55 protein-coding genes (1 of these 55 running past the window's edge) are annotated in these 57,671 nt (G+C 40.6%); 13 read left to right on the top strand and 42 right to left on the bottom strand.

Annotated elements, in window-relative coordinates; translation table 11 throughout:
* Nucleotides 1-58, top strand: partial view of a nuclear transport factor 2 family protein gene (locus tag DTW91_RS08030; protein ID WP_125202873.1) — the final stretch only. The gene continues 416 nt to the left of window position 1, outside the view; 58 of the gene's 474 nt are visible here — the last part of the coding sequence; its start codon lies beyond the left edge, outside the window; the stop codon is at nt 56-58.
* Nucleotides 59-168: 110 nt separating this feature from the next.
* Nucleotides 169-1,482, top strand: a complete 1,314-nt coding sequence (ahcY, locus tag DTW91_RS08025; RefSeq protein WP_125202872.1) for an adenosylhomocysteinase — start codon at nt 169-171, stop codon at nt 1,480-1,482.
* A gap of 171 nt (nt 1,483-1,653) precedes the next feature.
* Here the strand turns inward: ahcY and DTW91_RS08020 are convergent, their stop codons facing one another.
* Entirely contained in the window at nt 1,654-2,415 is a 762-nt protein-coding gene (locus tag DTW91_RS08020; RefSeq protein WP_125202871.1) for an XRE family transcriptional regulator, read from the bottom strand.
* A 61-nt stretch (nt 2,416-2,476) separates the two neighbouring features.
* Here DTW91_RS08020 and dinB point away from each other — a divergent pair, with 61 nt between their 5' ends.
* Together dinB and DTW91_RS08010 are read left to right on the top strand one after the other, a co-directional pair.
* Nucleotides 2,477-3,619, top strand: coding sequence for a DNA polymerase IV (gene dinB, locus DTW91_RS08015; RefSeq protein WP_125202870.1), 1,143 nt, complete (start codon nt 2,477-2,479; stop codon nt 3,617-3,619).
* A gap of 6 nt (nt 3,620-3,625) precedes the next feature.
* Nucleotides 3,626-6,673 carry a DNA polymerase III subunit alpha gene (locus DTW91_RS08010; RefSeq protein WP_125202895.1) on the top strand — a complete coding sequence of 1,016 codons (3,048 nt, stop codon included), beginning with the start codon at nt 3,626-3,628 and terminating at the stop codon, nt 6,671-6,673.
* Nucleotides 6,674-6,789: 116 nt separating this feature from the next.
* Here the strand turns inward: DTW91_RS08010 and DTW91_RS08005 are convergent, their stop codons facing one another.
* Together DTW91_RS08005 and lpxK are read right to left on the bottom strand one after the other, a co-directional pair.
* Nucleotides 6,790-7,602 carry a purine-nucleoside phosphorylase gene (locus DTW91_RS08005; protein WP_125202869.1) on the bottom strand — a complete coding sequence of 271 codons (813 nt, stop codon included), beginning with the start codon at nt 7,600-7,602 and terminating at the stop codon, nt 6,790-6,792.
* Nucleotides 7,586-8,611, bottom strand: coding sequence for a tetraacyldisaccharide 4'-kinase (gene lpxK, locus DTW91_RS08000; protein ID WP_125202868.1), 1,026 nt, complete (start codon nt 8,609-8,611; stop codon nt 7,586-7,588). The genes DTW91_RS08005 and lpxK overlap by 17 nt, the downstream gene beginning before the upstream one ends.
* 274 nt (nt 8,612-8,885) lie before the next feature.
* On the opposite strand from lpxK, the gene DTW91_RS07995 reads away from it, so the two are divergent.
* From DTW91_RS07995 to DTW91_RS07975, 5 genes are all read left to right on the top strand, one after another.
* Nucleotides 8,886-9,743, top strand: a complete 858-nt coding sequence (locus DTW91_RS07995) for a YicC/YloC family endoribonuclease (protein WP_125202867.1) — start codon at nt 8,886-8,888, stop codon at nt 9,741-9,743.
* Nucleotides 9,744-9,809: 66 nt separating this feature from the next.
* The gene (gene gmk / locus DTW91_RS07990) at nt 9,810-10,373 is read left to right on the top strand and encodes a guanylate kinase (protein WP_125202866.1); all 564 of its coding nucleotides are present in this window, start codon (nt 9,810-9,812) and stop codon (nt 10,371-10,373) included.
* A 55-nt stretch (nt 10,374-10,428) separates the two neighbouring features.
* On the top strand, nt 10,429-11,445 hold the full coding sequence (gene nadA, locus DTW91_RS07985) for a quinolinate synthase NadA (protein ID WP_125202865.1): 1,017 nt from the start codon (nt 10,429-10,431) through the stop codon (nt 11,443-11,445).
* Nucleotides 11,446-11,869: 424 nt separating this feature from the next.
* The gene (gene folB, locus DTW91_RS07980; RefSeq protein ID WP_125202864.1) at nt 11,870-12,232 is read left to right on the top strand and encodes a dihydroneopterin aldolase; all 363 of its coding nucleotides are present in this window, start codon (nt 11,870-11,872) and stop codon (nt 12,230-12,232) included.
* A 149-nt stretch (nt 12,233-12,381) separates the two neighbouring features.
* Nucleotides 12,382-13,113 (top strand): SIMPL domain-containing protein, encoded by a 732-nt coding sequence (locus DTW91_RS07975; protein ID WP_125202863.1) that lies wholly within the window; start codon nt 12,382-12,384, stop codon nt 13,111-13,113.
* A gap of 51 nt (nt 13,114-13,164) precedes the next feature.
* Here the strand turns inward: DTW91_RS07975 and DTW91_RS07970 are convergent, their stop codons facing one another.
* The 22 genes from DTW91_RS07970 to DTW91_RS07865 all read right to left on the bottom strand — a co-directional run bounded on the left by DTW91_RS07970 (nt 13,165) and on the right by DTW91_RS07865 (nt 33,654).
* Nucleotides 13,165-14,025 (bottom strand): mechanosensitive ion channel family protein, encoded by an 861-nt coding sequence (locus tag DTW91_RS07970; RefSeq protein ID WP_125202862.1) that lies wholly within the window; start codon nt 14,023-14,025, stop codon nt 13,165-13,167.
* A 57-nt stretch (nt 14,026-14,082) separates the two neighbouring features.
* A complete protein-coding gene (locus tag DTW91_RS07965) occupies nt 14,083-14,673 on the bottom strand; it encodes a hypothetical protein (protein ID WP_125202861.1) in 591 nt (196 codons plus the stop codon).
* A gap of 210 nt (nt 14,674-14,883) precedes the next feature.
* Complete coding sequence (locus tag DTW91_RS07960) at nt 14,884-15,081, bottom strand: T9SS type A sorting domain-containing protein (protein ID WP_185144757.1); 198 nt, start codon at nt 15,079-15,081, stop codon at nt 14,884-14,886.
* Nucleotides 15,082-15,128: 47 nt separating this feature from the next.
* Nucleotides 15,129-16,274 (bottom strand): glycosyltransferase family 4 protein, encoded by a 1,146-nt coding sequence (locus DTW91_RS07955; RefSeq protein ID WP_125202859.1) that lies wholly within the window; start codon nt 16,272-16,274, stop codon nt 15,129-15,131.
* 486 nt (nt 16,275-16,760) lie between these two features.
* The gene (locus DTW91_RS07950) at nt 16,761-17,663 is read right to left on the bottom strand and encodes a glycosyltransferase family 2 protein (RefSeq protein ID WP_125202858.1); all 903 of its coding nucleotides are present in this window, start codon (nt 17,661-17,663) and stop codon (nt 16,761-16,763) included.
* Nucleotides 17,660-18,769, bottom strand: coding sequence for a glycosyltransferase family 1 protein (locus DTW91_RS07945; protein ID WP_125202857.1), 1,110 nt, complete (start codon nt 18,767-18,769; stop codon nt 17,660-17,662). Before DTW91_RS07945 ends, DTW91_RS07950 begins: the two co-directional genes overlap by 4 nt.
* Nucleotides 18,770-18,782: 13 nt before the next feature.
* The gene (locus tag DTW91_RS07940) at nt 18,783-19,862 is read right to left on the bottom strand and encodes a glycosyltransferase (RefSeq protein ID WP_125202856.1); all 1,080 of its coding nucleotides are present in this window, start codon (nt 19,860-19,862) and stop codon (nt 18,783-18,785) included.
* Complete coding sequence (locus DTW91_RS07935; RefSeq protein WP_125202855.1) at nt 19,862-20,905, bottom strand: EpsG family protein; 1,044 nt, start codon at nt 20,903-20,905, stop codon at nt 19,862-19,864. Before DTW91_RS07935 ends, DTW91_RS07940 begins: the two co-directional genes overlap by 1 nt.
* A 51-nt stretch (nt 20,906-20,956) precedes the next feature.
* Nucleotides 20,957-22,171 carry a glycosyltransferase gene (locus tag DTW91_RS07930; RefSeq protein ID WP_125202854.1) on the bottom strand — a complete coding sequence of 405 codons (1,215 nt, stop codon included), beginning with the start codon at nt 22,169-22,171 and terminating at the stop codon, nt 20,957-20,959.
* On the bottom strand, nt 22,168-22,953 hold the full coding sequence (locus DTW91_RS07925; protein WP_125202853.1) for a glycosyltransferase family 32 protein: 786 nt from the start codon (nt 22,951-22,953) through the stop codon (nt 22,168-22,170). Before DTW91_RS07925 ends, DTW91_RS07930 begins: the two co-directional genes overlap by 4 nt.
* Entirely contained in the window at nt 22,950-23,978 is a 1,029-nt protein-coding gene (locus tag DTW91_RS07920; RefSeq protein WP_125202852.1) for an acyltransferase family protein, read from the bottom strand. The genes DTW91_RS07925 and DTW91_RS07920 overlap by 4 nt, the downstream gene beginning before the upstream one ends.
* A 129-nt stretch (nt 23,979-24,107) precedes the next feature.
* The gene (locus DTW91_RS07915; protein WP_125202851.1) at nt 24,108-24,992 is read right to left on the bottom strand and encodes a glycosyltransferase family 2 protein; all 885 of its coding nucleotides are present in this window, start codon (nt 24,990-24,992) and stop codon (nt 24,108-24,110) included.
* Nucleotides 24,989-26,122: a glycosyltransferase family 4 protein gene (locus tag DTW91_RS07910; protein ID WP_125202850.1), complete on the bottom strand. Its 1,134-nt coding sequence runs from the start codon at nt 26,120-26,122 to the stop codon at nt 24,989-24,991. The genes DTW91_RS07915 and DTW91_RS07910 overlap by 4 nt, the downstream gene beginning before the upstream one ends.
* Complete coding sequence (locus tag DTW91_RS07905; RefSeq protein ID WP_125202849.1) at nt 26,119-26,397, bottom strand: hypothetical protein; 279 nt, start codon at nt 26,395-26,397, stop codon at nt 26,119-26,121. Before DTW91_RS07905 ends, DTW91_RS07910 begins: the two co-directional genes overlap by 4 nt.
* A 16-nt stretch (nt 26,398-26,413) precedes the next feature.
* Complete coding sequence (locus DTW91_RS07900) at nt 26,414-27,277, bottom strand: glycosyltransferase family 2 protein (protein ID WP_125202848.1); 864 nt, start codon at nt 27,275-27,277, stop codon at nt 26,414-26,416.
* The gene (locus DTW91_RS07895; protein WP_125202847.1) at nt 27,278-28,423 is read right to left on the bottom strand and encodes a glycosyltransferase; all 1,146 of its coding nucleotides are present in this window, start codon (nt 28,421-28,423) and stop codon (nt 27,278-27,280) included. It lies immediately after the preceding gene.
* Nucleotide 28,424: 1 nt separating this feature from the next.
* Nucleotides 28,425-29,393 carry a glycosyltransferase family 2 protein gene (locus DTW91_RS07890; RefSeq protein ID WP_125202846.1) on the bottom strand — a complete coding sequence of 323 codons (969 nt, stop codon included), beginning with the start codon at nt 29,391-29,393 and terminating at the stop codon, nt 28,425-28,427.
* Nucleotides 29,390-30,349 (bottom strand): hypothetical protein, encoded by a 960-nt coding sequence (locus tag DTW91_RS07885; protein ID WP_125202845.1) that lies wholly within the window; start codon nt 30,347-30,349, stop codon nt 29,390-29,392. The genes DTW91_RS07890 and DTW91_RS07885 overlap by 4 nt, the downstream gene beginning before the upstream one ends.
* Complete coding sequence (locus DTW91_RS07880) at nt 30,346-31,275, bottom strand: glycosyltransferase family 2 protein (protein WP_125202844.1); 930 nt, start codon at nt 31,273-31,275, stop codon at nt 30,346-30,348. Before DTW91_RS07880 ends, DTW91_RS07885 begins: the two co-directional genes overlap by 4 nt.
* The gene (locus DTW91_RS07875) at nt 31,275-32,363 is read right to left on the bottom strand and encodes a glycoside hydrolase family 99-like domain-containing protein (protein WP_125202843.1); all 1,089 of its coding nucleotides are present in this window, start codon (nt 32,361-32,363) and stop codon (nt 31,275-31,277) included. Before DTW91_RS07875 ends, DTW91_RS07880 begins: the two co-directional genes overlap by 1 nt.
* The gene (locus tag DTW91_RS07870; protein ID WP_125202842.1) at nt 32,353-32,712 is read right to left on the bottom strand and encodes a glycosyltransferase family 2 protein; all 360 of its coding nucleotides are present in this window, start codon (nt 32,710-32,712) and stop codon (nt 32,353-32,355) included. The genes DTW91_RS07875 and DTW91_RS07870 overlap by 11 nt, the downstream gene beginning before the upstream one ends.
* Nucleotides 32,713-33,018: 306 nt before the next feature.
* Nucleotides 33,019-33,654 carry a DUF6266 family protein gene (locus tag DTW91_RS07865; protein WP_125202841.1) on the bottom strand — a complete coding sequence of 212 codons (636 nt, stop codon included), beginning with the start codon at nt 33,652-33,654 and terminating at the stop codon, nt 33,019-33,021.
* Between the two features lie 1,050 nt (nt 33,655-34,704).
* Between DTW91_RS07865 and DTW91_RS07860 the strand changes: the two genes are divergently transcribed.
* Nucleotides 34,705-34,983 (top strand): helix-turn-helix domain-containing protein, encoded by a 279-nt coding sequence (locus tag DTW91_RS07860; protein WP_125202840.1) that lies wholly within the window; start codon nt 34,705-34,707, stop codon nt 34,981-34,983.
* Here DTW91_RS07860 and DTW91_RS07855 read toward each other — a convergent pair.
* The 11 genes from DTW91_RS07855 to glyA all read right to left on the bottom strand — a co-directional run bounded on the left by DTW91_RS07855 (nt 34,980) and on the right by glyA (nt 47,162).
* Nucleotides 34,980-35,276, bottom strand: coding sequence for a hypothetical protein (locus DTW91_RS07855; protein ID WP_125202839.1), 297 nt, complete (start codon nt 35,274-35,276; stop codon nt 34,980-34,982). The two genes, DTW91_RS07860 and DTW91_RS07855, sit on opposite strands and share 4 nt — an antisense overlap.
* A complete protein-coding gene (locus DTW91_RS07850; protein WP_125202838.1) occupies nt 35,276-36,313 on the bottom strand; it encodes a polysialyltransferase family glycosyltransferase in 1,038 nt (345 codons plus the stop codon). Before DTW91_RS07850 ends, DTW91_RS07855 begins: the two co-directional genes overlap by 1 nt.
* Nucleotides 36,310-37,464 (bottom strand): acylneuraminate cytidylyltransferase, encoded by a 1,155-nt coding sequence (locus tag DTW91_RS07845; protein ID WP_125202837.1) that lies wholly within the window; start codon nt 37,462-37,464, stop codon nt 36,310-36,312. Before DTW91_RS07845 ends, DTW91_RS07850 begins: the two co-directional genes overlap by 4 nt.
* A 56-nt stretch (nt 37,465-37,520) precedes the next feature.
* Nucleotides 37,521-38,393: an N-acetylneuraminate synthase family protein gene (locus DTW91_RS07840; RefSeq protein WP_125202836.1), complete on the bottom strand. Its 873-nt coding sequence runs from the start codon at nt 38,391-38,393 to the stop codon at nt 37,521-37,523.
* A gap of 4 nt (nt 38,394-38,397) precedes the next feature.
* The gene (locus tag DTW91_RS07835; RefSeq protein WP_125202835.1) at nt 38,398-39,591 is read right to left on the bottom strand and encodes a polysaccharide pyruvyl transferase family protein; all 1,194 of its coding nucleotides are present in this window, start codon (nt 39,589-39,591) and stop codon (nt 38,398-38,400) included.
* 23 nt (nt 39,592-39,614) lie between these two features.
* Nucleotides 39,615-41,426 carry an ABC transporter ATP-binding protein gene (locus DTW91_RS07830; protein ID WP_228412686.1) on the bottom strand — a complete coding sequence of 604 codons (1,812 nt, stop codon included), beginning with the start codon at nt 41,424-41,426 and terminating at the stop codon, nt 39,615-39,617.
* Nucleotides 41,427-41,434: 8 nt separating this feature from the next.
* A complete protein-coding gene (locus tag DTW91_RS07825; RefSeq protein ID WP_125202833.1) occupies nt 41,435-43,765 on the bottom strand; it encodes a GumC family protein in 2,331 nt (776 codons plus the stop codon).
* A gap of 3 nt (nt 43,766-43,768) precedes the next feature.
* Nucleotides 43,769-44,551: a polysaccharide biosynthesis/export family protein gene (locus tag DTW91_RS07820; protein ID WP_125202832.1), complete on the bottom strand. Its 783-nt coding sequence runs from the start codon at nt 44,549-44,551 to the stop codon at nt 43,769-43,771.
* A 48-nt stretch (nt 44,552-44,599) separates the two neighbouring features.
* Nucleotides 44,600-45,253 carry an outer membrane beta-barrel protein gene (locus DTW91_RS07815; protein WP_125202831.1) on the bottom strand — a complete coding sequence of 218 codons (654 nt, stop codon included), beginning with the start codon at nt 45,251-45,253 and terminating at the stop codon, nt 44,600-44,602.
* Nucleotides 45,254-45,367: 114 nt separating this feature from the next.
* Nucleotides 45,368-45,835: a regulatory protein RecX gene (locus tag DTW91_RS07810; protein WP_185144756.1), complete on the bottom strand. Its 468-nt coding sequence runs from the start codon at nt 45,833-45,835 to the stop codon at nt 45,368-45,370.
* A gap of 58 nt (nt 45,836-45,893) precedes the next feature.
* Nucleotides 45,894-47,162: a serine hydroxymethyltransferase gene (gene glyA / locus DTW91_RS07805; protein WP_125202830.1), complete on the bottom strand. Its 1,269-nt coding sequence runs from the start codon at nt 47,160-47,162 to the stop codon at nt 45,894-45,896.
* Between the two features lie 278 nt (nt 47,163-47,440).
* Here glyA and DTW91_RS07800 point away from each other — a divergent pair, with 278 nt between their 5' ends.
* From DTW91_RS07800 to DTW91_RS07790, 3 genes are all read left to right on the top strand, one after another.
* Entirely contained in the window at nt 47,441-47,737 is a 297-nt protein-coding gene (locus DTW91_RS07800) for a hypothetical protein (protein WP_125202829.1), read from the top strand.
* A gap of 245 nt (nt 47,738-47,982) precedes the next feature.
* A complete protein-coding gene (locus DTW91_RS07795) occupies nt 47,983-48,528 on the top strand; it encodes a hypothetical protein (RefSeq protein ID WP_125202828.1) in 546 nt (181 codons plus the stop codon).
* Between the two features lie 11 nt (nt 48,529-48,539).
* Nucleotides 48,540-50,345: an SdrD B-like domain-containing protein gene (locus DTW91_RS07790; protein ID WP_125202827.1), complete on the top strand. Its 1,806-nt coding sequence runs from the start codon at nt 48,540-48,542 to the stop codon at nt 50,343-50,345.
* Between the two features lie 183 nt (nt 50,346-50,528).
* Here the strand turns inward: DTW91_RS07790 and DTW91_RS07785 are convergent, their stop codons facing one another.
* From DTW91_RS07785 to DTW91_RS07760, 6 genes are all read right to left on the bottom strand, one after another.
* Nucleotides 50,529-51,473 (bottom strand): HipA domain-containing protein, encoded by a 945-nt coding sequence (locus tag DTW91_RS07785; protein ID WP_317126012.1) that lies wholly within the window; start codon nt 51,471-51,473, stop codon nt 50,529-50,531.
* Nucleotides 51,463-51,798, bottom strand: coding sequence for a HipA N-terminal domain-containing protein (locus DTW91_RS07780; RefSeq protein ID WP_125202826.1), 336 nt, complete (start codon nt 51,796-51,798; stop codon nt 51,463-51,465). The genes DTW91_RS07785 and DTW91_RS07780 overlap by 11 nt, the downstream gene beginning before the upstream one ends.
* Nucleotides 51,795-52,007, bottom strand: a complete 213-nt coding sequence (locus DTW91_RS07775; protein ID WP_078703592.1) for a helix-turn-helix domain-containing protein — start codon at nt 52,005-52,007, stop codon at nt 51,795-51,797. Before DTW91_RS07775 ends, DTW91_RS07780 begins: the two co-directional genes overlap by 4 nt.
* Nucleotides 52,008-52,132: 125 nt before the next feature.
* Nucleotides 52,133-55,489 carry a helicase-related protein gene (locus DTW91_RS07770; RefSeq protein WP_125202825.1) on the bottom strand — a complete coding sequence of 1,119 codons (3,357 nt, stop codon included), beginning with the start codon at nt 55,487-55,489 and terminating at the stop codon, nt 52,133-52,135.
* Nucleotides 55,479-56,840: an ATP-binding protein gene (locus DTW91_RS07765; protein WP_125202824.1), complete on the bottom strand. Its 1,362-nt coding sequence runs from the start codon at nt 56,838-56,840 to the stop codon at nt 55,479-55,481. The genes DTW91_RS07770 and DTW91_RS07765 overlap by 11 nt, the downstream gene beginning before the upstream one ends.
* Before the next feature lie 93 nt (nt 56,841-56,933).
* The gene (locus DTW91_RS07760) at nt 56,934-57,536 is read right to left on the bottom strand and encodes a master DNA invertase Mpi family serine-type recombinase (RefSeq protein WP_125202823.1); all 603 of its coding nucleotides are present in this window, start codon (nt 57,534-57,536) and stop codon (nt 56,934-56,936) included.
* Nucleotides 57,537-57,671 lie beyond the last annotated feature (135 nt).

The following is a 57,671-nucleotide window of genomic DNA, read 5'->3' as shown; positions in this document are numbered from 1 at the left end:
GAACTGGAAGCTGGCTTCGCTCTCATTTACCAAAACACTGACACCAGAAAAAAAATAACACAACCGGCTCGCCCCAGATCGAAACTTTCCATTTTTATATCTTAACTATATGTTGTAAATTTGCATCTTGCTATTAATAATTGATTTTAAATTTATTTAATTATAAATATGAGTACAACAACACAATACGTTCCTTATAAAGTTAAGGACATTTCCTTAGCAGAATGGGGAAGAAAAGAAATTACATTGGCAGAAGCAGAGATGCCGGGCTTGATGGCAATCCGCGAAGAATACGGCCCATCTCAACCTTTGAAAGGCGCCAGAATCGCAGGATGCCTGCACATGACCATCCAAACGGCAGTTTTGATTGAAACTTTGGTAGCACTTGGCGCTGAGGTTACTTGGTCTTCTTGCAACATTTTCTCTACTCAGGATCATGCTGCTGCAGCCATTGCTGCGGCGGGAATCCCCGTTTATGCGTGGAAAGGTCTTAGCCAAGAAGATTTTGACTGGTGCATCGAGCAGACCCTTTTCTTTGGCGAAGACAGAAAACCCTTGAATATGATCTTGGATGACGGGGGCGATTTGACGAATATGGTTTTCGACAGGTATCCGGAACTTACAAAAAATATCAAAGGACTTTCTGAAGAAACCACGACAGGCGTTCACAGATTGTACGAAAGAATGAAAAACGGAACTTTGGTAATGCCGGCCATCAACGTGAACGATTCGGTGACCAAATCCAAATTCGATAACAAATATGGTTGCAAAGAATCTGCAGTAGATGCCGTGCGAAGAGCGACAGACCTGATGCTGGCAGGGAAAAGAGTGGTCGTTTGCGGATATGGAGACGTTGGCAAAGGAACGGCGGCTTCTTTCCGAGGTGCGGGTTCTATCGTAACGGTAACGGAAATCGATCCAATTTGCGCTTTGCAAGCCGCGATGGACGGCTACGAAGTGAAAAGATTGGATACCGTGGTGGACAATGCAGACATCATCATCACGGCCACGGGCAACTACAACATCGTAAGAGGAAATCACTTCCTGAAAATGAAAGATAAAGCCGTAGTGTGCAACATCGGACACTTCGATAACGAAATCGATATGGCGTGGCTGAACGAAAATTATGGCCACACCAAATCCGAAGTGAAACCCCAGGTCGACATCTACACCATCGAAGGCAAAGAAGTCATCATCCTGGCAGAAGGCCGATTGGTAAACCTTGGTTGTGCCACGGGACATCCAAGTTTTGTAATGAGCAACTCATTCAGCAATCAGACTTTGGCTCAAATCGAACTTTGGACAAATTCTGCAGCTTACGGAAACGAAGTTTATATGTTGCCAAAACATCTGGACGAGAAAGTGGCAGAATTGCACCTTAAAAAATTAAGTGCAGAATTGGAAACGCTGACGCCAGAACAGGCAGAGTACATCGGTGTTGACGTGAAAGGCCCTTTCAAACCGGAATATTACAGATACTAAAAAATAGCTGCAAAGTCGGAAGTCTGAAGATGGATGACCGAAAATATACTTAGAACGCTTCGGGAAATTCCCGGAGCGTTTTTTGTCAAATTCAGAATGATAGCCAATACGCAGGACTTACAGCAGTCAAGAAAATAAAAAAAATTGGGCAATTATTTTTTTATATGCCTTCTAAGAATTTGATTTGAGGCTTTTTATTTCATTTTTCAATTCCAGCAATATCTGTCTAATTTCGGAGGAATCCGATTTAGGAATTTGTAATTCCTTGGTATTTACGCTACCCGCAAATTCCCAAATTTCCAAAACATCATCCCATTCAATTTCGTAAGGTTGGTAAAATACATTGTCGGAAATTACCGACGTTCCCTTTTTATTTTGTTTCTCGAAACGTTTATAAACAATGCCTTCCTTCGTGATGAAAATATAAGATCGTCCGGATTTCAGGTAGTCCTTGCTTTCCACATATTTGCCGAGCAGATAACTGCCATCGTTGTAGGGCGGCATAGATTCTCCTTCTACCGGAAAAGCCCTGAATTTTCCGTTTCGGAGAAATGGCAACGACATATTTTGTAAACTTTCGATATACCCTGCATTATCATAACCTTCCAAATATCCCATCTTGGCTTTGTGCGGAATAATTTCAATTTTATTGTCTCCCATGCCATCGACTTGTATGGGCAGTAAGATTCTGTTTTCTGGAAGTTCGATCATATTGTCTAAAGGATATTTCCTTACATCTACGGTCAGAAGCAGATCAATACTTATTTTATAATATTTGGAGATTTTTACGAGGAGTTCGTACGGTGCTTCGGAGCGGCCACTCTCATATTTAGCATATCTATCTCGACTGACGGCGAGAATTTCGGCAAATCCTTGTTGGGATAATTTTTTTTTAACCCTTAGGAATCTTATGTTATCGGAGAATATCGACATTGGGACAAATTGTGCCAACAAATATACAAATTTTGGGACAAATAGTCTATAATTTTGTAGCATGTCAAAATCGATTGTACACATGGATTTGGACACTTTTTTTGTTTCTTGTGAGAGGCTTAAAAACTCCAAATTAAACGGAATTCCCGTCATTATTGGCGGCGGAGACAGAGGCGTTGTGGCTTCCTGCTCCTACGAATCACGATATTTTGGTGTTCGTAGTGCGATGCCGATTAAGATGGCGCTGAGGCTTTGCCCCGATGCCAAAGTTATCAAAGGGGATATGGAAATGTATTCCAAGATGTCTCACACGGTAACGGAGATCATCCAGGAAAAAGTACCTATTCTGGAAAAGGCGAGCATTGATGAATTTTATATGGATTTATCAGGAATGGACAAATTCTTCGGATGTTATCAGTGGACAACCGAGATTGCCAATTCTGTTACCAAAAATACAGGCTTGCCCATCAGTTTTGCTTTATCGACCAACAAGACAGTTTCCAAAATCGGAACCGGAGAATCCAAACCTACCGGGAGGTTTGAGATTCGGGAGCCCGATGTGAAATCCTTTCTGAACCCCTTATCGATTAAGAAAATCCCGATGGTTGGGAACGTCACCTTTCAGCTGCTGTCCAGAATTGGGCTAAGAACCATTAAAAATCTATCCGAAACGCCTATAGAAGTTTTGCAACAACTGATTGGGAAAAACGGAAGGGAACTTTGGAAGAAAGCCAACGGCATCGATGAGGCGCCCGTAGTCCCTTATTCGGAGAGAAAATCGATCTCGGCAGAAAATACGTTTTCTCGGGACACCATCGATATGCAAGGGATAAAAAGTCTCTTGTCTCGAATGGTAGAGCAGTTGGCATTCCAGTTGCGAAGTGAGAAATGGCTGACCTCGGTGGTGGTGGTAAAAATCCGATATTCCAACTTTGATACGGAAACCAAGCAGCACAGGATTCCTTATACCTCGTCCGACCACACCTTATTGAAATATGTCTTAGAATTATTTGACAAACTTTATTCCCGAAGAATGAGAATCCGACTGATCGGGATAAAATTCACGGGCTTGGTTCATGGAAACCACCAGATGAATTTGTTCGAAGATACGGAAGAACAAATGAATCTTTACCAGGCGATGGACAAACTAAAATTGAGATTTGGAAGCGATAGTGTGGGCCGGGCATCCGGTCTATTAAAATAATTAATGATGTTTTTAAATTGCCATTCTTATCATAGTTTACGTTATGGGGTTATTTCTATCGAAGAATTGGTCCATCAGGCTGCTGATTTTCATATCGAGGTTTTGGCGTTGACGGATATCAATACCATTACGGGCATTTATGAGTTTCATAAATTATGCAAACAGCATCATATAAAATCGGTAGTGGGTGTAGAAGTCCGGGATGCTCATCAGCTGCTTTACATTGGTTTGGCAAAAAACAAAAAGGGCATTGGCGAGATAAACAAACTCCTTACTGCGCATAATTGTGAAGGCAAAGATCTTCCAAAACACCACCCCCAATTCTCCGAAGTCATCGTGATATATCCTTTAAACGATTTCCCCGATAAACTCTACGGGAACGAATACATCGGGGTAAGACCGGAGGATTTGAATCTATTGATCCATCCAAAGCTGAAAACATACATCCCCAAAATGGTGATCCTACAACCCGTGACGGTGAAATCTCAACGAGAATACCATCTTCACAAAATACTTAGAGCCATTGATAATAATACATTAGTTACCAAACTGAACGAAAGCGATTATTGCAAAGACTCGGAAAAAATGATCCCGCCTACGGAACTTCGGGCAAAGTACGCACACCATCCGGAAATTATCGAAAACACAGAACGGATATTGGCGCAATGTAATTTTGACTTTGATTATTCTGCCCCAAAAAATAAAAAATATTATACCGAGAGCAGAGAAAAGGATTTTGAATTACTGACAAAACTGGCCTACGAAGGCCTGAAAAAACGATACCCTGATGATAACGAAAATGCCCGAAGACGGGTTATGAAGGAACTAAATGTCATCAACACCCTCAATTTCAGCGGATATTTCCTCATTACTTGGGACATTGTCCAATACAGCAACAGGATGGGATTTATGCACGTGGGAAGAGGGAGCGGCGCCAATAGTATCGTAAGTTACTGCCTGGGAATCACGGATATTTGCCCTCTCGAATTGGATTTATACTTTGAAAGATTTTTGAACGTGAACCGCAAGACTCCTCCTGATTTTGACCTCGACTGGAGCTGGCAAGACCGGGACACCATCTTACAATATATTTTCGACAAATACGGAAAAGAGCATGTTGCTTTTTGTGGCACAAACGTCCAATTTAAATACCGATCCATCTTCCGAGAAGTGGGGAAGGCATTTGGCTTGCCCAAAGAAGAATTGGACGCCTTAGCCACAAAACCCATAGAATCCCACGACCTGAATTCTGTATCAAGATTGGTTTACAAGTATGGAAAGCTATTGGAGAAATTTCCCAATCAAAGAAGCATGCACAGCTGTGGGATTTTAATCTCGGAGGAACCGATAACGAATTTTACCGCACTGGAAATGCCGCCAAAAGGATTCCCCATTGTTCAGTTCGATATGCACGTGGCGGAAGATATCGGCTTCGAAAAATTCGATATTCTGTCCCAAAGAGGATTGGGAACCATCAATGATACCGTAAAACTTCTGAAAGAAAAAAGAGGAATCACCGTGGATATTAAAGATACTTCGATAAAAAATGAGAAAAAATGTAACGAATATCTGAGTATTGGAAAGACGATCGGGTGTTTTTATATAGAAAGTCCCGCTATGAGAGGACTATTAAGAAGATTGAAATGTGACAACTACAAAGTTCTGGTAGCAGCATCCTCCATTATCAGGCCGGGAGTGGCACAGAGCGGAATGATGCGGGAATACATCTTTCGGCATAATAATCCGGATAAGTTTGAATACTTCCACGAGGTCTTTAAAAAAGAACTCGGAGAAACCTACGGTATTATGGTATATCAGGAGGATGTAATTAAGATTGCACTTCACTTTGGCGGATTATCGGCACCCGACGGTGATGTCCTCAGAAGGGCAATGAGCGGAAAAGGAAGATCCTTAGCCGCTTTGCAGAAAGTAAAAGATCATTTCTTCGAATCGTGCAAAGCGCTGGGACATCCGGAACAGTTAGCCAAAGAAGTTTACCGCCAGATAGAATCCTTTGCAGGGTATTCATTTTGCAAGGCACATTCGGCTTCGTATGCCGTAGAAAGTTATCAGAGTTTATATTTGAAAGCCTATTATCCTATCGAGTTTATGGTTTGTGCCATCAATAATGGCGGAGGGTTCTACCGCACAGAAGTCTATATTCACGAAGCCAAAATGTCTGGTGCAACGATTTTAAACCCCTGCGTCAACAAGGGAGAATACAAGACCACGGTGTACGGAAAGGATATCTATATTGGCCTGATGCATATCGAAAAATTGGAAAGCAAAATTGCCACCCTGATCCCCGAAGAAAGAAAATTGAACGGTAAGTACAAATCCTTGGAAGACTTCGTCAAACGAATCCCCATCGGTATCGAAACCTTACAGATATTGATTTTTATAGGGGCATTCCGATTTACCGGTAAACCAAAACATGAATTACTTATCGAATCCCGTTTTCTCTTGTCCGGGGATAAACCCAATCATCAACAACTGACATTATTAGAAGAACCGCAAAAAAACTACACACTTCCCGAAGTAGAAAGACATCCCTACGAAGATGCATTTGACGAAATTGAGATCTTAGGATTTCCGGTGTCGTTCAGCCCGTTCGATTTGTTGCAGACAAAATACAGAGGAACGGTTATGGCCAAAGATCTTGTGAAATTCCATAAAACCCAAGTGAAAATGTTAGCCTATTTGATATCAAGGAAACAAGTCCCCACCAAAAGAGGAACGATGTATTTTGGAACTTGGATAGACTGTGAAGGCGAATATTTTGACACGGCTCATTTCCCCGACAATCTGAGTCAATATCCATTCCAAGGCGGCGGATGCTATCTTCTTTTAGGAACCGTAGAAGTAGATTTTCACTTCCCCACCGTTACGATTTTAAAAATGGCCAAAATGCCCTTTGTTCCCGATCCACGATATACTTTGGACAATGACAAAAAATACGAAGCCTACCAGAAAATCAAAGAAGATGTGAGCCTTACCTGGAGAGCGCCCTACCCGCAAGAACAGGAAATCGGATTACCCAGACGAAAAATGTAACCATAATGAAAAAACCATTCTCAATTACCGCCTCACTTCCCCACCCCAACTTGCTACTACTCAACTGCGCTTCCTGCCGAGTAATGAAAAGCGGTCTTCATATTTTTGTCCGGAATTTAGTAATTCCTTACCAGACCTTTCACGATCTTAATGACATTCGGCATCGCTTTGTTCGCGGCTTCCAAAACTTCTTCGTGAGAAACAGAAAAGGCAATTTCAGGTCCGCCCAGATCGGTAATGATGGATAGGCAGAAGCAATCCATCCCTTGATGTTTCGCCACGATGACTTCCGGAACAGTGCTCATCCCGACAGCATCGCCGCCAATGGCGCGCACCAAGCCGTATTCCGCAGGCGTCTCGAAGGTAGGACCAGACAAAGCCACATACACGCCCTCTTTGATGTCGATATTTTCTTTCGCAGCAACAGATTTTGCCAGTTCGATCATTCGGCGGTTGTAAGCCTCGCTCATATCGACGAAACGAGGCCCGAATTCGTCGATATTCCTACCTCTTAAAGGATGTTCCGGCAACATATTAATATGATCCGTTACAATCATAATATCGGCTACTCTGAAATTCGGATTCACGCCACCACACGCATTGGAAAGAATCAGATTTTTAATCCCCAGCAGATGGAAAACGCGAAACGGGAAAGTAACGGTCTCCATCGAGTGACCTTCGTAATAATGAAAACGGCCGCTCATCATCAGGACTTTTTTGCCTTCGAGGAGTCCGTAGATTAATGTTCCGCTGTGGCCTACGACCGTGGTCTGCGGAAAATTCGGAATGTCTTTGTAATCCAACGTATGAACCGCCTGCACCTCATCCCGAAGTTTCCCTAAACCAGAACCTAAAACTATGGCAAAATCGGGCGTCTCTCCGATAATATTCCCGATAAATTCTGCCGTTTCCTTATATTTTTCTAACATAATTTTGAATGATCTTGTTAAACTCTTCCTGCTTGTCTATCTCCACATTGATGGGCCAATAAAACAGCTTGTTACGCAGAGAATCAAATGATTTGAGGCGGACATAATCTTTCTCCGTTGTCAAAACAATGGCATATTCGCCGAGTTTTTTGAACTCCGTTAAGATTTTTTTGACATCGTCCTCCGTGAAATTATGATGATCCTTGTATTGCAGATGCTTGACCCGCTGGTTGTATTTGGAGATTTCTTTTAACAATTGCGCCGGATTTGCAATGCCGGTTACCAACAAAACATCGTAATAATCGAGGTTTTTCACGGGCATCATACTATCGCTGCCGATGATATTTTCGTCATAAGCAATGGCCGAAAAGAAAACTTTCTGATAATTTCGAGGTCTGATTCTGGAAATGTAATACAGCTTTTTTTCCTCCGTGAGATCATCGGGACATTTGGTCACCATTATGATATGAGCCCTGCTCATTCCGTGGCGGCTTTCTCTGAGATCGCCGGCGGGCAGAATATAATCTTTGAAATAAGGATCGTTATAATCCGTCAAAAGAAGATTCAATCCCGGCTGTATCGCCCGGTGCTGATAGCTGTCGTCCAAAATCAGGACTTCCAAATCCATATCCTCAATGATTTTTTTGGCACCATAGACGCGGTCTTCGCATACGCCGATCACAAAACGATTTCGGAAGCGCTCAAACAGTTGCATCGCCTCATCCCCAACCAACTTGTAATTGCTGTTGTAGTTTACAATGCTGTACCCTTTTGTTACCCTGCCATAGCCTCGGGAGAGGACGCCGGTTCTGTAATATTTGGATAGATATTCTGCCAGATACATCACCATCGGCGATTTTCCGCTGCCGCCAACCGACAAGTTACCGACGCCAATGATTGGTGTGCTGAATTTCTTAGAAGTAAATAATCCCCAGTCGTACATCCGGTTTCTGAGAGCAGTGCCGAGATGATAACCCAAGGAAAAGGGGTAGAGATACCATCTTTTCATAGAGTGCAAAAATACAATTTTCAAATTTCTAATACCAAGAATATGGGAAAGTAAAGTGTTAAAATTCACACATCAGTCTTATCATTAAAGACGCCGAGTTTAATTTTAAAAAGGTTTAAATCGCTAAGTTTGTAAAGCTCCGAATTTCTTTTGCAGTAGGGTAACGCGATATTTTACTTTCTCTAAGGAGCGCCATTGCGATAAATGATTCTGTGTGCGAGCATTATTTTCAAATCGATATAAACCTTATCTTTGTACTCTATAAATATGCAACATGATATTATCGATGACAGGTTTTGGAAGAGCAGAAACTGCTTATGAAGGAACCAAAATTACGGTGGACATCAAATCGCTGAACAGCAAGAACTTTGATCTGAATATAAAAATTCCACTCCGATACAAAGAAAAGGAATTCGAAATCAGAAAACTTCTCAACGACAAGATTCTGCGAGGAAAAGTAGATTGCTACATCAATTGCGAAAATCTGGAAGATGGTACCGACGTGACGATCAATCCGGATATCGTCAAAAATTATATGCAGCAGTTGAGAGCAATAGCTTCCCATGCGCCGGAATTCGAATATCTTAAAATGGCGGTCAGGATGCCCGACGTACTGGCCACAAAAAATGCCGAGCTCGACGAAAACGAATGGAAAGCCCTCCAGGAAGTGGTGCAGGAGGCGGTTTCCAAGTTTATAGAATTTCGCCAAACCGAAGGTCATAACTTGGCTGAGGAAATCGAAAAAATAGTTCAGAATATTGAGAATAATTTGAATCAGGTGGCTCAATATGAAGAAGAAAGAATCCAGCCCATCAAAGAGCGTTATCAATCTGCGCTTAAGAATTTTGACAATATCGATGAGACAAGGTTTTATCAGGAAATGGTTTATTTTGTCGAGAAACTGGATATTTCTGAAGAGAAAGTTCGTCTTTCCCAGCACATCAAATATTACCTGGAAGTGATGAGAAATGAGGATTACAACGGGAAGAAATTAGGCTTCGTTGCTCAGGAAATGGGACGCGAAATCAATACTCTGGGGTCAAAAGCCAATCATTCCGAAATTCAGAAACTGGTGGTGGAGATGAAGGACGATCTTGAGAAAATCAAAGAGCAAACGCTGAACGTTTTATAATAGATAAAATTATAATTGATAAATGATCGATCCTGCGTTTCTTTCTTATAAATTCATTGCTTAATTATGGGAAAAGTCATCATATTCTCCGCACCTTCCGGAAGCGGAAAAACCACATTGGTCCGGCATTCTTTGTCGCAGTTTCCGCTGTTGAGCTTTTCTGTTTCTGCCACCACCAGACCGCCTCGGGGCGACGAAAAGAATGCGCAAGACTATTATTTCCTGACCCCGGAAGAGTTCCGAAGCAAAATTTCTCAAAACGAATTTGTGGAATTCGAGGAAGTTTACACGGATAAATATTACGGAACTTTGAAATCCGAGGTCGAAAGAATCTGGAACGAAGGCAAAGTGGTGATCTTCGATGTCGATGTCAAAGGCGGAATCCGGCTAAAGGAAATCTTTGGAGACAAAGCTTTATCCATTTTCGTCATGCCGCCCAGCATTGCCGAGTTGGAACAGAGATTGATCAAAAGAAATACCGACAAAGCCGAAACCATCAAAACCCGGGTGGAGAAAGCAGCAGAAGAAATGAGCTACCAAAAACATTTTGACAAGATCATCATCAACACCGATCTGGACTCGGCAAAAGCAGAAGTCGAGAAAGTAATCCAAGACTTTATAAACAACTGATATGCAGATGAAAACGCTCCACGTGACATCTTGCCATTAGAAATTAAATTTACAAATGAAAAATACATTAGAAACGGCGATCGATAATATGCCTGTCAAAGGTTTTCTTGATCTTAAAGAATTTGCCATCCCAACCGGCGACGACTTGGTAAAAGCGATTTTGGATCTCAAAAAAGAGAAAAATGCCGTGATTCTGGCGCATTATTATCAGCCGGGACCTATTCAGGATATAGCAGATTTCCTAGGAGATTCTTTGCAATTGGCAAGACAGGCCAAGGATACCGATGCCGATATGATCGCATTTTGCGGCGTTCATTTTATGGCCGAGGCCGCCAAAATCCTCAATCCAACGAAGAAGGTGGTTCTGCCCGATACGCTTGCAGGTTGCTCATTGGCAGACGGCTGTTCCGCGGAAGGTCTCAACAAAATGCGTGAACAGTACCCCAATGCCATTGTTGCCACCTACATCAATTGCAATGCAGAAACCAAAGCCGCTTCCGACATTATCGTCACAAGTTCCAACGCCGAGCAGATCATCAATGCTTTGCCGAAAGACCGGCCAATTATCTTCGCTCCGGACAAAAATCTGGGTCGCTATCTCAGCAAAAAGACAGGACGCGATATGATCCTTTGGGACGGCAGCTGCATCGTACACGAAGCGTTTTCTATGGAACGGATCGCGAAACAAATGGCCGATCATCCCAATGCAAAACTGATAGCACATCCCGAAAGCGAAGCGCCGGTTTTGGAATTGGCACATTTCATCGGATCGACTTCTGCACTGCTGAATTATGTAGAACAAGATGATTGTCAGCAGTTTATCATCGCAACAGAAGAAGGGATTTTGCACGAGATGAGAAAGCGAGCGCCGCATAAGGAACTCATTCCGGCTTTGGTTTTCGACGAAAGCTGCAACTGCTCCGAGTGTTTTTATATGAAACGGAACACGCTGCAAAAACTTTATCTGTGCATGAAGTACGAACTTCCCGAGATCAAAATGGATGAAGAAATCCGACTGAAAGCTTTGAAGCCAATCGAGGCGATGCTGGAACTTTCCAAAAGCATCAAATAATTTTGCTCACGCTATTTTCCTCACCCTAAATCCCTCTCCGAAGGAGAGGGACTTTTTTTCCCCACCCTAATTTTCCTCACCCTAAATCCCTCTCCAAAGGAGAGGGACTTTTTCCTCACCCTAATTTTTCCTCACCCTAAATCCCTCTCCGAAGGAGAGACTTTTTCCTCACCGTAATTTTTCCTCACCCTAAATCCCTCTCCAAAGGAGAGGGACTTTTTTTCCTCACCCTAATTTTTCCTCACCCTAAATCCCTCTCCAAAGGAGAGGGACTTTCTTTCCTCACCCTAATTTTTCCTCACCCTAAATCCCTCTCCGAAGGAGAGGGACTTTTTTCCTCACCCTAATTTTTCCTCACCCTAAATCCCTCTCCGAAGGAGAGGGACTTTCTTTCCGGTTCAAGTATTTTTTCTATTTTTAAAGAATGAAATCAAAAATCATGTTAGAAGATATCAAGATCTACGCTTACCACGGTGTTTTGCCCGAAGAAGCCATTATTGGGAATCATTACGTTGTGAATCTTGAAGTGCATGCAGACTTGGAAAAAGCTTCGCAATCTGATGATCTTCATGACACCATTAATTATGCTGAAATCAACGAAATCATCCATCAGGAAATGGAAATCCGTTCGGAATTGTTGGAACACGTCATTGCCAGGATCAGCAATAAAATCGAGAATCAGTTTCCTCAGATTACATATATCAAAGTAAAACTCACCAAAACAAGTCCGCCAATGCGCGGCGAAATGAAAGGCGTGAGTGTGGAATTCGAGAAGGAAATTCAATAATCATAAAAATCGTCCTGAGGCTCGCCCCAAAGTACGGCAAAACCATTTCATTTTTTATATCGCCCAGACATTCAAAAAGAACCTTAAAATGTTAAGAAATCTTAAATCTGGTATTGCGTTTGATGCAAAAGATTCAAATACAAAATTTTATGAGAACATACATTGCAGTTGCAATTGCTGCATTAGGCATTATGATTGCTGCCGCGCTCCTTGGAAACGCCATCAAAAACCGAAACAAATCTGAAAACACCATTTCTGTAACCGGACTTGGTTCCAAAACTTTTACCTCTGACCTCATTGCCTGGTCTGGAAGTTTTTCAAAAAACAGTTTCGAACTCAAAACGGCTTACGATGCTTTGGCAGTTGATAGAAAGATCATTTATGATTATCTGAAATCCAAAGGCGTAAAGGAAAATGAAATGGTTTTTTCTGCTGTTGATATTCAGAAACAATTTAGGAATTTTACCGATGCCAGTGGGAATTATCAGCAAGGTGAATTTGCCGGATACAACCTTACCCAAAGTGTTTCTATCAAATCCAAAGAAGTTTCCAAAATCGAAAATATCTCCAGAAATATTACGGAAATTATAAATCGTGGAATTGAGTTCACCTCTTCATCTCCTCAATATTTCTACACAAAATTGGCAAATGTAAAACTACAAATGATTGCCAATGCCACCAAAGACGCCAAAGAACGAGCCGAGAAAATCGCTGAAAATGCGGGAAGCAGTCTTGGAAATCTTAAGAAGGCAACAATGGGTGTGATCCAAATAACGGCACCTAATTCTAATGAAGATTATTCCTACGGCGGAACTTATAACACGGCGTCCAAAGAGAAAGAAGCGACTATTACTATTAAATTGGAATATGAAGTTGATTAATAGAAGGAGTTAAAAGCCTAAACGAGAAAAACGACAGGCTGCTCTCTTACGTTATATTTTACCGGCTTCTCCGGTGGATGGCTGTACCACATTAATGCTTGTTGGCGTTACCAGATTTACTTTTTCTTTCATTAATCTTTCATTGATTTTCATAATGGCCTCGCTTTTCAGATAAGCAAAATTATTGCCCTGCTCCAGCCAGAATCTCACTTGGAGATTGAAAACGCCTTGTTTCACGTTGGTGAATAACACTTCGGTGGCGTCGGTTTTATCGACATGTTCCAGCATCTTGACCTCGTCCACAATGGCTGCTTTTGCTTTTTCTATATCTTCGCCCACTGGAATTTCGAAATCCAGAATAATTCTGCGTTGCGGCGACGCCGTGACGTTGACAAACGGTGCATTGAAGATAATCTGATTCGGGATATACACTTTCTTACCATCATCGGTAATCATTTTCGTCGTCAGCAATCCGATGTCCTGAACCGTTCCCGAATTGCCGCCGATAGTGACATAGTCTCCAATTTTAAAAGCTTTGTCGGCGCCCACCAGCATCCCTGAAAACAAACTGGAGACCAAGTCTTTGAGTGCAACCCCGGCGATAACCCCGGCGACTCCCAAACTTCCCAAGAATTTGATGAAAAATCCGCTAAAACCCATTATTTCCAGCGAGATAAAGGTACCCATCAAAATAATCAGAAATTTGAATACCGAAATCAAGGTGACGACGGAGTCGCTTTTGGTTTTTGGAAACACCTTGTGAAAGAGGCGCACAGACCACCTGCTGAGATAGGTGCTGGTCATCAAGAAAAACACGAAGACCAAAATCCCCACCACCAGACGTGGCGTGAGCCGGGCAAGGCTGATGTACCATTTCTCCAGAACCTCGTAAACTGTATCAAAATATTCCATATTGTAATATTAAAAAAACCGACCAAAGCCGGTTTTATTGTATGATGTAACTAAAAACTATTTAGCTTCGTTAGCAATTCTTCTTGCGTGCGAAGTCGGCAGATAGATACTTAATCCCACGTTGAAAGTGATGTTTGAATTTAAACCCTCATTGCCAAAGCCGGCTCTACCTTTGTATTTTACCAATCCTTCGATTCCGATATTGGGCGTCACGAAGTAGGTATATCCCGGTCCAACGCCGAAATCAAGACCTGTGGTTGAGGGGCCATCCTCCACCGAATATCCGCCAATACCTAAATTGCCCTCGAAGAACCAACGACCGTGATTCAGGAGATTGTCTATGCCAGCCTGACCTGGAGAGACGTAATAACGCCCCAAAGCCCCCACACCGTAATCAAAACCTGTAGGACTGCCTTTAGTCGCTTTACTGATTCCAAGATCGATATAAGCCCCTAAAGCTACATTATCCTTTATGAAATAGGCTCCCTTAGGTTGCAGCGCGATATTGTAGCCTGCTCCAGTATTTAGTCCAAAATTACTCGCGATAATGGTACTCCCCACCAGCCAATTGCCTTCCTGGATTTGTGCATTGGCCGTAGAAACCAAACCAGTTCCAACCACGAATGCACCTAATAATAATTTTTTCATTTTTTAAATTTTGGTTAATATTAATACACTTCTCAATTTACAAAGGCTGTGCCATATCCACGTGGCCTTAGGAAATTTGCTCTGGAATCCCTGTATCAATCAAGAGGAATGAAAAATATCGTTTTGAACGAAAAATATCATTTTGAATGTTAAAAATGAAAAAAGCCAAGCTCCGGAGAGATTGGCTTTTCCACTATGAAAACAAAATGCTTACAGCACTATTTTTTTGGTCGCTACACCTTTCTCGGAAGTGATTTTCAGGATGTAAACGCCTCTTATCAATCCGGTGGTATCTATTCTGATTTCTTTATCGTATTTGCCGGACACTGCGGAAACCAGTTTTCCCGACGCGTCAAAAACATCTACCGCCGTGATGTGGTCTGTGGTATTCGTGATGAGAACATCCACTTCCTCTTTTACGACGCTGATGCTGCCTCCCGGTTTATTGGCGGAATCTAAAGAATTAAGGAATAATATTCATTTTTAATATGTTCCCAAACTTCGCTTTGCTCAAACCGATTGGTGATCGACATTCTACAAGTATTTTTCACGGTGGCCGAATCCTCTTTTTTCATTAAAGCGTCTTGCATTGCGGCGCCTAATTCTTTTGTGTCGTTCACGGGAATGATCTTGCCGTTGATGCCGTCGGTCACGATTTCATTACTCCCGCTAATGTCGGTTACGATGCTGAACAGACCCATCGCTCCGGCCTGCAACAAAACATTAGGGAAGCCCTCCCGATGACTGGGAAACACAAAAATATCGGCGATGGCCAAGTACGGACGGACATCCTCTTGAAAGCCGACGGACAAAATATGAGGATGACTTTCGATGGTGTTTTTCGTCTCCGGAGACAGCGGATCCAGATGGTCTTCGAAAGGACCCACCAACAGCAATTGGGCAGTAGGAAACTTGCTATGAAGCTTCACAAATGCTACCACTAACTCATTAATGCCCTTATCTCTCACCAGCCGACCCACAAACAGAAAAATATAATCTCCGGCAGCAATATTTAATGTCTTTCTGAATTCCAGCTTTTGCGTCTCGGAGAATATAACCGGATCAAAATACCCTACATCGATGCCGTTGACATTTCCATTCCCAATAATCTTCAACGGTTTTTTGGTGATCTTGTATTTTTCGAGATCCTTCTTTACGCCTTGCCCTTCGGGATAGATATTGGTGGCACACCAACACAACAGTCGATCCATCGCTATCAGCAGTTTTTGCATCAATCCTTTTTTGTAGGGGAAAACCAATCCCGTGAAGGTGTGGATTCTTACCGGCACGCCTGCCAGTTTGCCCGCCATCATCGACAGAAGTCCCGCCTTTGGCGTAATCGAATGGATGATATCGGGTTTTTCTTTTCTGAAATAGTTATACAGTTGTAGCAGCGTAATCAAATCTTTCGCGGGCGAAATCTGACGTTGCATCTCTATCGCATAGGTTTTGACCCCTTCTCTTTCCGCAAGCTCCTCCAGATCTCGACCTGCCCCGGAAATGGCAGTCACTTCAAAATACTGATTGAGATACTTGAGTTGACCTTTCAACAGGATATTGAGGGAAGTAGGTACCGTAGAGATCCGAAAGAGTTTTTTCATAATCAATTAGGCTGCTCAAAGATATCGGTTTTTGATGGATGGGTTTATATCCATTTGCATTTTATCTCAAAATAGATTCTATTTTGTTTCATCGGTTGTACCCGATGCTGTGTTATTTTGCCACTTCGTGGCTGAGCCGTAAACATTTTCAGGCTGAGCCTGTCGAAGCCCGATGCTGTGTTATCCCGTTATTTTTCATCGGGTTGTACCCGATGCTGTGTTATTTTGCCACTTCGTGGCTGAGCCGTAAACATTTTCAGGCTGAGCCCGTCGAAGCCGATGTTGTGTTATTCCATTTATTTTTCGTGGGGTTACACCCGATATTGTGTTATTCCATTTGTTTTTCATCGGGTTGTACCCGATGCTGTGTTATTTCGCCACTTCGTGGCTAAGCCGTAAACATTTTCAGGCTGAGCCCGTCGAAGCCCCGTCAGTTTACCTCATCCGTCCTTCGACAAGCTCAGGAGGACAATGGGGCGGAAAAATTCATAATTCATTGCTGTCGCTTTGTTTCCTGTTTTTGTATTTCACCAAAGCGTACAAAAGCACTCCTGCAGGAATAGCAAGAATGGTCATCATTTTGCGCGGCGATTCGCGCACGAAGTTTTTGTTTTTGCTTATTAAACTGCTGGATACATAATGGATGGCTTCCTGAAATCGCTTCTTGGCAGATTTGGACAGCACCATGCCTTGCTTCCGGATGAACGCAAATCCCCGTGGGTTTTTATAATATTGGCGGAACATATTGTTGGACGATCCGGCCTGCTGATAATCTACGATGACTAACACCTCATTCATGGTGACGAGCTGATAGTCCTTGTCTGCCAGCAGATATTTATAGCCCAGCCCAACGTATTTTTCGCCTTCAAAAAGTGGATAAGGCGGATATTGATTCATAACCTCGGTTCTGTAAACCAGTTTTTTGTCGCCGGTGCCGCCGTTCAGATAAAAATCTTCCAAGGTGGTGGTGGCTGTTGTGAACTTGGAGCCGATGATGTTGCCTTTCATATCCGCATCCAAACCCACCACTCCGGCGTATTTCTTTCTGTCATCTTGCGGGATGGCGTTCCATTTATTTAATATCATTTCAACGGCATTCTCGGGCATAAAATCGTCGGAATCGATACAGGTATTGAGTTCTGTCGTGATATTTTCGTAGGCCGTGTTGTGCGCGCCGTGCATGCCCTGATTGTCTTGATAAATGTATTGGATTTCAAGACGCTTCTCTTGGATGTAAGAATCTACGAGCGCCCTCGTGTGGTCTGCAGAACCGTCATCAATGATGAGCCAAACAAAATCCGAAACGGTCTGCCTTTTCAGGCTTTCATAGAGTCTTGGCAGCAGATGGGCTCGGTTGTAAGCCGGTGTAAAAACGGTTAAGGATTTCATGAGTTTTTTTGTAAAAGTTCGAGATATTTGCGTTCCAATGAGCGGGCATTTTCTACGATGTCATAGCCTCTGGCCTTAATGACTTCGGACACATCTTTCCTATCATACGCCGAAAATTCTTTGATTTCCGCTGCCCAATCGGCCGCCGATTTCTTCAATGGAATGACTTTGACATTGTCTTCCACCAAGATGGCTTCTTTGGGGACGCCGTCTGAGATGACGCATCTTATTCCGGACGCTTGAGCCTCTATCAAAGAAACCGGGAGTCCTTCGAAAAGCGACGGCAAGAGAAAGACATCCATCGCCTGTAGCAATTCCGCGACATCACCTCTCACCCCCAAAAGCGTTACTTGCTCGCCGATTCCCAATTCTGTAATTTTACCCATAATATCGGGTTTTAAATCCCCATCGCCCACCAAATAGAGGTGATAATTGGCACTCAGTTTCAAAAGTTCTGCGAATATTTCCAAAAGAAAAAGATGATTCTTTTGCTTGTTAAACCGCGCGACATTTATGATGTTAATCTTGTCTTGGCAATTCAATGCCATTTGAGCTTGATTTCTTACCTTAATATTATAACTAAACAGTTGGCTGTCAATCGCATTAGGAATCACCTCAAAAGTATTGTTACCGTACATCCACTTACCCGCTTCTCTACCGCAAGCAAAAAGTTGAGTGGCCACCTTTGGGATTTTTTTATTCAGATATTTGCCCAAAAGTATTTTCTTTCGATCATCGGTTAAAGAGCTGATGTGGCTGTGAATAATCCTTACCGGAATCCGATGTTTTTTTGCATATTTCAGTGGATAGTAGCCAAACGAGTTGTTGTGAACATGAATAACATCGAATTTATTATTTTGAAAAAAAACATCAAGCTCTTTTTGATATTTGAGAAAATTTCTTACAGAAAAATTGAGGGGCGGCACCCGATGGATTGTTCCATTTTTTTGTAGAATCTCTTTTTCATAAGCACCACTCTCTCTGTGTACAAGAAATTGAAATTCGAATATTGTTCTGTCCAAATTTCGAAAATAATTCATCAGCATCGTTTCCAATCCACCCCTATCAAGAACGGTAAGCACGTGCAACACTTTTATTTTTTTCATGAATAGAAACTGTTTAGGTTAGGTCGTTATAAAGTGCCACATATTTATCAATCATATATTTTATGTCATATTCATAAGCTCTTTCCAAACATTTTTCAGCTGTTTTTTTATATAAAATATCGTCTTCTGCGAGTGTTTTTATAATGCTGGCCAGTTCTTTTTCATCTCCTTTTCGGAATAGTACGCCGGCATCTTTAATAAAGTCTAAGCCCGCTACGTTGGATGCGATGAATGGCCGTCCCGCTGCGAGACCTTCGATTGCCGAAAGAGAAAGACCTTCAAAATGCGAACTAAGCACATTGAAATCGCACATTTTCATGATTTTAAAAATATCTGTTCTATTGCCTAAAAAAGTAACTCTACTTGTCAGCTGAAAATTTTCCACCATTTTTTTATAATAATTCAGTAGGCTGCCTTCTCCGGCAAATATAAGACAAAACCGCTCGGGCAAAAGAGCCAATGCCTTGATGAGTGTTTCGTGATCTTTTTGGGTTTCGAACCTTGCAGACATTAGGATCAGCTTTTGAGATGCGCCGAAGCCAAAATCTTTTTTGTCGTATGCTTTCGTTGCCACGATTTTTTGAATATCAATTCCATTTTCGATGACCACCAGTTTTGAAGGATCTGTATCGAGATGATCTGTAACAAACTTTTGCACCGCCGGTGTCAAGCATACGATTTTTTTGAACTGCGCGTATACCAATTTCTCAATATATCGAAAAAGAAAATGAACCGCTCTTCTGTTTTGCGAATTATGTTCTGTGAAAATAATCGGGCTTGCATTTCTGGTAAATATATTGGCCAAAGCTACGAAATACGATGCCGGAAAAATATGAACATGCACGATGTCATAGGTTTTAAGATAGGGAACGATGCGGAAAATATTTCTAATGTCCCACCGTTTTCCAGTGGTTAGGCTAATGATTTTGCCGGAAAAGCTTGTTTGTAATTCTTTGTAGAAACTTGTTTCGGCGCCATCCAGCAATAAAACATCTGTTTCGATATTCTTTTGACTTAGTGCCAGCGCGAGATTCACAACAAATCTTGCGCCTCCGCCAGTAGGCAGGCTGTCGATAACTTGCAAAACTCTCATCAGCTTTTAAAATACATTAAAAATGTAAACATATAATAAACAAACAGTATAAAGCCAAATATCTTATATTGATCGTTCCATATCTTGTACCGGAACATCGGATAGGCAATCACAGGCGCCATCAGAAACCACGAGAGGTAAGCAAAGCGGTTGCTGAAAGCTGCACGGATGACCAAGATCCAAAACGCATTGGCAATACAATAGATCCCAAAAAGATGGATATAAAAGCGGTCCGTGATATGCTTTTTAAAAATAAAATACCATCCCGCCACGATACCAAAGGCGCTGTACAAGACAAAATCCCAGCGGAAACCCGTCTGCGAAAACTGATCTTGAAACTCTTCCCCGCCCGTGAGATAGCCTTTCGTGCGTTCTTCAAAGCCCAAGCGGCTGAAAAAGCCCTCCCAAAAACCGCCGCCGGCCAGAGATAATGGAATTGCTGCGAGCCAAATATAAAGATAGATTCTTGGATTTTTATAAATGCCCGACACGATAAACGCCGCTATAGGAATCACCAAGGAACTGTGCATAAAATAAGAGAGGGCAAAAATGGCATACATCACCCACTTCTTCTGATTATAAAAACAGAGCCCTAAGATAAACAGAGAGGTGCCTAAGCCGTTCCTAATCCCATTGGTTCCATAGGTCCAAAAAGAAAACGACCCTATAAACATAAAAAATGCAAAAAACCAATATCTCTTGAAATAGATCTTCGAAAACCAATAACACGGCAAAATATAAAGCACATCGATGAGCAAAAAAAAGTACTTCACGGGCATAATCCGGGCGCACAACCACATGAAATAATTAAAGACAAAATCTTTTTCAATTTGCACACCGCCTCCTCGCTGCATCAGAGAATAACCTGTGGCATAGGTTGCCATATCCCCAAAATATCTGCCGCTGATGGGGCGCAGACCGATATAAAGAATGAAAACAATTAGAAAAATAATCCCGAAAGTATTGAAGAATGCCAAGCTGCCGACGTCCCGCACATCAAAAGCCTGCGCATGCACCAAAATGAGCAAGGCTATTATAAGCATTACCACATAATAAACCGTCGTATAAGAACTTAAAGGGATGAAATCAAACACTTAGGATAGGTATTTCTTTAAAACGTCTTCTATGTCGTATTTTTGTAATAATAGACTCTTATCATTATTTCTAATACGACTGTTAATTTCCGGATTCAAAAGCAATCTCAGCCCTTCCGCATATTTTTCATCTGCAGCATTAATGTCATAAGTAGATGGTATGCTTCCCTCTGTTCCCCGTAATATATCAGGGCAAATTATCCCCGCATCAGTCAGCAACAGACCGTCTTTTAACATCTTAATTTTATCGACCATCATTTCTGAAATGCCCTCCGTACAATTTGTTGTAATTACCGGCACATTCAGAATCATGGCTTCGGCGATGACGTTTGGCGTGCCTTCATAATAGGATGAAAGTGCCAAAGCCCGTGCTCTTACAAGATACTTGTACGGATTATTTTTCCTGCCTACAAATAATATTTTGTTTTGTAATCCCAAATGGTCAGCGAGCTTTTTGCAGAAGTATTCTACCCGATCATCACCATCCCCCACCATCAATAAATTAAGATCGGTAAATTCCTTCTCGATGAGCGAAAACGCTTTGATGAGGTGCCAAGGCGCTTTCTGAACACTGAGCCGTCCCAAGAAAAGCAAAAAATCTTTGCTAAGATAGTGCATTTCTTCGTCCTCAAAAAAATCCGTGGCCTTCCGTATAATCGCAGCTGTGTCGTGCGGATTGTAAATTACCTGCAAATTTTTAAATTGATATCCACAGTTTTGGATGAGGTCTTTTTTGATGGCGTTGCTGATGGCCACCACCTTTTCGAACCTATTATAAGTATGGTGAATAGACCATTGGAAAAATTTGTAAATCCCTTTGCTTCTCTGAAATTCTATACTTTTAACTGCGTGGAAACTCGCGATCTTTTTTTCCTTTGTTCCTGTAATGGCACTAAAGCAATTGGCCATATCACCAAATGCGATGCTGGCATCTATGCTGTACTTTTTGATGATTGTTCGTAGTAACAACGGAATTTTAGCATAAAAAAGAAGCCGTTTTGCAGGCGAATAGCCGGAGAAATCCTTATCAGAAAGCACGATTTCGTCTTCACCAAAGTTGATGATATCATTTGCCAGCCCAATTATTTTTACTGCTTTTACTGTGTAGCCTTGTTTCTTATAATTTGTATAAAATGTCTCTGCTAAACGTTCCATTCCTCCGACGCTTCCGTAAGGCATTATCAGTAAAATCGTACGAATTGTTTCGTCTTTCATTTTGTTATTGTATCTTTAATCTTCTTTAATGCAAAAAAGTGGATCAGAGCATTCACAGCATCAACGCCAATGATTCGGATAATACGTCTTTTCAGATTGGGTAAAAATGTGTGACTTTTGGGCATCCAAGACATCTCGAAGTGGTGAATGCAATAGGTCTCGTCTGTTTTTTGGATGATGCCTGTACCCATATCCTTGGCGCAAAAATATTCTTTGGGAAGCATATAGAACTTGTTGTCGGCTTCGTAATGGTTTACATTTTTAATAAAATCTTCTTTTGGCACAACTTCCGGCAGATAGTGAACCTTTATTTGTTCCATCATAACCTGTGGCAAAGGCCAAGTATCTAAGCGGTTGTCGTTTTTAATGAAAGACCTATTCTCGTAATATGCCAAACAATCCCGAAGCCAGCCTAAGCCTTTTGTGGCGCCCATTGCGCCCGCTTCTATGATATTATCGCCTTCTGTGCAAGCAAAGTAGGGCAGTTGCAACAGATCGTCAAAAGGTTTAACAACTTCGACATCCGAATCCAAATAGATGCCCCCCTCGCTATATAAAGCATATAATCTGATATAGTCTGCGGCAAAGGCAAATTTCCTCTGCTCGTAGGCCTGCTTTACCCATAGGACTGAGTCTATGTCAAAAGCATCGGTATCCCAAAGCCTAAGCTCGTAGCCCGGCAAATTTTTTATCCAAGAATCAATACATCGCTGAATTCTGGGTGGAAACGGGTCCCCGCTCAGCCAGCAATAGTGAATCACTCGGGGGATCGCGGTGCTCATGAGATATAAGTTTGCAGTCTATTGTAGAATAAATTAATAATATAGGAAGCCACTAAAGAGCAAAAAAGAAGCAATATAAAGATTAACAATGGAAAACGGGCTCCAAAAATAAAATCTTTAAAAAAAGTGACATAGAAAAACGAATGGCACAACCAAATGTTGGTGGTGTGCGGTGCAAAAAAATCTAAAAACTTGGTCATAAATTCCCCTAATGAAATCTGATTCCAAAGCAAAATAAAAGCCAATGCCGTGAAAGGGGACACAATAAAATTGGCAACAAAGGCTCGAAAAACAAAAAGCAAAATTATGAGAATTACTGCCACAAGCGTTGGATATTTAAGACTTTCAAAGACTACACCAAATCTGTGATTCCACTTGTTTTTTAGTGCCACAGCACCCAATAGAAATTGGAATTGAATCAAGCCATATCTGGCTCCCTGAAAATGAAACCAATGGAGCAGTTGATTTGTAAAGATGTCTGTTTTATAAACTCTAAAATAAAATGCGACCAGATAAATGACGAAAGAGATCAGCAACACAAGCCATTCGTTATACTTTTGAGTCCAATAAAAAAGCAGTGGAGCACTAATCACCACCAATACATAGGTCGTAAAATACCACCAAATAAAACTGTATGAAACGTTTATGGCCGTCAAATTTAGAAAAAGTTTGGAAAAAGAACCCGGCATACCGGGATGGTGCAGGAGCCAACCTACAAGCACCGGAAAAATCAATATAACAATCCACAAATTGAGGTACAACTTTTTTAACCGCTTGAAGTTACCTTTCGCAAAAGAACCTGCGTCTTTTTCATATTTATAATACAACCCGTAGCCACTGACAAAGGCAAAAATAGGAACGCAAGCATCACAAAATCTTGAAATGTAAAACACAAGAGGCTGTTGTTTTATGAATATAAAAGAGTCGAAAAGTCCCTTGTAATTAGTGTTAAATAGGTGGAGACACAACATCATAAAAACTGCTGTTACCCTTAAGTGATTTGATTGTTTGACTGTGATTTCCATGATTTAATTTACTTGGTTTTTATTGAGATGGCTTGTTATTCTTGGTCTATTTTTTATTTGAACATCGATCGTTTTCGCAAAAAGCTTATAGTGCATTTTAAAAAACTGATGTCTGTGCGGAATTTCATCTTATTTAATTAAACTTTTAAACATCAAAAAAATATCCGACCCCTTTTTTTTCATTGAAAAAAGACGCAGAAAGCTCGCAGATGCAGATATTCTTTCGCTTCTTGATGTTGCATTATATTTTGTAACCGCCATAGTTCTAAGACTATTATATTGCAATTGCATCCATTCTTCTGAGGAAAATTCATTTCTGAACTGCCGCATCCACCGATCTATCAAGGAAACAGAGATCTGAGTCTTCTCCAGCGATCGGGACGTTATTCTGTCCTCAGAATGCTCATACATCAGATGCAGTTGATCTCGCAAAACACCGAATCTAAAACCGGCCCGCAGCAGATGCATCATATAAAATCTGTCCTGAAAACGCGGAATGTCTATAAAACCGCCACTTTTCGTAAAGCTTGTTTTCCTAATGCAAATCATAGGGGTAAAAAAGTTGCCTCGCAATACAAAATTTTTAAAATCTCCGACTACGGGATAGTTGCTGTCTGCTATGATTTCTTTACCGTCGCTCCCTATCCTTTTGAAGGCCGCCAAGCAACCGTCGTAGTCTGCATGAGTTTCCAAAAAACGGATCTGCACGTCCAATTTGTTGGGCAGAAACGCATCGTCGTCGTCCAAAAAAAACAGATAGTCTCCCGAGGCAAAGGCGGCGCCTTCGTTCCTTGCCACGCAGGCGCCCGAATTTTTCTCCAATGCCAAATATTTAATTCTGGCATCTGTCGGCAGGGCGGCTTCCGTCTGCTGCTGCCATTCGGTATGCTTGCCGTTATCATCCACCACAATGACTTCGAAACTAAAATCGGTATGTTGATGCAGACAGCTTAGAATGGCTTTTTCCAAAAAAGCCGGGCGGCGAAAGGTTGTAATAATGATGCTGGCCTTCATCGGACGAGCTCTTTAAAAAGGTTGATCCATCGCGGCATCATTTCTTTTAACGCATATTGGCTGGCCACTGCCGCGGTTTCTTTGCTTTTGGCCTCTCGCAAAGCCTCGTTTCGCATTAGCAATTCCAATTGTTCTACAAACTGGTTTTCGTTCCCGAATTCTATCAAAAATCCGCCTTTATTTCCTGCGATAATATCGCTTGGGCCGCAATAGCAATCATAAACAACCGCGGGCAATCCTTGCGATAATGCTTCTATCATTACCATGGGCAATCCTTCTCCCTTAGACGTCATCACAAACAGTTGCGATTCGGCATATTTCTCCGCAATGTGTTCGCTGATGCCTTTCAGATGCACATTGTTCAAGTTCAAATCCCGAATTTTTTTTTCATAATTTGTTTTGTAGGGTCCGTCTCCATAAATATTTAGAGACCACTCCGGGAACTTGTTTTCCAGTCTGCTCCAGATGTCGATGAGGGCAGAGAAGCCTTTGCGGTCATCTGCCATACTTCCGACTGCAATTATATTTTTAGGTCGGGTCAAAATGGGTTGATTGGCAAGTGTTACGGAGGGCTCTACCACATTGGGAATGACTACCGTGTTGGAATAGGCCGCCCAACTCTGCTGATCTTTCTTCGTCAACAGCACCAATCGGTCATATTTCTTGTAGAGATGCTCATAGATTTTTCTAATGATTTTCTTCTTATATTTCTCAAACGGGGCTAACTGGCTTTCCAAGTACGCCGATGCTTTTCGGGAGAAATGATATTCTCTTATTTTGGGAATCTCTTTGAGGATGTAGGGCAGGATGAAATCTTCATAACCTCTCTCGAGGACAATAATGACATCGGGGTCGATTTTTTTAATTTCCCGGCGGTACAGTTTTCTCAGGAAGATCACATTCTGCACAAAACCAATCACTTTAATTTTCCCCCTCATTTTTTTGGTAATTTGGAGGTCGATCAGTTCTATTTGGTCAGAAAGGGGATACGCCAATGGTTTTTGGTGCTGATCCGATATCAAAATAGTCACCTGGTGACCGTTTTCGGCCAGATAGGAAGCCTTCGAAGAAAGCACTTTTTCGGTGCCTCCCTTTGCTGAATAAGACGCGATGCAATATAAAATCTTCATTGGTGCTTATTGATAAAAGGATAGGAAGTAATAGCGGACAAGCCGTGGTAACCATCGTCGATAATAAAATTGACATTGTGGGCAATGGAACAATATTTTCCGATTATTAGTTTTTCGTCGGACCAGCGCCATACTTTGGCGCCATTGTCGTAGGTACCGGTTCCTTTCTGAGTAAACGGGTCATCCTTCAGCAAGACGTAATCTATTTTTCGAAAAAACCGATCGTAATAAACGCCCATTATTCTCCACAACAATCTTCGCAATTTTTTAATCATTCCGGATCAAAATTAACTATTTATATTGATAATAAGAATGTTTGATACGGCGGATATTTATCATCAATTTTAATATGTTTTTAAAATACAAAAAAGGTATATAGCCTAAAACCGGATTCTTTCTAAATGCAAATAAGCTGTTTGAAACAAGCGCCTTTCCGAAGTTTTCCAAAAAGTTATTTCTACCAGATTTTATCTGTATGATGGCATTTGCGAATAGGTGAAGTTGCAATCTTTCTTTTGTCATTTTTCTCTGGTGGCGGTCGTGAACTACTTTTGCGCCTCTTATAATACCTATTTTGTAGCCTTTTCGCTTGGCGCGCTCACAAAGATCTATATCTTCTCCGTAAAAGAAAAAAATGGGATCAAAACCTTTTAGATCCTCCAGACATTTTCTGGATATGAATAAAAAAGCGGCATTCATAAGATCAACGTCGAAAACTGTATTAAAATGATTCCCTAAAGCTTCTCCTGCATATTTCCGGAAGCCATGATCCAGACCATTTTCGGTAGCATCCAAATGAACCGGCGAAAGCAATCCGTATTTCGCGAAGCGCCGATCAGTCAAAACGGGAATTACGTGAGACCAAAAATCCGGTAACAGCCAACCGTCGTGATTGATCAAAAAAACAAAATCATAGCCTCCTTGTTTGGCGATTTCAAATCCCACATTATTGGCTCTGGCAAATCCCAGATTCTCGCCCGACTCTATTATTCTGACATCCGGGAAATTGTTTTTTATAATATCCGGCGTTTGATCTTTAGACCCGTTGTCAATTACCAAAATATCTCCCTCAAATCCGTCCTGCATTATGGAGCTGATATTCTTTTCAATCCATTTTTCGGAGTTGTAGGTTACGATGATGGCGAGAATTTTCATTTAATTATGTATGCTCTTTTTAAAATGTGTATCTATAATTTCCACCACTTTTGGCCAATAAAAAAGATCGTAGGCAAAATTCTGAATTTCAAATTTAAGAATTTCAAAATCAATCTGATTAAGAGAATGGAAAGCGGCAATCAAATCTGCCTTGTCCTGAATTGAAAAACTTCTCCCAAATCGTCCGTTGCAGATGATATCATCTTTCAAATTGATCCTGTCCGACAGCAGATGGAAACAGCCCGCCGAGAGTGCTTCCGGCACCACCAGTGGCGAACCTTCTGCCCGAGAGGTGAGTATAAATACCGCCGATTTGCGATAATATTCCCCAATGATCTCTCTGTCTGTGATAGCACCAGTGAAGACCACGCGCGCTTTCAAAGCGGGATTTTTACTGTAAAATTTTTCTATTTGCGGTTGAAAACTCTCCTCTATACTGCCTACCAAGTACAGTTGCCACTCGGGATCTGTTTTGGCAAATGCTGCGAAAGCTTCCAGCAGAAATTCGGTGTTCTTCTGCGCCGTCCCCAATCTTCCGACGGTCAAAATGATTTTTTCCTTTTTCGGCGAAATGTCTATGGTTTTGCCCCCATCAAAAAAGCCGTTTGGCATCAGTTGAAGGTTGATGTTCTGATAATCTTTGAGACTTTTTATGATGTTGAAATCGCAACTCGTTTCTACCGTAAAAAGATTTATTTTGCTAATGACCCATTTTCTAAAAAACTTGAATTTAACGGTGCTGAGATCGGTGTTGGTAAACCTGTCGCTGCCATCACATTTGATGCAGGTAAAGGATTTCTGGAAAAATATCTTTTTCAAAATGATGAATAATCCCAGCATATCCACCTGATCGATTTCGAAATGGTAAAACTGCAAGGCGTCTATTTTTCTAAAGTTTTTCAGGATATAAAGTGCCACGTTTGCATTTCTGCTTCTGTATGTTTGCGGAATAAAATCGAGTTTCAAGCCTTGGACTTCGGTATTCAGAAATGGGTAGCTATCGGTATTCTTATAAGTCGCGATGGTGGATTGGTAACCGTAAAATCTGTGAAGAATATACGGCACCATCCCAACATCTTTCACCAGATGAAAATTCTCTGTACGCGGGAAAATGGTATAAAAATTCTTTCTTTTCACGGCGCTCATTTTAAAAATTCCTAAGTTTTAGAAATAATTGATAGTGGCTCCTTAGCAACAAGAAGTCCAGCAGCGAGGCTCTTAGACTCTTTTTCTTGATCCGCTGGTAAAATCGGATCATATCTTTATCAAGATTTCTCAGGCTCCGGATCGTATCGGTATCTGTCTGCTCGGTGCTTACCAGTTCCGATAGCTTTTTGTAATACAGATAATCTAAAAGTTGTCCTAAAAGAGGAAAGGCTGTGAAATCAGTTATGCCATACTTTTTGGCAATCATCTCGTAGAGCAAACTTAGCTGCAACGTGATAGATCCACTTGATGCTTTCCTTTTGGAGCCCGAATTGGGTACATCGATTATGTACAGATAATTTGCGGAAGGGATACAAGCAATATCTTTATCCAGATGTCTAATATAGTCTAGAACAAATAGCAAATCCTCGCTCTGGGCAAGTCTTGTGTCGAATTTTAAATTGTTTTTAGCTATTATTGACTTTCTATACAAGATAGAATAGACGTATCCAAAATTCGCAATCTGCAACTTTTCTGTTAAAGTCTGAAGATCATTTTTCATTATTAGTCCGTCATAAGATCGTACAGTGGTTTTGCCTGTATCGTTATTTCGAATCTGTTCGACCGCCGACACTACCATATCCACTTTGCCATTGGCAGCACTTATCAAATCCGAAAGGTAATGATCCAAAAGAACATCATCTGCATCCGCAAATGCAATAAACTCGTTGGCAGCCTTACCGATTCCGAAATTTCGAGTGGCAGACACACCTTCATTTTTTTTGTGATAGACCCGTATTCTCGGGTCTTCGGCGGCATACTTGTCGCAGATGGCAGCACTGTTATCTGTCGAGCCGTCATTGACAAGAATCAGCTCAAAATCTTTATAACTTTGACTCAGCACAGAAGTGAGAAATGTTGGCAGATAATGTTCTGCATTAAAAATCGGGACGATTAGGGAAACACTCATAATTTATCTACGATTAATCCTAGACGATATTTCAAGCTTATTTTCAATTTATCAATAAACGTTGGGCGTTTTGCTATTGGCTCTTTATGATATTCTTCAAAAAGATTCTGTTTCAAGTTCTTTCGGTAGGTAGTGAAGATTTCGAATAAGCTATCTTGACCCTCGAACCGCATGTAAAATCCGTTGATAAACTCAGGTTTGTAATATTTGTATCTTGCAAAATGATAAAAGACTAATGGATAATGTTCATTGATGAAATAGTTGCCACCTTTGGCAGAAAGGTGCCTTTCTTCCAAATTCCAGAAAGCCACATTATAACCCAAATCTTTTAACATATAAAAGTCATCTCCGAAGTACATCGGCACCAGATCCAGCCAAGTCTGATCATAATAGATCCCGTTCTCATCGTCGCGGATGCATTTGGTAAATAAAATCCGCTTCCACCAAGCTAAGAATTGCTGCCCCACCGCATTGTTTTTTAGCGCTATGAAACCGGCGTTGTAGATGCCATATTTTCTGAGTGTCTGGTTATTGGAAAGTTCATTTTCCGATGGTATGACCGTATATTGGTGTCCCGTCAGCACAATGGATTTTTGCTGAATATTTAGGACTTCGTCCAATTTTGTAAGGGAATCAAAAAACATCAGATCTGCGTCTAAGTACACGATGTGTTCCGGATCAAAATCCCTTAGAAGTGCCTCCGCAAAAAAAGGCTTCAAGGCGCAGGCCATCGAGAAGTTGTCGTAGCGGTGTCGCATATCATCATATTCTTCTTTGTTCAGATGGCTTTTGTCGTAGATATGATAATCCAAAAACATCGCATCTTGGATGTCATCTTGATCATCAAAAAGGCAAATGTACAACGGAACCTCCGGATTGTGCGTCACAAAGCTGTCTGCCAGGGCTTTGGCTACCGGCAAATAAGGAATGTTGACAATGGTGAAGGCGATGGTCATTTTCTTGATATTCTACTTGTGAGACGCCTCATAAACATTCCCTTATAATACGTAAAATAATATTGACCGGGCAATGGGGGAAATAACAAGTTCGTTATCTTATTCTCTGAAAAGTTTTTATGTAACCATTCGTAAATTATCCAATGATGTTTTGAACTATCTAGTTTCAAAGCGTATTTTGTTCGCATTTCATTGATTATATAAAAGTATTCTTTGAATCTTTTCCTTTCTTCATGCAGCGTCTTGGCGGTTCGTGAACTTTGGATATGCTGGCGGAAGTAATTAAGCGGTTTATTAACAAATGCGAGGTTACCGCCTTCCAAGCATTTAATCCAGATATACCAGTCGCCTGCATACCGGAATTCAAATGGAAGATTTCTAATTGTATTTTCTATTATTACTTTTTTAACAATTACAGCACTGGCATTTGGAATAGTATTCCTGCAAAACAGATAATTTACAATTTCGTTTTTTCCAGAGTTTACAAAATTAGTGTCCCAATGTGTTTTTTCTACAGCCCTTGCCCAATTGATTATGCCCTGTGTTTGTCCGTCTGCGGTAGCAGAAATGCTGTCACAATAAACGACGCTCACTTCATCTTTTGCAAAAGGCAACAGCTCTTCAAGAAACCTGGTTTCAGCCCAGTCATCACTTTCCGCAATCCAAATCCACTCGCCCTCCGACAGTTCTATTCCTTTTTTCCATTGGCGGAAAGTAGATCCGGAGTTCTCCAGATTATATACGATGTGCGATATCTTTGGGTGGCTCCTGTATGATTCTATGATTGCTTTGCTGTTATCTTTCGAGCAATCGTCCAAAATAATGACTTCGAAATCCTGAAAAGTCTGCTCCAAAACAGAATCAATCCGCTGCCGCAGAAAGGCCGCATGATTGTAGTTCGGGATAATAACGGAAACTGCTGGCATTATTGTTGGTCAAATTTTTCTTTCGTAACCTCTAAATATCTTCGTCCCCATTTTCTGCACGGTTCTATATGGTTTCCTTCTGCCCATTCATTCCAAGCATTAATAAAAATATATTTATTTTCTGATTTCACTTTTTTATATGCTGCTATTACTTTCTGAAGCCAATCTCCATATAATTCAGGGGTAGAATCATTCATTACCAGCGCTTTTATTTGTCTGCGTGCGCTATTATCCCACATTGGTGTTATTCCGGGAAAAGTTTTGCTATCAAAAATTTGATTTTTGAAGGCTTTGTCATAATACTCTTTATAAGAAATGACCTTATTGTCAAAAAAGAAAGATCTTTTCTTAAAAAATTTTCTTTCGACTCTTTCTTTTATACTTGGAACTTTAGGATTGGGCTGGTGCTGAAAGTCTGGCTGAAAGTCTATTGCGCTGTCAAACAAGTTGATATTTGCATTATCATTAAAATTTGCATTTTTCATGTAAACCAAGAAAAGCTCTTCGTTATACTCTTCTTTGGCAATATTACGCCATAACTGCAGCGTCTTCTTCAGTTCTGGAAAATGAGCTGGTCGGTAAATAGCAAAGAAAATTTTATTGTCAATTCTAATATATCTTTTATCATTAAAAACATTGGAGAGCAAAAATCGAATATGTTCTGCGTCATCCTCCGCACTGTAATTTTGAGCAATCAAAATTTCTTTTTCGCTGCCGTCCCAAGCTCTGGACCAGTTTTCATTTGCCCAGCATAGCATAAAGGGCAAATCTTCTTTGGGGTTTTTCAGTTTTCTGTCTATGGGCTCGTGCATAAGCCTTTTGCCATTGAACCAATAATGGTAATAGCAGAAACCATAGATGCCGTACTCTTTGGCCAACGCTTCTTGTGCCAGTCTCGCTTCTTCCAATCTCAAGTCATAGAAACCCAAGTCGGCCGGCAGATGGGGCTGGTAATGGCCTTCAAAAAGGGGCTTCGCCTTAGTTACGTTCGTCCATTCTGTAAAACCCTTGCCCCACCATTCGTCATTTTCGGGGAATGGATGAAACTGGGGAAGGTGGATGGCTATCGGGCGGATTTTATTTGCCATAGATTTGTATTCTTTTTAACATTAAAATTAAAAAATAGTATAGCGCCTTTGGCTTATGCTTTTGGATTAGATGTAAAATATAAACCTTCATATCTATGTAATAACTGTCAAATTCTTTGGCATGTAAATAAAACTTATAATATTCTAATATATTGCTTCTTTTCTCATTTCTAAAAAACACATCGCTGCTACTACTACTTAACCCTCCCATTTCAAAATTGGAAGAGGACAAGCCGTCCATAATCAACACTTCGAAATCGGAAAACCTCTGCTGCAGAACGCTTTCCAGCGCTGCTGCCAAGGTCTTTTCAGAATTGTAGGTGGGTATGATGATCGAGTAAAAAGGCATCTCAAAAATTTTGTCAAAAATAACCATTTTTATTGACATTCGTCCGGATCATCCGCAAGCTTTATTGTCGCTTATTTTTCTTATTTTACCGGTTCATTAATAGATAAAAACGGCTCTTGGAGTGTTTTCTATTAAACGCATTTCTGCTAAGCTGCTAAAAATACTACCCAACGGGCAGAAACAGTGGCATTCGCCGTCTTGGAAGAGGTTCGCAGTTCGCCACATCCTGCTTTATCAAAAATAAAAGCAACCCTCGAGACCGGCTCATTGAGGGTTGCTTTTGTTAAACGCACGGCTGCTAATCTCTTAGAATGCTATATTCCCGAGATAAACAGAGGTACTCGCCGTCTTGGTAACCGGGTCGTAGATAAAGGCATAGAGCTCTACGGCGGTCCCTGTAAAATTCTGCGGCAGGGAGACCGTAGCACTTAGCGCCTCTCTCATCGCCACATTCTGGAAGACCAAAAAGGTGTTGTACACTTCGCTGTAGCAGACCACGTTTACCACGTCTTCTGCCTTGGCATTGCCCAACACGATGTTGTCTTCCCATTCCAAGGTAATGTCGGTGCCGGCGTGCGACACCGTCAAATTCTGGAACCCAAAGAGCGTTCCCTTCGCGACCAAAACCCTCGGGTAGAGGATCTGGGCCACGCCATCCGTCACTTCCACCGCATCGGTCAGGTGATAGGCGGTTGCCAGATTGAACCGGCTCCTAACGCCCGACGCGCTCCCGAAGTACACCCCCAAGGGCGTCCGCAGGGGATTGAGAAAGGTGGTGACAGCTTTGAACTTCACGCGCTGAAGCTGTTGCAATTCAGTCGGGTTTTTACCCGAACTCTTGGGTAGAGATCTGATGATGTCTCTACCTCTCCAAGTGGATCCTACTACGGTTCCCACTTTTCCTTGGAATCCTCCGAGGATTCCGCTTTTAATAGTGGCCATTGGCAAAAAAATTTAATAGGTTAATAAATAAAAAAAATCAGCAATAGATCTGCAGCTCTATTACGACAACAAAGATAAAGTATAAAATACTGAAAATCAACACCTTGTCCTTAGATAACGCCTCCTTTCCGAATGGAGGTATGCATTGTCGCCCGTTGTCCTTTGGTGTCACAGAGCCGATTGGCTCTTGGTTCACAGTGTTTTTTGAGCAAAGGGGATTTATTACCATTAAAGCCTGTTTAAAGGGCATTTAAAAACCCCCAAAGTTTTAATTTTTACTTTGTGACTTTTGTGGTTTAAAATCAGTTTCATAAACCACAAAGTCACAAAAGCTATGAGCTTCTTATGCGTATCAAAAAGTAAAAAAGAACCGCGTGGTAGATTTTAAACTTTGTGACTTTTGTGGTTTAAAATCAGTTTCATTGACCACAAAGTCACAAAAGCTATGAGCTTTCTAAGTTTATCGACAGTTCAAAAAAAGACTCGCAAATGGCTGTTTTACATTTCTTGGAAAGATTTCCACATTTTTTTACATTTTTCATTTTTTGTGGTTTAAAATTCTTAAGCACGTTTTAAGTCTATTTGGAGGGGTAAAAAAGGGGTTTTGTTGCAGACTTGTTCGAAAGACCTTCGACTCTGCTTCGAAAAAAGGTTGCTTTTTTCGAAGCGCTCTCGAACAAACCTGCAAGCGGACTCGAACAAATCTCGAAAAAAATCAGCAAAAAGAGCAAACCACACCCACTATCATTTTCGCAAAATAAACGCCGATTCCTTAAATATAAACCAAAATAATACATCTAAAAGCAAATGATGCGCTATTATCATATATACAAATTTGTACATAGTAACATATTTGCAACCATTGCAAAAATGTTCATAGTTAGTAATTTTTTGACTAAAAAGCCAAATTTTTTGATTTTATCATAATTTCTATTTGCATAATAAAAAACACTTCCTTACATTTGAAAAATAATTAGGAAGGTTGGGCCGCCCAAGTTTTAAAGGACAGCCGCTTCCGATTATTGAAAAGATGATAAAATATGAAATGCAATGAATAATTCTAAAGACAACACAATCCTGCAACAAGCATTGCAGGCCATCGCAGAAATCTTGGATCCTTCAACAAGGGCTGAGGCGATGGAAACGGAAAGCTCCCATGCGGATATGCTCCGGTACGACAATTTCGATATGATGCAGCTGCTAAAAGTGAGCTACCGAACCCTGATGCGCTACAGGAAAAAAGGCATCCTTCGGTTTACCACGATTGGGGGCAAGATCTATTATCCGAAGAATTTTATAGCCGTACCCGAAAAATTACCAAAGTCTTAGGTGGCAGTGGTTCGACGGGCGCTTCCAAAGGCCCGTGCTGTTTCTGCAAAAAGTGGGACAAAAAAATCCCCTTTCGGGGCAATGCTCTTTACGGATGGCGGGAGGCCGGGGAGATGCCGGGGTTGCACAACGGCATTAAAAGGCGGGCGTTTTTGAGGGAACGCAACCGTTCCATTCGTATTGATGAGTCTGGACAGGTCTGCGCAAAACGCTCTTAAAAGTTCTCTGCAGACTTTTGAGGGAACTGTAGTGGAAGTGATGATAGGAGAGACTATTGGGCAGATTTTTGTCATCACTTAGTAATGTTTAATTCAATCCGGTCTATATTCGCATCTATTAATTTGCACATATCATTAAAATCCGAGTACCACTTATTATTCTTATTAAATTTTTCTATGAATAAATGAGCAATTTGCGTTGTTTTCCCACCGTGAAGTATTTTGTGGTACAAGAGAGAAGAAGAAGAAACTCCTGCCAATTCTATAGTTTTATTATTATATGTAAATACCTCTAGAGGTAGCATACTGTTATCTAACATTGATAAGTCTTTATAAATAGATTTTATTGCTTTATCAAATAGTTTAGAACGAGGATGCCCTTTCCATATAACTTCGTACTCCCTGCCTAAGAAATAACCAATAAGTTGAACATACAAATCCAATTCTTCTTCAAAAGGCATGAGATCATAATTTGAAAAACATTGTCCTACAATTAAAACTGTCGCTTTAGTACGATTATTCGGCATAGGCGTGCTTTGCAAATCGTTTATTTTATCAATAACAAAATTTAGATGAACACTATTCACAATAACTTTTTTACTTTTTTTTACTAGAGGTGTCAGAAAATATTTTTTTTTGATTCTATTCTCGTGTTCTTCAAAAACTAGATGTGTAAAATTTTTATCCCATTGCAAAATATTATTGCCCAGCAAATAATTCCAAGAAGCCCATACCTTGTACTTTAAGGGATAGGATCTGCCTAAAAAGTACTTTATTTTAAACTTTTTGGGATCTATGTAAGAATGCAATCCTTCTTCGAAAAGAATTATGGGAAGTTTCTCGTATTTGTTGGCAATGAACTTTGCTCCTTGTGAAAATAATTTTCCTATCCAAAGATTTTCATATGGTAAGATTAACATATTATCCAGCGTAGAAATATTTCTGATAAACGAAAATCTATTCAGGATCTTTATACAAGTTTCTTTTAGTTGGTCATCCACTTCGAATAATACCACATCACATCCTACGCCGGGATCCCGCCCATACTCTACCATATAAAAATTAAGAAAAGTGATCGTTTGCCAAGAGCCATTAATTGCAGCAATATTCATTCTATGATCATTTTGTCTATAAACTCTCTTACACAGCCTTCGCCGCCTTTCAAAGTCATTATCCGGATGCCGGGTACAGATTTTATGATCGCCGAGGCATCCTGCGGGCAAGCTGCCATCCCTACTTCCGAAAGCAAGGCGTAGCAATTAATATCATCCCCAATATAGGCGACTTCTTTGATGGAAATCCCTTCCTGAGCGCAGATCTCCAGCGCAGCCTCCAGTTTTCCGCCTTCTCTTTTTCCTTGGTAAAGGTAATCAACTTTTAGCTTTTGCGCTCTCCTTTCTACCATCTGAGTGATCTCCGAGGTCACGATACCGGTCTTGATCCCGTGCTGGCGCAGGATATCAAAACCCATCCCGTCGCGGGTATTGAATTTCTTCAGCTCATCGCCATTTTCGGAGTAGTACATCCCGGCATCGGTCAAAACGCCATCTACATCGGTGAGGAATAGTTTGATCTGGGTTGGCGCTTGTTGCAGAGGCAGAATATGCTTTTTCATCAATGCTTCCGCAATAGCCCAATCGTCGGGTTCATCTATTTCGAAAGCGGTGAATTCTTCCATTTCAAACAAGGCAATTTTGCCGCTCAATCGGTTGCGATCTCGCAGAATATTGCCCACTCTGTTGACGTAAAAAGCGCCGTTTTCCATAAATTCTCCTTTAAAATCCTGACGTCTCGGGCGGTTTTGGTAGTCATAATTTTTGGAGCTTCCATCTTCATTCCAGAAAAACCGTTTGAAGCGAACCCCCGTTAACAAAGAGTCATAATCCGAATGCTTATATAATTCCAAAGCGGCAGAAAAATCTTTGCTTTGGGTAAGCGGCGAGGTGGCTTGCACGAGAATGAAAACATCATCAGCATCCGAACCGGATTGATGGAGATACTCCAACATCACGCTTTCTGTGCTGGATGTATCTTGGGCGTTCTCGGCCGACCGATGGTAGATTTCTGTTTTTTGGAAATTGAAACTTCGGATCGCCTCTTCGATCTCTGCGGAGTCGGTCGCCACGACGATTTTATCGATGGCCGGCGTGTCTTCCAATGCGTAGATATTCCAAAACACCAGCGGTTTGCCACAGAAGCTTTTGATATTCTTCAGCGGTATCGATTGGCTGCCGCCGCGGACCGGGATGAATGCGATTGTCATTAGATATTAGTTAAGGGGTCTTTTGCGAATAAAGTTTCGATCTATCTGGCAGGCAATTACCACTTAATTTGTCCGCTTTTCAGCTTCTTTCTTTGGACGTCTTCTATATCCAGAATTTCGCTTTTCTTGTAAGTCAGCGCTTGGAAAACGGCATTGCAGTCGCGCACCAGTTTCCGCATGCCGTCCGGCTCCAGAGAAGCAGCGTGGTCTGTTCCTTTCCAAGTTCTGTCGAGCGTGAAATGTCTTTCTATCCATTCTGCTCCCAAAGCAATGGCGGCAGCGTCCACAGCAATGCCTAAATGGTGTCCGGAGAAGCCGATCGATTTGACTCTGCCTTCGAACTGTTTTTTGATTCTCACGATTTCCAATAAAGAAATATCTTCAAATGGAACCGGATACCCGGAGGTGCAGCTGTACAAGACGAGGTCTTTGGCTCTTTGTTTAGATTCGAAGAAAGAAACGATCTGCTCTTCCTCGTCCTGGGTTGTCATCCCAAAAGACAGATGTACTTCGCCCTCGTAATGATCTGCCAAGTACTCCAGCATAGCTTTGTTGAGATTGCATGCAGAAGGTACTTTGATTAATTTTGGATTGATTTCCGTAATTTCTTTGGCAGAAGTGACATCCCATACCGAAGTGGAATATTCTGTTCCGAACTCTTCGCACCATGCCTTCAGCTGCCTGTGCTGGTCGGCATCAAACTCCAAAAAATCGCGATGCTGGCCATAGGTTTCGCCGTAGGAATTGGCGGGATTGGGATGCGGCGTATTGTATTCTTCGTCGGATAGCAGTTCTCTATTGTTTCTTTTTTGAAACTTGGCTACATCTGCTTTGCAGAATATGGCGGCCGTCTTGATCAGTTCTTTGGCAATGGCCATATCACCTTTGTGATTGCAGCCGATTTCTGCTATTATTTTAGGATGGTGCATATCTTTATTTTTTTATATTCATTTTTTGAAGTCCTTCGTTTACATTGCTCTGTGAAATCTCAAATAATTGTTTTTGTTTTTTTGAAATATAATCCATCTCATTTTCAGTATTTTCTAAAGAGATGATCATTCTTTTCTCAAGATCATTTTGATAGGATTCCGAGAGAACATCTGCACCCCAATTGGGCTGTCCGATGTCGTCTAAAAACCATTGCATTTTGTTGTGCGACACAATGGACACAATTGGTGTTTTGCAGCCAAAAGGAATCATTTGCGCATGACCTCTCATCCCGACTACCAATTTTGGTTTTGCATACTCTTCGATTATCTTAGTAGGATGAACGTTGTTGAGTTTTACTACCTCATACTTGACACCATAGCTCTGCAGAAATGGCAGGAAGGCGTCATCACTTGGCATGTGCGAATAAAATTTGATTGGCATATCCTTAGAAATTCTTTTAACTGCTTTTGCAGTAGCGTTCAAAATATTACCGATATTTTCGCCAAACCTCAGATGAGATCTGTCGAACGCTGCATTGACGGCTACGAAATCACGCTTTTCGTGATAGTTGGTGATATCAGGATAAATCTCTGATAAAAAAGTTGTCATACAAGGTTGAAATCGTAATTTATGATGCAGATTTGCCGGTAGGTAATTTTTAAGGGCTTCTATACTTCCAGTATTTCTGAGACCCATATAGACTGATTTTTCGGCAAAAGCTTGTAAATTATCTTTAAAAAAATCATCAAATTCTTCTTGCCCCCTAAATCTATTATAACCGACAGCATAAAAAACCAAAGGAACCTCAATCCTGTCCAGCATTTCTATAGAGCAAGGCCATTGCCACCCGCTGATTTTGTTTGCATTGGTATCTTTCAGGAAAAGACCTCCGCCACCGATTATTAAGCCTTTTGTATGATTAATTTTATCTACGATCTCTTGGGTCACCGTAGGATACACATTTTGATCTATCCACTTTATTGTTTTTAAATCCTTATTCCAAAGGTCGTGTAACGCAATAGGTAATAATACATCTCCCGCATTACCATAGTTAAAAGCGGAAACATGGAAAATATCATTTTTTTGAGTTGCGGGTAGGTACTGCAATATCTGCGGTAACTCATCTCTTTTTTTTGAATTATAAACCCACCGGTTTAAAATATAAGATTTTGCTTTATTCTTTAATTTCTCAATCATAACACTTAATATTTTATAGCAGCTTATAATTCTTGTAAAAGAACCATTCTCCTAAAGACCTCAGACCTTTCTATCAATTCATTAAAATTTCCTTTAGCAATGACTTCACCTTTGTGTAACTGAAATATTTCATCCGCGTTTCGGATGGTCGATAATCTATGGGCAATAATAATAATCGTAGTATCGCCATGTAAACTTTCTATACTTTGCTGGATTTGTTTTTCGGTTTCAGAATCCAGCGCAGACGTGGCTTCATCCAAAATCAAAATTTCCACATCTTTGAAGAGTTCTCTCGCAATAGAAATCCGCTGGCGTTGACCGCCCGATAAATTAATACCGTTGTTGCCTAACAAAGAATTTTCTTTTAAGGGCAGTGACTCTATAAATTCTGCTATGGATGCTCGTTTTACAGCCTCTTGAAATTTCTGTAGATTTTCCTCGGTTGGTGTTGCCCAAAAAGTGACGTTGTTATAGATGGTATCATTGAACACCGTTGGTTCTTGGGAAATGTATCCGATCCGCTGTTGATAAGTGAATTGATTATATTCATTAAGATTAACACCATCTATTAACACTTCCCCAGAATCCGGATTCAATAGTTTGATAATTATATTAACCAAGGTCGTTTTCCCGCTTCCACTTTCTCCAACCAAAGCCGTGGTTCTGTTTTTACAAATATCAAGGTTTATGTTTTTTAAAACGGGTATATTTCCGTACGAAAAATTAAGATTTCTAATCTTAATATCATATTTGAAGCCCTTATATTCTCTCTTTCCCACTTTCTCGCGGTTCTTGATCATGTCTTTATAAAAATCCATGATATTGTCGATGGCTCCCTGATTAGAAATAGTATTATTATAACTGCTTTGGATATTCACAATGCCTATCAATGCCCGGTAAAAAAAAAGAAGACTGACCATAATTAATGAGATTCTGGCATCAAAAAAATAGACCTGTATACCGATCACTGCGGCAATAATAAAAATCAACATCGGCTCTCTGAATGCAGAAACTTTATTATTCAAAATGCTGATCTGCAAGTTTTCATATTGCACCTTGTCTATAGCCTCTTCCACTTTTTTCCGATATCTAAGGATTTCCCCCGTAGCTTTCATGTACTTGAAGTTAGAAACGTATTGTATAAGTATATTTGCAAAGGCATTATTAACCTGAGAAATATTTCTGGATTTTTCTTTTGTCAATTTATTAATTCGGTCAAATATAAGATTCGATAGAAAGCCTCCAACGCATACCAACAAGGCAAATTTCCAGTCGACAACGAACGAAAAGAGCATATAGATAAAAATCAATATAGCTCCCTGAATCATAGAAACGTAATTTGTATAGGTACTGCTTAACCGGTTTATTTCTCCTAAAAAAATATTTTGTATCTTTCCTTGATCGGTACTGACAAACTTCTGATAAGAATAGGTTGGAAATTCATTAATGATATTCAATCTTATTTTTTTGGTGAGAATTTGCTGAGTGAGCACACGATATATTCCGGTCTTATAAATGATAATGCCCTTAAGTGCAAAAACAAGAACCAAAATAATTAATGATTTTATAACCGTCAGCTGAATGTTGAAGAATTGTAGAAAATCATTGATGAAATTTAAATTTCCCAAATCAACCTTCGATGATCCATCCGACATCTGCAATAATGGCAAAAACATTGTAAGCCCTAAAGAATCTAATAGTCCTGTCAGAATTGCTAAAGAAAGAACAACCAATAAGCGACTTCTTACAATGGTGTAGAAAAAAGTGAAATTAGAAAAATTTTGGGCGATATATTTTTTTATAAATTTCATGCTTCCATTTTTATATCCTTCCATTACTTAATTTATTCGCTATCCTTTCTAAAAAATTGAGCCAGTTTGTTTTTCGGCCTCACGTAGGAGTAATAGCCGTAGCCATATTTATAGCCGTATTTGGAATATTCGGGTTTGACGTTGTTGAGCACGAAGACCATATTCTGAATCTGATTGTCCCTGCAGAAGTTTTGGGCAAAAGACAACATCTCGGTATCCGTAAACTCCGATTTCACCGCGTAGATCACAAGATCAGCAATCTCTACGAGGTGCATCGAGTCGCTCACGAGCATCACGGGTGCAGAGTCCATAATGATATAGTCGTACTCGTTTTTCAGAAACGCAATCATATCATCGAACTTCTTCATACTCAGGAGATCATTGGGATTGGGTGCTTTGGCACCGCTAAAGAGGACATCCAGGTTGGCATCCAAGCCCGAATTGAGGATGAAATGCTGAATGGGAAGATCTTTGGACACCAAAAAATCCGTGAGTCCTTTTTTGTTCCGGTCTATAAACTTGTGGAGTTGCGGATTTCGGATGTCTGCGCCGATTAGCAGAACCTTTCCGCTGCCGCAGAGGGTGAGGGCTGTATTGATAGAGATGATGGTCTTGCCCTCGCCTTTGACAGACGAGGTGATGAGGACGACGCCGCCCTTGCTGATCTCCTTGGATCTCAAAATAAACTTGATGTTGGAGATGAGGATTCGGAAGGACTCAGCAAAAATGGTAAAATCGCTGCGCTCCACCACCGGCCGATGGGCTTCGGACAAGGGGATTTCGGCAATCACCGGAATATTGGGTGCCACGCCTTCGATATCTTCTTTCGTGCGGATCTTGTTATCGAGTATTTTGATAATAACCAGAACGGCTATTGGGAGCAGAAAACCGGCTAAGAGCGCCATGGTTCGGATCTGACCATAGTTGGGCGAGACCACGCCAACGGTGTAGGCGGGATTCACCACTTTGCTCTTCGGCGCCGTCACGGCCAAGGTGATGGCATTTTCTTCTCTTTTTTGGAGCAGATAGAGATATAAGGATTCTTTGAGGTTGCGTTGCCTTTCTATATTTCTGAACGTTCTCTCCTGCGTGGGATATTTTTCGATGGCTCTTTTGTCCTCGTCCATTTCCATATTGGTCTGTCCCACCCGTTGGCGGATCTGGGCGCTGCTCTCCTGGATGTTTTTCCGGATGGCCACGCCGAGCTCTGCCAATTCTTTGTCGAAGGCTTTGATGGCGGGATTCGCCGGCGTGGCCTGCTTCAAAGTTCTCTTCTTGGTGAGCAAGAGTTCATTGTACTGCGTGAGTAGTTTTTCTGTGGTGGCGGGCAAGCCCAGACCCGTTGGGTATAGCTGCTCTTTGCCGGAGTCTGCCATAGCGCCCACGGCCTTGAGAACCTCCAACTGTACCGACTGGTTGAAGATATTCTCCACATTGCCTGTGAGCCGGTTGACGGCGATGCCGGCCTGAACGTCCAAATCGGTGATGCGGTTGGCTTTTTTGAAATTTTCTTTGTCGCTCTCCACTTTTTCAAGATCGCCGGAGATCAGTGCCAAGCGGCTATCGATAAAGTCGGCGGTGTTTTGGGCCTCGATATTTTTGTCGTTGATGCCGTCGATATTGTATTGGTGCGACAGTTCATTGAGGATATCCTCGGATTTTTGCGGCACGGGACCGGTCAAAGTGAGATCCATCAACAGACCGCTGACAATCTGCGCCTTCACGCCGCCTTCCAGCGATCGGACCACATTTTTCATCTTGTTGAATACCACTTTGACGCGGTAGGGTCGGAAGTCTTCTTTTCTGCTGATAATCACCGTACCCAAGGGCAAGGAGGCCGGCACGTCATATCTGAAAGTGTTTTTCGAGGATAGCAGCGGGCCTTCCGTCAAGCGATAAGTTCGCTGGTCGACGGGTTCTATAAAATAGGAAGCGCCCGAGAAATCGGGTTTCTCTACGATAATCTTTCCCGTGAAGGGCGAACGGTCGTACAGTTCCACTTCTCTGATCTTGCCCTTAACATAGAAACTGACATCCAGATTGAGGTTTTTGCCCACGCGTTGGAGGATGGGTTTGGAAACAATGATGGCGGCCTCGCCCTGCAGTTCTTCATCGCTACTAACGCCCATTCCCAAACTCTTGAGATCGCTTAAAGCACCTTTGCCATTGGAAGCTTCTTGAAACAGCAAGGTGGTTTTGGAAAGGTATTGGGGTTGGGTATATTTGAGATAGAAATAGGCGCCTAAATAGAAAATAAGCATGCTTAAAATCAATAAAGGCCAATAGCGCAGATAGCGCACTATTTCTTTTTTGAAATTAATACGTTTGGTGGGAGCGCTGGTATTCTGATCTAATAATTCCATGGTTTAATTCGTAACACCGATAATAAAGGATATCATACTAATCCCAACGGCTAACAACTGAAGGAATAGTGTCCGATTGGGGTTCGTGTTGTTTGCAGCAATCTGCGCATTTTTGTCGGGCTCTACATAGAGAATATCGTTTTGCTGCAAATAGTAATAAGGCGACTTCACGATGCCGGCATCGGAAAAATCCAGCGTGATCAAAGTATCACTTTGGCTCGCCTCGGAGTATCGCAGCAGTTTCACATTGGTTCTGTCGGCAGAAGGGCTCATATCGCCTGCAATAGCAATGGCTTCGAAGAGATTGAGTTTCTCTTTGTTGCTGGTTTTTTGTCCCGGACTTCCCACCGCTCCCAGCACACTGATGCTGAAGTTGGTGAGCCTCACGTCCACTCTGGGATCGGTGAGATAGACCTTGAGCCGTTCTTCTATATCCTGCTCGAGTTGTTTTTTGGTCATTCCCAAGCAATATATTTTTCCCAGGACGGGCATCACGATGTAGCCGTCGGCAGAAACGATGTATTGCCCGGAGCCTGCTCCGGAAGCGGCGGCTTCGGGATTATTGGTGGCGGCCATCGAGCTGAGATTGAAAGGCTTGACGGCGATCTCGTCGAACGCAGAGACCTTGATGTCCAGCACGTCGGCTTCTTTGATTTTAAGTCCTGTATATCTGGCCTGATTAACTTCCTGATCGAAGTTGTGATTGCTCATGTAGATCATATTTTCTTTGGGCTTACAAGAAAAAGCTAAAAAAAATAGGAGCAATAGAAAGGTTTGTTTTTTCATTTTTGAAGTCTGCAAAAGTACAAAAACTTTCGCAGTGTATGTTTTACGCTAATCTGTTTCGCCCAAATAATAGCTGAGACCCACGGCCAAGAACCTGTTGTAAGTAGCGTCTCTGTAATCGGGATAAACTTTGGAAAGGCCGCGGTCGAATCTTATAAATACCTCGATCTTCTCATCTACCTTTGCCCCCACTTTGACGCTGACGCCATAGCCGAAAGAATCGATCTTCTGATCCAAGCCGAAATATTTCGGGTCTCTGCCCGCTGCTGTGGCTTTGCTCACCGCATCGCCCTCTTCCTGCTTGTCGGAAACCAAAAACTCCAATTTGGGACCGGCCATAATGTAGAGATCACCTTTGTAACCGTGATTTTTGATGAAATATTTAATATAAAGGGGAACGGCCAAATAGATATTATTATACTTCTGATAACCGGACTTATCCTCGTCCCAGTCGCCCTTTTCGCTTATCGTGTACATCTCCACCTGCGGGGTGAAATACAGCCAAGCCGAGTCATAAATATCATTGGTAACCAAAGAAAAATCTGCAAAAGCACCAATGCTGCCGCCAAACTGACTTTTGGAAACCCCGTGTATGCCGGCTATAGAGCCATTGTGAACACTGCCGGTGACACCATATTTAATGGACTGCGCATTGGTGAACCCAAAAAGGAGTAGCGTGGATATCAGAAATAGCTTTTTCATGAATTTATTTGATCAAATTTGGGACGAAATTAATAATTTTTTATTTATTTTAAGAATTTAATTGGGCTTTATGAGCTGAATTGACATATTAAATAAAATTAATCTTAGAATCTGCTACTCTTGTAAAAGCTCCAGAATGACCTGATACTCAAAGCCCCGGGACAATAAATGCCTGATCGTTTTGCTTTTTTTCCGGTATTCTTGTGGGTCTTTTTGAGCGGCAAAATAATTTTGATAAAGCTTTTGGATGGTTTCTGCGTAATCGGCCTCGTCGATCTCATCCATACAGGCCGCAATCAGCTTTTCGGTAATGCCCTTTTGCTTCAGATTCATCCGGATTTTATTTCTGCCCCAGTTTTTGATGTAGAACTTCCCCCGGATATAGCTCCTCGTGAAACGTTCTTCGTTCAGATAATTTTCTTGGATCAAATAAAGAAAAATCTCATCCTTTGCTTCGGGGATCAGCAGGAAATCCCGCATCTTCTGCTCTACCTCGGCGTGGCAGCGATCCTGATAAACGCAGTAGTTGACCATCTTCTGCTTGATTTCCTCGAAAGTGTAGGACTTCTTTTCCATGAGCATCCAACAAAAAAAGAATGAACGCGTTTGTCCATTCTTTTATTGTAAAGTTTAAGATTTGTTAATAGTTGAATAGCGCGCGACCTTGCATCAGATCGTTCACTTTCTTTTTTACAGAAGCTATAACTTCATCATTCCCGATGCCGTCTACAACTTCCGAAATCAATCCGGCGATGGTTGGCATATCGTTTTCCTTCAAACCCCGCGTCGTGATGGCAGCAGTTCCCAGGCGGATGCCCGAAGTTGTAAACGGCGATTTGTCGTCAAACGGCACCATATTTTTGTTGCAGGTAATATCGGCCTTTACCAAGGCTTGCTCGGTTTCTTTACCGTTAACGTTTTTATTTCTCAGATCAATCAGCATCAGGTGATTATCCGTTCCGCCACTTACGATTTCGAAACCGAGATCTACCATCGCTTTAGACAAGGCCTGGGCATTGGCCTTCACCTGCTGTGCGTACGCTTCAAATTTAGGATCAATCGCTTCGGCAAAGGCCACGGCTTTCGCACCGATCACGTGTTCCAACGGCCCGCCTTGGATACCCGGGAAGACGGCGCTGTCCAAAACGGCACTCATCATCTTAGTCTCGCCTTTTGGCGTTTTATGTCCGTACGTGTTTTCGAAATCTTTGCCCAGCAAGATCATTCCACCTCTTGGGCCTCTTAAAGTTTTGTGCGTGGTGGTCGTAACAACGTGGCAATGCTCGAATGGATTATTTAAAAGTCCTTTGGCAACCAGACCTGCGGGATGCGCAATATCTGCCCAAAGTGTGGCACCCACCTCGTCTGCCACTTCCCGGAATTTGGCATAATCTAAATCTCTGGAATATGCAGAAAATCCTGCAATCAGCATTTTGGGTTTTTCGCGAAGCGCAACTTCTCTCATTTGATCATAATCGATGAGGCCGGTTTCTCTTTGGACGCCGTAAGAACATACTTGGTATTGGATTCCGGAGAAATTGACCGCTGAACCGTGCGTCAAATGGCCTCCCATAGAAAGATCCATTCCCATCACCTTGTCGCCGGGCTTCAGAATCGCCAGATAAATCGCCGCGTTGGCCTGCGAACCGGAATGCGGTTGCACATTCGCATATTCGACGCCGAAAAGCTCGTTGGCCCTGTCGATGGCCAACTGCTCTACCTCGTCTACCACTTCGCAGCCGCCGTAGTAGCGCCTGCCCGGGTAGCCTTCCGCATATTTGTTGGTCAGCACGCTTCCCATCGCTTTCATGACATTTTCGGAAACAAAATTCTCCGAGGCAATGAGTTCGATGCCGTGGGTTTGTCGTTCTTTTTCTTTTTCAATAAGGTCGAAGATGGGGTCTTGCATTTTTAGATTTATTTTGGTCAAAAGTAAGAAATTCTGAAGATATTTTTATACCTTTCGCAGATTAACGCTGGCAGATTGATATCATCTTATTTTCCGGAAGTTGAAATGCTTTAAAATTGAAAAAAAACACTTTGCGAGCGTTTTGTATCGGAGCTCTTCGACAAGCTGGGTGATCATTGTAGTTGTTATCGCAATACTAAACATTGACCAACGGAGCCTGCTGAGGCTTTATCAGCAAAAGGTATAAGCTGCCATTGAGAAACATTAAATTCCTCCTTATGAATTCTAAGAAAAAATATAAAAAAGAAATTCTCAAATCCTTGAAACATCTGGAAGCGGCAGAAAATACGTCTCTTAAAATTATGACCAACCTGATGCTGCTGAAAGAGCTGAAAGAAAACCATATCACATTCAAAAAAGGCGACGTCTTCTCTTTTGAAGATAACATCTTCGACTACAGTGAGGACAAAAATGTGCGGATCTTGGCAAAAATCCGTAAGAAAACACTCAAAGCGATGAACCAACTGGTGAAGAATAATCAATTCAAGGACAAGGAGTTGAAGTTTTTGGCTTGAGGCGGGCGCGGCAGCAAAGGAAATTAACTTAGTGAACTCGCGGACTTATTGATATTTAGCCACTTTGGCCGCTATTGATTATTTCGACATTTCCATAAAATTTTTTGCATAAAAACACTCAATGATTAAGAAAACTCTACTTTGGAGGGTTAGCTTCATTTGGGCATAGTGCATTTTTTCTTATTTTTGCAGAGATAAATTTTGACTTTATCAATTATATTAGCCTTAAACACAGAAAAATACTGATGAAAATAATTGCTATTCTCTTGGCATTTATGCTTGTTCCTTTTAACGCCTATTCACAAGTATCCATAGGCAAATCTTCAATTTCCAGTGCTTCGGTCTCCTTAGAATTTGGCAATGTATCGGGTGATGCTTCCAAACAGAAAGGAATTCTACTGCCTTGGGTTGAGTCTGCCAGCGTTGTTCAAGCTGCAAGTGCAGTCCCGGGAACATTAATATTCGATACCACGGATAAAAAAATAAAATACTATAAAGAAACCAATACTACGCCTATTTGGTTTGATTTAACCGTAGATAATACCGGCGTGGCAGATACGTCTCTTCAAAGTTCCCTTGTGGAAAGAACAGATGCCAGAGTATCCATCGGTACGCCAACTGCTACGCCGGGGATATTGGTTTTGGAAGACACCGATAAAGCGATGGTTTTGCCCTTGGTAGATAAGTATTCTTCTGTAGTCAATCCTTCACCGGGCATGATGGTCTATGATTTGAGCAACGATATGCTGTGTTTTTATAACGGAAAGGTCTGGAGTTTCTGGAAACCATAACCAAAAATCTTATGAAAAAAATAATCTACTTATTGCTTTTGATTCCGGCCTTTTTATTTTCTCAATCTGCAAACGAAGTTACACAAGTCTATACAGATTACAACGGATATTGGACCAGTAGTAAAGATGCCATTAGCACAACAAAACCAGACAACAGCCACAATCTCCTTGCCATAAGATGGAACGGGACTGTGATTTCTACGGGAGTTAATGATGCGATTTTAACGGCGAATGGACAGACCTTTACGCCAAGAATTTTTAATGCCCTACCTGTCAATTTCATGCCGGCTCCAAGTAGTTCCTCCTACATAGGAGTGGGCTATCAATATGGAGGTTCCGGTAGTGCCACCACGCCAAACCCGCCTGTCACCAATAATCTAAATACTTATTTGGTAGATGGAACTAATGGTTTGAATCTCGGAACAGCAATTTATAATCTACCCGCCTCTTCAGAAATTAATTATGTGATTACTAGTATTAACCCCGGCTCTATAGGAGACGGCATTCCAGATTTTATAGTAACGCAAGTTGGCGATATCTCAGGATCAAATGATACGTTTAGAGTGACTGATGCCAGCAACAATGTTATAGGCACTCCCCTTACTGTGGGTTTCAGCAGCGTAAGTGTGGTAGCTACACAAAGTTGGAAGTTCTATCAGGCCAGCGTAACACCTCCCTCTTTTGTGAGCAGTTTAGCCGGCACGCGTAATCTTAGAGTGATGGCCTTCGATTGGAGCGACTTTGGAATAACTGCTGCTAACTATACGCAAGTCCGCCGCTTCGTGCAAATATTTTCAGGGGCAAGTGATTCTGCATTTACGGCCTATAGTCAAAGTTCGATGACCGTATATCAAGCTATTTCCGGAACGATTTATAATGACAACGACGCCGGTACTCCCAGCGGAAATGGTTATAATAATGCTACGGTTCAGCTTCTGGATTCCGGAAACAATGTGATTGCCACAAGCACTACAGACACATTGGGAAATTATGTCTTCCCAAATACCCCTCCGGGAAATTATACGGTAAGATTGGTAGTTCCAAGTGGTTTTGTAGTAGTAGGCAATGCTGCCGGCAATACCAATAACACGCTTCCTGCCAGCATATCAGAAACCGCAAGTGCTTCGCTTCTTAATTTTGGAATTAATCAGCCTCCCGTCGCTAATAATGACAACATCACGACCACTTTCAATAACGCGGTTACTCATAACATTTTATCAAACGACACCGATCCTAATTCCGGAACTGTTATCGCGACCTCTGTAAACCTCACGCCCCCAGTTGGTGCTAGTTCCATAGTAACGGATGGTTCGGGAAATGTAAAAGGATTTACCATTGCAGCCCAAGGCACTTGGTTAGTGAATACGTCCGGAGTTCTTACCTTCACACCAACCATCGGCTTTAGTGGAAATCCCACAACTGTGACCTACAGCATCAAAGACAACGCAGGATTAATAAGTAGCGCTGCCAATATTAGCATCACGGTCTTTGCTTATTGCTTCAAAACACCCGCCTCTACTGTGGGCGGTTTGCCTACAATTCACGGTATTACATCTTTGGGAAGAGCTGGCGATGACGGCGATGGCAACCCAGCCAATGATTGGCCGATGGTACGAAAGGGCGCTTGGACAGCACTAGAATCTAAAACGAAAGGGTTTGTCCTTAATAGATTAACCAGCACCCAAATAGCTAACATCCCTCCCGCCAATAGAGTCAAGGGTATGATGGTTTATGATATTACCAACAAGTGCTTAAGCATATTCAATGGTATTTCTTGGCAATGTTTCAGCACGCAAACTTGCCCCAATATAAATTAGGCAATCATCTAAAAATACCCTCCATAAAAAAACCGCTGCAAACATTAGGTTTACAGCGGTTTATCAATTTATTGTTAATCGATGTTACTCGATAATTGTTTTGCTTCTTAGAAAATAAACAAAATATGAAAATCAATCAGTTACAGTTTTATAGGGTACTGATTTCTACTAAATTTCAATTTCTTATGTGAAGAGTTGTAATCGATTTTTGAGCAGTTGAATATATAATTCTTGATTCGTCTTGCTCAAAAAAGATTGATGAATAAGTGATCTTAATTTCTTTTCTGATTTCAGAAAACGTTTAAACGTATTCTCCATTTGTTTTTGACTTAAACCCAATTTTAGTCCTAAATCAACAAAGTCAGTTTTTGATAGTTTATTCTTTTTTCCACCGATGGTTAACGCAAATTCTTCCTTATCTTCAGGTAAATGAAGTTGTACATTTAGCAAATCGTAAGCAGGAGATAATTCCCAATTTTCACCATTCAAAATAAGCGAAAAATTTTTAAGGTGCATATCATTGTTCCCTGTAAGGTAACTAAAAATCACAACTTCATAAAAACGCAATAAATCTAATAAAGTGTTAGAAGAATGCTCTTCAATGGATTTCCCTATCTTTTCTGCCGAACCACGATATTTATCAAAAGCTTCCAAAATTTGAAACATATCGAGCATATGAATTTTGTTACCATTTTCATCTCTGTCAATACGTTTAGTGATGTAAGATAGCTCGCCAGATTTTAAACGAATGAGCGAAGATACAACAGTAGAAATGCCACAGATTTCTGCCATTTTCATCGTCAAATGCTCATTTTCGGGCATTTCGGAAAAGGTGGTGTTTTGCGGTTTTAATATATAGTTTCCTCCCAAAGCTCCAATAACGGTTAATCTTGCTCTACTTCCATTGTTTAAAATGTCTTTGATTAAGCTCATTGATAATTTGGGCTGAACTCCGGGAACTGAAACGGAAGTCTCGATGACTTGTTTTGCCAAATCGCCCATTTCTTGCAATGTATAGTCCAAAATTGGTGCGGAAGCCGTTCCAAAAATTTTCTGACTGCATTGCGAATGAAAATCTTGTTCAACATTCAGTTCCTGATAGCAATAAAGACATTTTTCACTCATCATCTTCTGCATTTATAGGTTTTACACTTACTGCACCAATGCAATTTGTGCAACACGCCAAAAGCAATCCCATTCTGTCGTTCTTGTTGATTTTCCAGCTTTCAGAAGCTATTTCCAAAAGCCAACCTTCAGGAATTAATCCTTCAAAAAAAGGAAACAACCTATTTTCTCTATACACTTTCTTGGAAACAGGCATTGAAAAAGTAATGAACTGATGGGGAAATGCCTGAATATACGTACTGTCGTATTCAAACGTGAAATCTCCATCGGTGGTTTCTGTAATGATTCCCGCGAAATGATTTTGATAATAAACTTTCCCTTGTCTCATTTCTCAATCTCTTTTAGGTTTGCAGGAACTAGCTTGCTTCCGAACATCAAAAGAACTTGGTTTACTTTTGATAAACTCAGATTTTCCTTGCCCTGTTCTATTTTCCGAACCACCGTAAGTGCAACACCCGCTCTTTCAGCAAATTCTTGTTGAGTAAGATTGGCTTCTTTCCTTTTTGTCTTAATAAAATTTGCGAGATTAACGTACATAACTATATGCTTTTGCAACTATTTCATACAAATATATGAAATTATATGTAAAAACGTATAAATTAAATTTATTTTAATAAATTATATGTAAAGGGATATAATGTAAAATACTATTAACTCACTGATTAATTCAATACTTCATCATTATTCTCAATAGCAATAATCACTTCTTTGCTTTTACCTTTTGATTTAGATTCAATCTCATCAAGGTAGTTTTCTCCAAGTTGCTTTTTCAAAAAAGTGATTTCTTCTAAAAATGTACGGATAGATTTCTTATCATCCGACAATTCTTGACCACCGATACGTCTAATGCTTCTAATGGGTAGCGTATGATAATTACGCAAATCCTTTATGAGCATCTGAATAAAATTGAGATTTTCAAAATTCAAATCTTTTAGAATTTTGAGTGATTTTTTCAGGTTAGCCTCTGCTTTTTGCTCTAAAGAAATCTCGATTCTACCCATTTTATATTTGGGTTTAAACTCTTTTACTTCTTCATACAATCCCCAAAAAACAGATGAAAGTTTTAACGTTGGTTCATCAATTTTACATTCTATTTTTTGTAAAAGTTCTTCAAAATCTATTTCTTTGACTGTTCTACTTTCTTCTTTTCCAACAGTTTGGGCAAACAAGCTCAATCCTTTTCGTCTTAATACATTTAATTCATATTGCGGATAAGCTTTGGCGGTTTTGACACGGGGAGGTAATTGACTAATTTTTTCAATGATTTCGGGATGCTTATTTAGTAAATCAGCATAAAGATTTCTGATTTTTGTAATGGTATTTACTTCGCCGTCTTCTTGCGGATTGCTATTAATTTTTGAAGCCAACGAAGCGGGTGTAGGTTCTTCGTCTTCATCAAAAATTTTGGCATCTTCTCCCAAAGCGTTATGAATTAAAAACATTTTTTGCTGAGCGATTTCTCTGGATTTTACAATATCGGATCCTTTTAATGAGGGGAAGAAATTAAGAATAAACAGTTCATCATAAACTTTTGAACCGATACGATTGATACGCCCCACACGCTGAATAACCCGTGTCGGGTTCCACGGAATATCATAATTGATGATAGCACCCGCTCTGTTGAGATTAAATCCTTCGGATAATTTATCAGAAGTTAATAAGATTTTAAATTGGTTTGTTTTCAAACCTCTGTTGTATTGTGCATTAAAATCACTGTTCAAATGTCTTGCTAAATCTTTTGAAACTTTGCCATCGCAGACTAATACTTCGTTCTTAAATTCTGTTTTGAATCGTTTTTCAAGATGATGAATAGTATCTACGTATTCTGAAAATAGAATAATTTTTCTGTCGGGTTCATTAGCTAAAAGATGTTTTATTTTTTTTATAATTTCTTCCTGTTTAGGATCTTTCTCTACTAATTTTAAGTCTTTCAGTCGCTTTTGAATATCTCTAAATAATTGAATATCCGAATCTATGTCGTCTAAAAACTCTTGTCTTCTATGAAAGGTATCAACATTATAAACGTCGTTATTTTTTGGAGTTTTGCGCTTCAGATCTCCCGCGGCATATTTTTCCAGATTGGCTTCAATTTCTTCAATTTCAAAAGCATTTATTCGGTCAATAAAGGATCTATCTAAAATAAACTTGCCCGTTTTATTAATAAACTCTTTCACTAACAAATGCACTTGTAAGAATCGTTCTATGGATTTTTCAAAAGAACCAAATGAAGACTCAAACCGTTTCACTAAAATACGCCGCATAAAATCGTACAAGTTTTTCTGTTGGTTGTATTGTCTATTTCCAAACTCATCGAGCTTATCGCTCAATATTTTTTCGTAGCTGAACGGCTGATAGATGGCACCTGTAAAAACTCCATTTTCTCCAAAATACTTACTGATGATATTGTCGTAGAATTCATCCTGCTCTGCATCCAGATAGTAAAAAACTTCTTCCGGATCTTTAACTACGGATAAATCGCCTACTTCTTTTGAGTAAATATAATCTTGCTTCAGATCCAAACGGTTTCGGCGAATTACTACTGGACTTATGATGCGTTTGATGTCGTTAGAAAGGCGCTTGGTCTGAGTTTTTACTTTCTTAATATCTATTGGGAGATTTGCGTCTATTATTGCAGTATAATAGCTTTCTGCTTGTTTTCTTTTGTTGTCATCTACCGAGTTCCAATTTTTAAAAATAACCGATAATTGCTTGTATTCATAATTTAGACGACTGAATTTACCTGCAAGATTATCCTCTAAAGAGATAGTGGATTTTCCGGGAACAATAAACAGCTTTAATAAAGAAAAAATGTCTGCAGGAGAATTGTTAAATGGAGTTGCTGATAAAAGAATTACTTTTTTACCACGACAAATCATCGATAAAGCCTCATAATCGGAAGTATCCTGATTACGGAAATAATGGGCTTCGTCTACTATCACTACTTCAAAATCCCTTCCTTCAATATTATCCGCAATACGGTCTATAATTCCGCGACTGTAAACCTGCCAGTTGTGCAACCCAAATTTTTCAAGATATTCCCACCAACCGCTGTCTTTTTTTTCGGGATCTCCCATCAATCCAGGAGGGCAAATAATAATTCCCCGTTTGTTCATCTGTCGGGCAATCATCGATGCAATAACCGATTTTCCCAAACCCACCACGTCTGCAATGATACAACCATTGTGTTCCTTTATCATTTGTAGTGCCTGATTTACCGCATCCGACTGATAACTGAATTTCTTGAGGTCAATTTTTTCAAGTAAAGTATCCAAATCCACCTCTTCATTTTCCTGATTTTGCAGGTCGAGATATGTTTTTATAACCAAACAATAGGCTTCAAAAGGCGTAATTGTAGCAACCTGTGTTTTATTTTTGATAAAATCAATCAATATTTTACGATTTTCCAAATGTTCTGTAATGGGGATTGCCCGGTCCCATAATTCGTCAAAATAATGAACTGCATCTGGGTAACCGTAATCTTTAATCTCTACATTAAATTCTTCCTGATTATGAAGACCCGAACGTGTCAAATTACTACTTCCTGTTATGAATTGCCCGGGAGAACCTTGTTTGTCTGCTTGATCTTCATTGTATTGAAAGAGATACAATTTTGCGTGATTCGGATTTTCTGTTTTTCGGATTTCCAACCTGTCTTCTTCAATCATCTGTACGAAGAATCCCACTTGATTGTAAAATTCTTCTGTGTCCATTTCTTCATTATTCAAAGCAAATCCAAGCGAAACAAGATATTTCTGAAATTCTTCATCTCTTGAACTGTCTTCTTCACCTTGTTCGGCATATTCAATGATATTGCCCAAATAGTTACAAACTTGCAATCCGACTAACAATTTCAATTTTTGTTGCGGATTTTTTTGAAGACTCAGATAAATATCCGACCAACCTGAAAAATAAAAATAACCTACCAGAAATTTTAGTTCATCACTAATGGAAATCAAAGTATTAAGCCTTGATTTTAGTGTTTTTTGTTGTTTATTATTGGTAATAAAATTATTCGACATTATATTTAGTGATAAAATAATTGATATATTGTTTTAAATACGTCCCTAAATAGTAAGGCAAATTCATTAACAAGTAAGGTTTCCCTTCGGGAGTAACGGTTTCTTCAATGTTAAATTTTCCTCCATACATTCTGACTGCGAACAGATGAGGAGCTTGATTCACAAATTGATGCAAGGATTTCAAACTTCCTGTTTTTCCCGATTTGATTTCAACAGGAATCAGGAATTTTCCGTGAGCAATGACCAAATCCACTTCTGCCGATGATTGCGTTTTGTCCCGAACCCAAAAATTGGTCTTTTTGTAATCCGTAGTATTCAAAGACAAAACTTCCTGATTGATAATGTGGGGTATAATCGCTCCTTTGTATGCTTCGCTAAGATCTTTCATCAGCAACAAATCGGCTTGAATGTTCAAATCAAAATTTAAAATTCCTGTATCCAAAAATTGTAATCGGGGAGATTTTTTATAATCCGGAAGAATTGGCGGCTCTACATTGGTGCAAGGATAAATTATCTGAATGACCTTTGCAGCATCTAAATTGTTGAATGCCTCGCTCACTTCCCTCGACTTATAATTGGAATGTCCAAAATTTTGAAATTTAATCCGTTGGTCAACAAATGATGCAGCGGTATTGATGATGTGCTTCATCACATTTTCTTCCGATTTACTATCTGCGTATTTTATCACATCATCTTTGTAGGTATTCCAAATACTTTCATAAATCTGTGGAAGTGCTAATAAATCTTTATGAGCAACATAGTTGGCAACAATTTCTGGCATTCCTCCGATAATACAATAGGTGTGGAACTCTTTCATCAAAAGTTCGTGGGCAATGTCGTCAACGGGAACATTCCGAAATCGTTCCAACAAATTATTTTTCCCCTGTGCTTCAAGATATTCCTGAAAATTTAAAGGAAACAAATACAGATAATTAATCCTACCTACTGGATAATTTTTAGTTTTCTTTAAGGTATGCTCCAGCAAAGAACCCGCAGCAATGACATTCAATTCCGGCAAGTCCTCATAAAAATAACGCAAAAAAGAAATTGCTTTTTCGGATTCCTGGATTTCATCAATAAAAAGCAGTGTATTTGGGAAATCTTTTGGGGAGATTTCATTTTTTAATGCCAAAAAATTGACCAATTCTTGCACACTATTACTCCGTTCTACGAGATTGGCATCTTCGCTTTTCTCTAAATTAAGCTCTATAAAATGGGTATAACTTTCCCCAAAACTACGAACCAAGGTCGTTTTTCCTACTTGTCGAGCTCCTCTTAGTATCAACGGTTTGGCATTGGAACTCGTTTTCCATTGAGCTAACTCATCAAAAATATGTCGTTTAAAATTCATTCTTATCATAAAACAAACCCAAATTTACTAAATTTCTGTAACAAAACAAGGGTAATTTTTATTTTATTTTGTAACAAAACAAAGGCAATTTTTCTAATAACTTAATTTCTGCCTTTTTACAAAACTACTTACAGTCAATCTGTGAACGTTTAAAATTCTGCCAATAGCGGAATATGAAACTTTTTTATCCAATAATTCCTGTATCTTTTTTTCCTGCCCTGTAAGTTTAGTTTTGGCGGATTTGCTTCCAACGGGACGACCGAGAATAACTCCTTCAGCACGCTTTCTTGCTAATGCTTCTTTGGTTCTTTGGGAAATAAGATTTCTTTCAATTTCCGCCGAAAGACCAAAAGCAAATGCTAAAACTTTGGAATTGATATTATTGCCCAATTCATAGTTTTCTTTTATGGTATAAACCATAATTTCTTTTTCCATACAATCGTGCAGAATTTTCATTATTTGCATAAGATTTCTTCCCATTCTTGATAATTCTGTTACAATTAACTGATCTCCTTTTTTCATTTTATTAAGAAGCTTCCCAAATTTTCTTTGATCTAGTCGTTCCACAGAACTGATTGTTTCTTCTATCCATTTGTTTATTTGAATATCTTTTGAAGATGCAAAATTGGTGATTTCAAATCGTTGATTTTCTACCGTTTGTCTTTCTGTACTTACTCTAATGTATGCGTAGTTCATATTTAAAATGTTTAAAAAAATTGATTATTATAATAGTAATCAATTTTAATTAATAAAAAAGAAAAACCTTATTGGGTGGTTTAAATTCTGCAGACGGAGGATATTTTGATATTGTGATTGGGAATCCGCCGTATG

Source organism: Chryseobacterium sp. SC28 (assembly GCF_003932955.1).
Taxonomy (GTDB): domain Bacteria; phylum Bacteroidota; class Bacteroidia; order Flavobacteriales; family Weeksellaceae; genus Epilithonimonas.
The sequence above is the reverse complement of the archived record's forward strand: the minus strand, read 5'-3'. Positions and strand labels throughout refer to the sequence as shown.

Bases quoted from the DNA above. Each gene is read 5' to 3' on its own strand.
- ahcY (WP_125202872.1), top strand. From the start codon at position 169: ATGAGTACAACAACACAATACGTTCCTTATAAAGTTAAGGACATTTCC.
- DTW91_RS08020 (WP_125202871.1), bottom strand. From the start codon at position 2,415: ATGTCGATATTCTCCGATAACATAAGATTCCTAAGGGTTAAAAAAAAA.
- dinB (WP_125202870.1), top strand. From the start codon at position 2,477: ATGTCAAAATCGATTGTACACATGGATTTGGACACTTTTTTTGTTTCT.
- DTW91_RS08010 (WP_125202895.1), top strand. From the start codon at position 3,626: ATGTTTTTAAATTGCCATTCTTATCATAGTTTACGTTATGGGGTTATT.
- DTW91_RS08005 (WP_125202869.1), bottom strand. From the start codon at position 7,602: ATGTTAGAAAAATATAAGGAAACGGCAGAATTTATCGGGAATATTATC.
- lpxK (WP_125202868.1), bottom strand. From the start codon at position 8,611: ATGAAAAGATGGTATCTCTACCCCTTTTCCTTGGGTTATCATCTCGGC.
- DTW91_RS07995 (WP_125202867.1), top strand. From the start codon at position 8,886: ATGATATTATCGATGACAGGTTTTGGAAGAGCAGAAACTGCTTATGAA.
- gmk (WP_125202866.1), top strand. From the start codon at position 9,810: ATGGGAAAAGTCATCATATTCTCCGCACCTTCCGGAAGCGGAAAAACC.
- nadA (WP_125202865.1), top strand. From the start codon at position 10,429: ATGAAAAATACATTAGAAACGGCGATCGATAATATGCCTGTCAAAGGT.
- folB (WP_125202864.1), top strand. From the start codon at position 11,870: ATGAAATCAAAAATCATGTTAGAAGATATCAAGATCTACGCTTACCAC.
- DTW91_RS07975 (WP_125202863.1), top strand. From the start codon at position 12,382: ATGAGAACATACATTGCAGTTGCAATTGCTGCATTAGGCATTATGATT.
- DTW91_RS07970 (WP_125202862.1), bottom strand. From the start codon at position 14,025: ATGGAATATTTTGATACAGTTTACGAGGTTCTGGAGAAATGGTACATC.
- DTW91_RS07965 (WP_125202861.1), bottom strand. From the start codon at position 14,673: ATGAAAAAATTATTATTAGGTGCATTCGTGGTTGGAACTGGTTTGGTT.
- DTW91_RS07955 (WP_125202859.1), bottom strand. From the start codon at position 16,274: ATGAAAAAACTCTTTCGGATCTCTACGGTACCTACTTCCCTCAATATC.
- DTW91_RS07950 (WP_125202858.1), bottom strand. From the start codon at position 17,663: ATGAAATCCTTAACCGTTTTTACACCGGCTTACAACCGAGCCCATCTG.
- DTW91_RS07945 (WP_125202857.1), bottom strand. From the start codon at position 18,769: ATGAAAAAAATAAAAGTGTTGCACGTGCTTACCGTTCTTGATAGGGGT.
- DTW91_RS07940 (WP_125202856.1), bottom strand. From the start codon at position 19,862: ATGAGAGTTTTGCAAGTTATCGACAGCCTGCCTACTGGCGGAGGCGCA.
- DTW91_RS07935 (WP_125202855.1), bottom strand. From the start codon at position 20,905: ATGCTTATAATAGCCTTGCTCATTTTGGTGCATGCGCAGGCTTTTGAT.
- DTW91_RS07930 (WP_125202854.1), bottom strand. From the start codon at position 22,171: ATGAAAGACGAAACAATTCGTACGATTTTACTGATAATGCCTTACGGA.
- DTW91_RS07925 (WP_125202853.1), bottom strand. From the start codon at position 22,953: ATGAGCACCGCGATCCCCCGAGTGATTCACTATTGCTGGCTGAGCGGG.
- DTW91_RS07920 (WP_125202852.1), bottom strand. From the start codon at position 23,978: ATGGAAATCACAGTCAAACAATCAAATCACTTAAGGGTAACAGCAGTT.
- DTW91_RS07915 (WP_125202851.1), bottom strand. From the start codon at position 24,992: ATGAAGGCCAGCATCATTATTACAACCTTTCGCCGCCCGGCTTTTTTG.
- DTW91_RS07910 (WP_125202850.1), bottom strand. From the start codon at position 26,122: ATGAAGATTTTATATTGCATCGCGTCTTATTCAGCAAAGGGAGGCACC.
- DTW91_RS07905 (WP_125202849.1), bottom strand. From the start codon at position 26,397: ATGATTAAAAAATTGCGAAGATTGTTGTGGAGAATAATGGGCGTTTAT.
- DTW91_RS07900 (WP_125202848.1), bottom strand. From the start codon at position 27,277: ATGAAAATTCTCGCCATCATCGTAACCTACAACTCCGAAAAATGGATT.
- DTW91_RS07895 (WP_125202847.1), bottom strand. From the start codon at position 28,423: ATGAGCGCCGTGAAAAGAAAGAATTTTTATACCATTTTCCCGCGTACA.
- DTW91_RS07890 (WP_125202846.1), bottom strand. From the start codon at position 29,393: ATGAGTGTTTCCCTAATCGTCCCGATTTTTAATGCAGAACATTATCTG.
- DTW91_RS07885 (WP_125202845.1), bottom strand. From the start codon at position 30,349: ATGACCATCGCCTTCACCATTGTCAACATTCCTTATTTGCCGGTAGCC.
- DTW91_RS07880 (WP_125202844.1), bottom strand. From the start codon at position 31,275: ATGCCAGCAGTTTCCGTTATTATCCCGAACTACAATCATGCGGCCTTT.
- DTW91_RS07875 (WP_125202843.1), bottom strand. From the start codon at position 32,363: ATGGCAAATAAAATCCGCCCGATAGCCATCCACCTTCCCCAGTTTCAT.
- DTW91_RS07870 (WP_125202842.1), bottom strand. From the start codon at position 32,712: ATGCCTTTTTACTCGATCATCATACCCACCTACAATTCTGAAAAGACC.
- DTW91_RS07865 (WP_125202841.1), bottom strand. From the start codon at position 33,654: ATGGCCACTATTAAAAGCGGAATCCTCGGAGGATTCCAAGGAAAAGTG.
- DTW91_RS07860 (WP_125202840.1), top strand. From the start codon at position 34,705: ATGAATAATTCTAAAGACAACACAATCCTGCAACAAGCATTGCAGGCC.
- DTW91_RS07855 (WP_125202839.1), bottom strand. From the start codon at position 35,276: ATGACAAAAATCTGCCCAATAGTCTCTCCTATCATCACTTCCACTACA.
- DTW91_RS07850 (WP_125202838.1), bottom strand. From the start codon at position 36,313: ATGAATATTGCTGCAATTAATGGCTCTTGGCAAACGATCACTTTTCTT.
- DTW91_RS07845 (WP_125202837.1), bottom strand. From the start codon at position 37,464: ATGACAATCGCATTCATCCCGGTCCGCGGCGGCAGCCAATCGATACCG.
- DTW91_RS07840 (WP_125202836.1), bottom strand. From the start codon at position 38,393: ATGCACCATCCTAAAATAATAGCAGAAATCGGCTGCAATCACAAAGGT.
- DTW91_RS07835 (WP_125202835.1), bottom strand. From the start codon at position 39,591: ATGATTGAGAAATTAAAGAATAAAGCAAAATCTTATATTTTAAACCGG.
- DTW91_RS07830 (WP_228412686.1), bottom strand. From the start codon at position 41,426: ATGGAAGGATATAAAAATGGAAGCATGAAATTTATAAAAAAATATATC.
- DTW91_RS07825 (WP_125202833.1), bottom strand. From the start codon at position 43,765: ATGGAATTATTAGATCAGAATACCAGCGCTCCCACCAAACGTATTAAT.
- DTW91_RS07820 (WP_125202832.1), bottom strand. From the start codon at position 44,551: ATGAAAAAACAAACCTTTCTATTGCTCCTATTTTTTTTAGCTTTTTCT.
- DTW91_RS07815 (WP_125202831.1), bottom strand. From the start codon at position 45,253: ATGAAAAAGCTATTTCTGATATCCACGCTACTCCTTTTTGGGTTCACC.
- DTW91_RS07810 (WP_185144756.1), bottom strand. From the start codon at position 45,835: ATGCTCATGGAAAAGAAGTCCTACACTTTCGAGGAAATCAAGCAGAAG.
- glyA (WP_125202830.1), bottom strand. From the start codon at position 47,162: ATGCAAGACCCCATCTTCGACCTTATTGAAAAAGAAAAAGAACGACAA.
- DTW91_RS07800 (WP_125202829.1), top strand. From the start codon at position 47,441: ATGAATTCTAAGAAAAAATATAAAAAAGAAATTCTCAAATCCTTGAAA.
- DTW91_RS07795 (WP_125202828.1), top strand. From the start codon at position 47,983: ATGAAAATAATTGCTATTCTCTTGGCATTTATGCTTGTTCCTTTTAAC.
- DTW91_RS07790 (WP_125202827.1), top strand. From the start codon at position 48,540: ATGAAAAAAATAATCTACTTATTGCTTTTGATTCCGGCCTTTTTATTT.
- DTW91_RS07785 (WP_317126012.1), bottom strand. From the start codon at position 51,473: ATGATGAGTGAAAAATGTCTTTATTGCTATCAGGAACTGAATGTTGAA.
- DTW91_RS07780 (WP_125202826.1), bottom strand. From the start codon at position 51,798: ATGAGACAAGGGAAAGTTTATTATCAAAATCATTTCGCGGGAATCATT.
- DTW91_RS07775 (WP_078703592.1), bottom strand. From the start codon at position 52,007: ATGTACGTTAATCTCGCAAATTTTATTAAGACAAAAAGGAAAGAAGCC.
- DTW91_RS07770 (WP_125202825.1), bottom strand. From the start codon at position 55,489: ATGTCGAATAATTTTATTACCAATAATAAACAACAAAAAACACTAAAA.
- DTW91_RS07765 (WP_125202824.1), bottom strand. From the start codon at position 56,840: ATGAATTTTAAACGACATATTTTTGATGAGTTAGCTCAATGGAAAACG.
- DTW91_RS07760 (WP_125202823.1), bottom strand. From the start codon at position 57,536: ATGAACTACGCATACATTAGAGTAAGTACAGAAAGACAAACGGTAGAA.